The organism is Prochlorococcus sp. MIT 0801 (assembly GCF_000757865.1).
Classification (GTDB): Bacteria; Cyanobacteriota; Cyanobacteriia; order PCC-6307; family Cyanobiaceae; genus Prochlorococcus_B.
In genome coordinates this window covers 1871268-1928938 of the sequence record NZ_CP007754.1, presented here as the reverse complement: position 1 = coordinate 1928938, position 57671 = coordinate 1871268, and the positions used below count along the sequence as shown (strand labels likewise).

The following is a 57671-nucleotide window of genomic DNA, read 5'->3' as shown; positions in this document are numbered from 1 at the left end:
AATTTACCATTGCTTGATTCTCTTGCTAGAAGGGCTTTTTCTCTGTTAACAGGATTACCAATTCTTATTGCAGTAGCAATTGTCTCTGGATTAACGACACTTTTACCTTCTACTAAAGGTGCAGAACCACTTGCTTGAAAACCCATCATTCTTGGGAGATGCTTTGATTTTCCAGCGTAAAAAAATTCTTGAAAGCCCATCCAGTAAGCAGTTATATTTCCTGCATTTCCCATTGGGATGCATAACCAATCAGGAGCATTGCCAAGTTTTTCTATTATTTCAAATGCTGCCGTTTTTTGTCCTTGTAACCTATAGGGATTAACAGAGTTAACTAATTTTATTGGGTATTTATCAGATAGTTCTCTAACAATATCTAATGCTTTATCAAAATTCCCTTTAATAGCTAATATTTCAGCTCCGTAAACTAAAGCTTGAGCAAGTTTACCTTGAGCTACATATCCGTCTGGAATAATAACAAAAGATTTCATTCCTCCTTTGCTTGCATAAGCAGCAGCAGAAGCTGAAGTATTACCAGTGCTTGCGCAAATTACAGCTTCACAACCAGCTTCTTTAGCTTTACTGATTGCCATAGTCATTCCTCTATCTTTAAATGATCCTGTTGGATTTAAACCGTCATATTTGACATATACTTTTACCCCTTTTCCAATACGATTTGAAATGGATTTGACTTCTATAAGAGGAGTTGCACCTTCTTTCAAAGTTATGATGGGTGTCTTTTTAGTCACTGGTAACCAGGGTTTATATGCTTCTATAAGTCCATCCCAATTATTTTTTTTTGGGGTAGAAGTGAAAAGTTGCTTTAATTTCTTAGAAAATGACACTTCTTTACTAATCAATTTTAAACAATCTAAATGCTAGACCTTCCATCTTTCAGTTTTTTAAAGGGTGAATTTGAGTAGAATTCGATTAATTCTTTTAATGAGTCTACTTTTTTAAGGGTTTTACTTAATGCATTAAGATCAATAGCAATATTTTTATTTGGATACGCTTTAAAAAAATCTATTAGATTAATTTTTTGATTATTTTTAAAAGAACTTAGTAAAAGTCCAGATCTTATTGCTTTAGTACCTAATTCTATGTTTGATATCTTATTTGGATAAATTATTTTAGATAATCTGCCTAGAAAAACCTCTCCTATTTGGCTATTCATTAATTTGCTGCTTGTTTTCAACGGAATTTCTATTTTTGTAGATAATATCTTGTGTAAATTTTTTTCTTTTTGACCGGTTATTTTGATTAGATTTTTTAATTTATTACTGGAATTTTTAGTTAATTGAAATCTATATAGATCTTCTATTTTAATACTTCTGTTAAATGTTCCTTTATAAAGAAAAAGGTTCTCTGCTCCTTTGGCGCTTTGATTGAAAAATAATATTAATAGTATGATATATATATTTTTTATATTCATTTATTGTATTACGCCGGCCGCAACCTTAACTAGTCTAATTATTCCTTTTTCTGATGTTCTTTTCATTAAACCCAAACCCATATTATAGGTGTCTTTAGTAATCAGAATTTTTGGTAATTTCTTAAAAAATATTTTTCTTTTAAAACCAGATTTCATTTTCGATTTTCTAAATATTTTTTTTATCGATGATAAGTTTATAATTTGTTTATTATTAATTTTAGATGAATTTTGTATAGTTTTTGAGCGAATTTTTGACGGTAACTTTTCATTTAATTTAATTACAGTCTTCCATCCAATAGAGTCTATTTTTGAAGCTATGATATTTATTAATTCATTTCTAAGAATAAGACCTTTCTTCGAAAATAAAAAATCAATTGTTTGATCTAATATTTTTTCACTATCTAGTTGTTTTTCTTTTGTAGCACTTGTTAGAAGATCGTCTAATTTTTCTAATTTAAGGCTATTTTCATCAAAAAGCATTTCTTTTAAACTATCTCTTAATTCTGGGTTTTCATCTTCTATTAGCCTTCTTGCGAAATAAGGATACGCAGCTCCTAATATTTTAAAATTAGGATCAACACTAAGAGCTATTCCTTCAAGAGTAATTAGAGATCTAATTATTAGTGCATAATAGGGTGGTAATTTAAAAGGAAATTTATACATAATTCCCGACATATCATCTGTTACTGCCTTAAAGTCCATTTTGTTTACGCCTATCTCCAAAGCACTAGTAAAAACACTTTCAAATGCAGGAGCAATAGGTGTTAAATCAACTTCTTCAGAAAGAAATCCTAGTTGAACAAAATCATAAGAAAGTTTATCAAATCTTCTGTTTACTAGATGAACAACTGCTCTAATTAATCCAACCCTAGATTCTTGTGTTATATCACTCATCATTCCAAAGTCTAAATAACATAATCGACCATCTTCCATTGCTAAGATATTACCTGGATGTGGATCGGCGTGAAAAAAACCGTGTTCAATCAGTTGCTGAAGACTGCAACTTACTCCAATTTCCACCATCTCATTTGGATCAATTCCTAAATTTTTTACAGCTTCTATATTTGTTAATTTTATCCCATCGATCCATTCCATTGTAAGCACTCTTCTACTTGTTGCTTTTCTATAAATTTTGGGTACTGCAATTTTATGATTTTCGCTATGAAGATTCTTAAATTTTTCGGCATTATTTGCTTCATTAATGTAGTCCATTTCCTCAAATATTCTTTTACCTAGCTCGTCTATTAATGCAACTAGATCACTTCTAATAATCCCAATATTATTTTTAAACCATATCGCTATATTTCTTACTATGTATAAATCTAAAGTGATTTGTTCTCTTAATCCTGGTCTTTGAACTTTAACAGCAACTTTTTCTCCACTTTTGAGTATTGCTTTATGAACTTGCCCTAAAGATGCAGCTGAAATCGGTTCTTTATCTATCTCTTCAAATATGTTGTCTATTTTATCCTCTAAATCTTGTTCAATACAAGCCATTGCGAGCTTACTTTCAAAGCCAGGTAGTTGATCTTGAAGTTGTGCTAATTCTTCTAAAACAGTTGGAGGAACAATGTCTGGTCTGGTTGATAGCGCTTGTCCAGCTTTAATGAATGCTGGTCCTAACTCTACAAGTAGGTTTGTAAATTCTTTCGCTCTAAAAGTTTTTCTTTCATTTTTTTCTAGAGAACCAATTAACTTTTCCCATCCAACGCCAAGTAAAAATAATCCAATTGGTAAAAGTGTCTGCCAAAGTCTTCTAAGTAGACGAATTGGATTTTTTTTGTAGATTGAGTCAATAGCCGCTGGGTCATACAAAAGTAGACCTGAGGCTTCAATAAAATCGCTTAATTCTTCGGCCATTTTAGTATGGCAATGTTCTACGTCTCTTCTAATTCATTTTACGCTCAGTTTGTGTCTTTTTGGTTGCTTTGATTTATGTTAAACAGTCTTCGCTTTCAAAATATAGCTCTATTTGGCAATACCGAGATTGACTTTGCTAAGGGGTTTACTGCTTTTACAGGGCAAACTGGTTCAGGTAAATCAATATTTATTGATACTTTAAATGCTTTATTAGCTAATAAAAAAACTCCTCTAGATAATCGATTAGTTGCCGAAGGTTCTCTCTTTTCATCAATTGAGGGTGTTTTTTCCATACTCCAACAAACAAAAGAGTGGCTAATTGATCAAGAATTTGATATTGATGAAGAATTGATTGTGACAAGGGAATGGCGTTTAAAAGAAAATAAATATAAATCTAGATTTAGAATTAATGGTGTAATAGTTAATAGAGATCAAATATCAGAATTGAGATCACTTTTGCTAGATTTTACTCTACAAGGTGATACCTATATTTTAAATGATTCATTGCATCAATTAAGTTTATTAGATTCTTTAGGTCTAAATAAAATTAAGGAATCGATTACTGAAGTAAAGCAAAATTGGAATATATGGAATGACTCTAATCTTAGACTAGAGGATGCGAGAGTTAGAATTACAGATTCCAAAAAAGAGTTGGAGGAAATGCAATATATATATCAAGACCTAGATAAATTAGAATTAGAAGATCCTAACGAACACATCAAGTTAGAGACTGATCAGAATCGTTTATCCAACATTTTAAGATTAAAAGAAGGCGTTAAATCATTATTAACTCGTTTAAATGACACCTTAGAAGAGTATCCCTCTATTTTAGACCATGCTCATTTCTGTATTAATGAATTAAAGAGTCTGTCTCAAATTGATTCTTCTTTAAAACCTATTTATGATTATTTTTATACAATAACTAATAATCTGAACGAGTTAATTTATCAAATTAATGATTACGAAAAAACATTAGATGTTGACCCGTCTTTTTTAAATCATTTGCAAATTAGATTATCTACTCTCAAACTTTATCAAAAAAAATATCAAAGAGATATACCAGATCTCATTCGGTATAAAAATGAATTATTCAATTCTTTATCTCTGCAAGAAAGTTCTAATAACATTAACGATCTTTCTTCTGATGAAAATAAAAAACGAAACATAAGAGACAAATCTAATAAAGATTTGTCTCTTATAAGAAAAAATATTGCTTCACAACTTGAAGAAAAATTGATTATTAGCTTAAAAAAATTAGGTATTCCTAATGTTCGTTTTAAAGTCGTCTTTGAAAAATGTGAGCCAACAATCAATGGGATCGATAAAGTTAAGTTTATGTTTTCAGCAAATCCAGGTATACCTTTAGCATCTCTTTCAGAAACAGCTTCCGGGGGAGAGAAATCTAGGGTTCTTCTTGCAATCAAGGCAATATTTTCTACATTTGAAGACTCTAATTTATTGATTTTTGATGAAATTGATTCAGGCGTTAGTGGATCAATTAGTAGTTACGTGGCTAATTTGCTGCGTGAATTAGCAAATCATCGGCAAGTTTTTTGCGTGACTCATCAACCATTAATTGCAGCATTTGCTGATAATCATTTTGCTTTAAAAAAGAGTGTTATCTCTGGTCATACAAAGTCTGTTGTTATTAATTTAAAGGAAATCCCTGAGAGGCAAAGGGAATTGGCTTTATTGGCTGGTGGTGAAATTGTAGAAGCGAATGCTTATGCGGCGAGCTTGCTGGAACATAAGGCTGCATGATGAGCATATTTTTTTATACAATTAAATATTAAATTTTTTCCCTTATGGGAAGTCCAAATCCTAATTCAAAAAAAAAGACAACAAATATTGGTTTTTCTAGTGAAGAACTCATAACTATTCGTGGTGCAAGGCAACACAATTTAAAAAACGTTGATTTATCTATTCCAAGAAATCAATTGGTGGTTTTTACAGGTGTTAGTGGAAGCGGTAAAAGTTCATTAGCTTTTGATACTATTTTTGCTGAAGGACAAAGAAGATATGTCGAGAGTTTGTCTGCTTATGCAAGACAATTCTTAGGTCAGGTTGATAAACCAGATGTTGATTCAATTGAAGGTTTATCTCCAGCAATTTCCATTGATCAAAAATCAACAAGTCATAACCCTCGTTCAACAGTTGGAACGGTTACGGAGATACAAGATTATTTTCGTTTGCTTTTCGGACGAGCGGGGGAACCTCATTGCCCTGAGTGCTCTAGGCCAATTAAGCCACAAAGTATAGATGAGATGGTGGATCAAATTAAGACTCTTCCAGAAGGTACTAGATATCAATTACTTGCACCAGTCGTTAGAGGTAAAAAAGGAACACACTCAAAACTATTATCTGGACTTGCTGCAGAAGGTTTTGTTCGAGTAAGAATTAATAAAGAAGTTAGAGAATTGGCAGATAATATTGAATTAGATAAAAATCAAGTTCATTCTATTGAAGTAGTGGTCGATAGGTTGATTGCTAGAGAGGGTATTGAAGAAAGATTAACTGATTCATTAAGCACTACTTTAAAAAGGGGAGATGGTTTAGCAATTGTCGAAGCGGTTCCTAAAAAGAATGAAGAACTGCCTCAAGGTATTGAAAAAGAAAGACTATATTCTGAGAATTTCGCTTGTCCAGTCCATGGGGCGGTGATTGAGGAATTATCTCCAAGATTATTTTCATTTAATAGTCCATATGGAGCTTGTCCCGATTGTCATGGTTTAGGTCATTTGAAAAAATTTACATGTGAGAGGGTTATACCTGATCCATCATTACCGGTTTATGCCGCTGTCGCACCATGGAGTGACAAAGATAACTCATATTATTTTTCATTATTGTTTTCAGTTGGTGAGGCATTTGGTTTTGAAATAAAAACTCCTTGGAAAGATTTAAAAGCGGAGCAAAAAAATATTTTGTTAAATGGTAGTAAAGAACCTATTTTAATAAAAGTAGACAGTAGATATAAACAAGATACCGGATTTAAAAGACCTTTTGAAGGCATTTTACCTATTTTAGAAAGACAGTTACAGGATGCAAATGGAGAAGCTGTTCGCCAAAAGTTAGAAAAATATCTTGAATTAGTCCCTTGTGCAAGCTGTCTTGGGAAGAGGTTACGTCCGGAGGCGCTTGCGGTAAAACTTGGACCTTTTGCAATAACAGATCTCACTTCATCAAGTGTTTCTACCACACTTGAGAATGTTGAAGAATTAATGGGTCTTGAAAAAGCTAATAGTTCAAAGCAATTACTTTCTAATAAACAAAAAAAGATTGGGGAATTAGTTCTAAAAGAAATTCGATTACGGCTTCAATTTCTGTTGGATGTTGGACTTGATTATTTAACCTTAGATAGGCCAGCAATGACTTTATCTGGGGGGGAAGCTCAAAGAATACGACTTGCTACACAAATAGGTGCTGGTTTAACTGGGGTTCTTTATGTGTTAGATGAACCTAGTATTGGATTACATCAAAGAGATAATGATCGATTATTATCTACATTAAAAAAGCTACGTGATCTAGGTAATACTTTGGTGGTGGTTGAACATGATGAAGATACTATAAGAGCCGCTGATCATTTAGTAGATATAGGTCCTGGCGCAGGAGTGCATGGAGGTGAAATTATTGCTCAAGGATCTCTAGATAGTTTGTTGAAAGCAAAAAAATCATTGACTGGTGATTATCTTAGCGGGCGCTCATCTATTCCTACTCCTACTAGTAGGAGAGATTCAGTTCAAAGAAAATTACGTTTGATTGATTGTAATAAAAATAATTTAAAAAATGTTTCAGTTGATTTTCCATTAGGCAGATTAGTTGCTGTTACTGGAGTTAGTGGAAGTGGTAAAAGTACTTTGATAAATGAATTACTTCATCCTGCTCTAAATCACTCTCTAGGTTTGAAAGTTCCTTTTCCTAAAGGATTAAAAGAACTGAAAGGTATTAAATCAATTGATAAAGTTATAGTTATTGATCAGTCTCCAATTGGTAGAACTCCAAGATCTAATACAGCTACTTATACAGGTGCATTTGATCCAATACGTCAACTTTTTGCTACTTCTGTTGAAGCTAAAGCGAGAGGATATCAAGCAGGTCAATTCAGTTTTAACGTTAAAGGGGGAAGATGTGAGGCTTGTCGTGGTCAAGGTGTAAATGTAATTGAGATGAATTTTCTTCCTGATGTCTATGTTCAATGTGATGTTTGTAAAGGAGCTCGATTTAATCGAGAGACATTACAAGTCAAATATAAGAACTATTCTATTTCCGATGTATTAGAAATGACGGTTGAACAAGCTGTTGATGTTTTTTCTGCAATACCTCAAGCTGCAGATCGATTAAGGACGCTTTTAGATGTCGGGCTTGGATATATTAAACTTGGTCAACCTGCTCCAACATTATCTGGAGGAGAAGCTCAAAGAGTAAAACTTGCGACTGAGTTATCTAGAAGAGCCACTGGTAAAACTCTTTATTTGATTGATGAACCTACAACTGGCTTAAGTTTTTATGATGTTCATAAATTAATGGATGTTATACAGAGATTGGTAGACAAAGGGAATTCAATTATTGTTATTGAGCATAATTTAGATGTTATTAGGTGTTCAGATTGGATTATTGACATGGGACCTGAAGGAGGTAATCGTGGAGGAGAGATTATCGCCATGGGAACTCCTGAAGAAGTAGCAACAAATAAAAATAGTCATACAGGTGGTTATTTAAAAAAGGTTTTAGAAACTCACCCTCCTAGATAATTTTGAATTTTTCAGCTTTGTACATATTCCTTAACTTTTATGATTGACTTGGCTGCTATTAATTTATGTAAGTTTAAAAATCAAGTGATAGACAGAAAATTAAAAGAATTTTTTATCTCAAAAAAACTTTTATGTTTTCTTCAGATTTAATGAGCAGAAAATCAATTAGGAATTCACAATCTTTCTTAAGGATTTCTGCTTGGGATTAAGACTTTTACATTTAAATTTGCATGGTTTAATCCGTTCACATGATCTTGAGTTGGGTAGAGACTCAGACACTGGAGGGCAAACTTTATACGTTTTAGAATTAGTAAAAGGACTTGCAGCAAGACCAGAAGTTGAAAAAGTTGGACTAATTACCAGATTAATTAACGATAGAAGAGTATCTTCTGACTATTCAAATCCTCTTGAAAAAATATCCAATTGTGCGGAAATTATTCGAATTCCTTTTGGTCCTAAGCGTTATTTGAGGAAGGAATTGTTATGGCCTTATCTAGATGATTTAGCTGATCACATAGTTCAAAGATTGCAGAAAGAAAATAGATTTCCTGATTGGATTCATGCTCATTACGCTGATGCTGGTTACGTAGGAGCGTTGGTTAGTCGAAGATTGAGATTACCATTAGTTTTTACTGGTCATTCATTGGGACGAGAAAAACTTAGAAGATTATTGGCTGCTGGAATTGATCATGATCAGATAGAGCAAACTTACTCAATTAGCAAAAGAATTGATGCAGAGGAATTAGCTTTAGCACATTCAAACTTACTTATCACAAGTACTAAGCAGGAATCTGATGAACAGTATTCTCGTTATGGGCGATTTAGCTCGAAAAACGTAGAAGTAATTCCACCTGGTGTTGATTTAAATCGTTTTCACTCAGTAGATATTAATTTAAACGAAGAGGAAAAAGAATTAAACAAACTTTTTAAACCATTTCTCAGAGATTTAAATCTGCCACCGCTATTAGCAATATCAAGAGCAGTAAGGAGAAAAAATATTCCTGCGTTAATTGAGACTTATGGACGTTCTTCAATTTTGCAGCAAAGACATAATCTTATTTTAATTTTAGGTTGTCGCGAAGATTCTCGTCAGCTTGAAAAACAGCAAAGGGAAGTATTTCAGCAAGTTTTTGAATTGGTGGATAAATATAATCTATATGGAAAAGTTGCTTATCCAAAACAACATAAAAGAGAACAAATTCCATCAATTTATCGTTGGGTTGCAAATAGAAAAGGACTCTTTGTTAATCCTGCCTTAACTGAGCCATTTGGCTTGACACTGCTTGAAGCTGCTGCGTCTGGTTTACCTACGGTGACTACTGATGATGGCGGCCCAAGGGATATTCTTTCTCGTTGTGAAAATGGTCTACTTGTCGACGTAACTGATTTAGAAGCGTTTAGAGATGGTTTAGAGACAGCTGGTTCAAACTTTTCTTTATGGAAAACTTGGAGTAACAATGGAGTTGAGGGAGTAAGCAGGCATTTTAGTTGGGATGCTCATGTTTGTAATTACATTGCATTGATGCAGAAGCGTCTCAAATTTCTTGCACCTCGACACTGGACAGTTGGAAATATTAAAGAAACTACTCCTATTGGTCAAAAAATAATATTTCTTGATTTAGATAATTACCTTGAGCAATCAAAATGCTTATCAAAATTGAGAGACAATTTAAAAAATCATTCATTGAATTCGGATATTCAATTGGGAATTTTAACTGGAAGATCAATTAAAGCGGCTCGTTATAGATATGCAGAAACACAACTACCCAAGCCTGCAGTTTGGGTATGTCAAGCTGGGACTGAAATTTATTATTCTGATGAAAATCAATCAGATATCTTTTGGCAAGATTCAATAACTGTTGATTGGAATCGTAAAGGTGTAGAAAAGGTTTTGTTTGATTTAAAAGAATACTTGGAGTTTCAATCAGATGAACATCAAGCTCCCTATAAGATTAGTTATTTATTAAAAGAACCTAGTGATGCGACTTTACCTTTAGTACGAAAAAGACTTAGGCAGGCTGGACTTGCCGCTTCTCCTCACCTAAAATGTCATTGGTATTTAGATGTTGTTCCTTTGCGAGCATCACGATCAGAAGCTATTAGATACTTGGCTTTACGGTGGGGGTTATCTTTAGAAAAAGTTCTCATAGTAGCAAGTCAACAAGGTGATGCTGAGTTAATCAAGGGACTGACAACCAGTGTTATTCCTTTTGATCATGATGCGTCATTAGATGGATTGAGATCTCAGCAAAGAGTTTTCTTTTCTGATGCTAAAAATGGTATTTTAGATGGCTTAAAGCATTTTCGATTTTTTAAAAGTCATTAATTTTTATCATTGGCATGGTTTGTAAGTATTTACCTTTTGAAAATAAAAAAGTTAATTTTATTGAATTTTTTATTCAAATATCATTGTAAGTTGTTGATATGGCGGCTCTTCACTAATAAAACCCCAATCATTAAAAATTTTTGAATCGATATGGGTGATTATTAGCTGTTTATTTCTTTTTTCTACTTTAAAACCTTCTGCTGACATTTTTCTCATCAGTCTTGCAGATTCTTCAAATCGAGCGGCCATAGAATCTAAAGTTTCACAGTCTTTAGTTAACCCTTCTTCTTTCCAAGTAAAATAGGTCATCTTTTCAATTTAAAGAATTTGGATTTAATGAAAAAATTAGATTTATTATGACTAAGAATAATGTAATTAACCAAAAGCTACTTACAATTAAACTCTCATTGTTACCTTTAAGTTCAAAATGGTGATGTAACGGAGTCATTAAAAATAACTTATGACCTTTTCCTTTTATTCGCTTAGAAATTTTAAAAATACTTACTTGAATTATTACTGAGATAGATTCTGCCGCAAGTATTCCTCCCATAATTAAAACAGACCAAAGTTGATTTGATATCAAAGCTATACCACCAAGAGATGCTCCTATAGCTAAGGAACCTGCATCCCCCATAAATAATTTTGCTGGATATTTGTTTAGAAAAAGAAATCCCATACAAGCTCCAGACATTGCTATGCAGAGAGGAGCAAGTGTAAAATCATTACTTGGATTTTCAATTAAGATATTAATAGCTAGTCCTGTAAAAATTAATATGCTACAGCCACTCAATAAACCATCTAAACCATCTGTTAGATTGGTTGAATTACTTTCAGCTAATAATACAAATATTCCTAAAGGATAAATTAGATTACCTACATTCACAATTTTATTAGCTACTAGAATATTTTGAGGTATAAAATTATTTGATGCGCAAATAATAATAAAAATGAGGCTGATAAAAGCTTGTAAAATTATTTTTTGGCCAGAGCTCAAACCAGTATTAAATCTTTTTTTTAAACTAAGCAAATCATCTAGAAAACCAATAAACATAAAAAATATAATAACAAAGCTTAATGTCAAAATAATATCGTAATTGTCTTTATTAAAATATAAAATATTGCTTATTATTATTCCAATAGGGATAAAGAAAATACCACCCATTGTTGGCGTTCCTTGCTTAAGAAAATGATTTTTAGGTCCCTCTTCTCTAATAATTTGTTTAATATTAATCTTTTTTAATTTAGGTATACCTATCAAAGTAATAATGAATGATACAAGCGTTGTAATTATGAAGGTAATACTTAAATTACTCGTTTTAAAATAAAAATCAGAGACTAGACAAGTGATCGATATTAATCCAAATAAAATAAATATATTTTTACTAATACTATTAAAAAATGATACTTTTTTGTTATCTAAAAGCTTTTTATTTTTTTCCAAAATTTAAACTAGTAAATTAATCTTCCCATTCTTCATCGGTTGGTTCTTCTTCAGTCTTATAGTCTTCTTTTTCTCCCATTAAAGCTGAAAGCTCTTCTTCCTCAACTGTACTTATTTCTTGATCATTTGAATCTTGATCAGAGACTAATCTTCCACTTGTTTCTAGCCAAGATAATAAATCGGGTTCTTCTCTTAGTGGCAGAACAGGAGCAGGTTCTTCTCTCCCGTAACGAGTTAGCGCGGGGTTAATACCGTCTAAATCTGATAAATTGATTTTTTCTAGATCGCTCATATCAATATTATGGTCGATGAATTAACATAATGCATTATGGATTAATTTTCTAATCTTTATGCTGACTTCAAAGCTGATATTAATGTCTTTGACTTGGTTAATAGCTTTTTTAGTAAGTATTTCTCTTCGCGCAGCAGGCATTGCTCATCCTCATCCCTTTTACGTAAATCATCTCTTAGTTTGGTTTTTGGTTTTTGGTCCTTCTCTGTTGCTTTTAATTTATTTTTTGGTTAAGAGATCTTTTTCTTTAAACCCTTCAATTTAATTGTGATTTTCAAGTGACTTTTAAGTTTTTACAGTTTTATTTTATTTTCACTACTAATAATGATGTCCAAGATTTGTTGATTTTTGGTCATAATATTGATGCTTGGTTAATTTATGTACTTGTTTTTTTTGGGTTAACTTCTTTAGCTTTTGTTTCGGTGTGGTTCATAGGATTCTTAAATGAAAGCCGTCAATCAGGAAAATCTATTAAGCAGCCATGGGAATGATTTCAATCACTTCTCCAGTTTTAAACCTGTAAAATATTTGAATCAGCATTGATTCTCTAAATCATAAATATTGTCCAATAGTTCTCTATATTTACTAAATAGAATTGAATCACCTTAAAGGAGAGAACCATATGGGAAAGGCTAACAAAGTCGTTTTGGCTTATTCAGGAGGGGTAGATACTAGCGTTTGTATTCCTTATTTGAAGAAGGAGTACGGAGTTGAGCATGTAATTGCTTTTGCAGCAGATCTTGGACAAGGTGATGAGTTGGATGAAATTAAAAAAAAGGCTATTTCAGCAGGAGCCTCAAAATCATTAATTGGCGATTTAGTAAAGCCTTTTATTGAAGATTTTGCTTTTCCAGCAATTAGGACTAATGCTTTGTATCAGGGAAGATATCCTCTTTCAACGGCATTAGCTAGACCATTAATTGCAAAAAAACTTGTTGAAATTGCAAGGGAATTAAATGCTGATGGAGTTGCTCATGGGTGTACAGGCAAAGGCAATGATCAGGTTCGTTTTGATGTGACAATAGGAGCTTTAGCGCCTGATTTGCAATTGCTTACGCCAGCGAGGGAATGGGGAATGAGTCGTGAAGAAACGATTGCGTATGGGGAAAAATATGGAATAGTCCCTCCTGTAAGTAAAAAAAATCCATACTCTATTGATTTGAATCTTTTGGGAAGAAGTATTGAAGCCGGTCCGCTTGAAGATCCCTTTGAGATGCCATTAGAAGAAGTATTTGGTATCACTTCTTCTATTGCTGAATCACCTAACGAGCCTGAGATTGTGGACATTTTGTTTGAAAATGGTTATCCAGTTGCAATTGATGGTGAACTAATGGATCCAGTGCCATTGATTAAAAAGGCTAATAGCCTCGCAGGAAAGCATGGTTTTGGACGGTTGGATATTATTGAAGACAGAGTAGTGGGAATAAAAAGTCGAGAAATTTATGAAACACCAGGATTGCTTTTATTAATTAAAGCTCATCAAGAAATGGAGAGTTTAACTTTACCAGCTGACTTGTTAGATACTAAATCTAGACTGGAAAGACAGTGGGCTGACTTGGTTTATAAAGGTTTCTGGTTTAGTCCTTTAAAAGAATCTTTGGATGGCTTTATTAATTATTCTCAAAAGCAAGTAAATGGAACAGTCAGAGTTAGGCTTTTCAAGGGTAATGCTGATGTTATTGGTCGCAAGTCAAAAGAAAACAGTTTGTATATCTCAGATATGTCGACTTACGGAAGTGAGGATAAGTTTAATCACAAATCAGCTGAAGGATTTATTTATGTATGGGGATTGCCCAATCGAATTTGGTCTTGGATAAACAAGTAAATTAAATAATTTTTGGATTTTATTTAGCTTTTACTTTTATTCCTTAGAGTCTTCTTTCTTCTCGTCTGTGGTAGGGGCTTCAGTTTTGTTTTCAGTAGGTTTTACTTCTTCTTTTTCTGTTTCGTCTTCTTTAGCAGTGGATTTTGGAGTTGGCAAAGGACCATCTTGTTTAACTGTGAGGTAGCGAATAACGTCTTCACTTAACCTCATAGCTCTTTCTAATGTTGCAACTTGTTGTCCATTGCCTTTGTGACTCAATTGCACATATATTCCCTCTTTGTGTTTTGCAATGGGATAAGCAAGTCTTCTTTTGCCTCTCATTTGACTGTCTAATACTTCAGTTCCTGATTTCTCAAGAATCTCACTATATTTTTTTAAATGGCTATCAACTTCCTCTTCCGGTATGTCCGGACGAAGAATGTACATCGTTTCGTAATAGGGTTTTTCAGACATGAATGAGATTTCCGACTAGGACTGTATGGCTCTTTTAGAGCGACGGAATATTAATATTATACTGAAGTGGTAACTTTCACAATTGCATTTTTGCTGCTTGGCTTATTCCGGGCAGGTTGGGCTCATTTCCTTGTGTGCAAGACCAAACAGAGTAAACAATCATTGCAAAAATACTTATTAATAAAGAACTAGAGAAAGTTCTGATAATTAATGAGTTTGAGAAAGGACTAAAAATAATTTCGAAAATAAAACTAATTATGATTACCCCAAGATTCATTAATAATGATTGAAGTGCATTAAAACGTAAAAAGTAAGATAATTTACTATTTCTTACTAGTCCAAAAAAGATAGCTAAAAATAATAATAAACTTCCAAAAGGTATTGATCTTTCAATTAATATTATTGGAATTGCTGGTATTTGAATGATTTGAATAAAAGGATATTTTATATATAAATGATTGCCAAAGGTAAGAGAATCAGACCATGGAATCATGTACAAAAGAAATGCTAGTAATCTCGCTCCTGTTGAAGGCATAATTAATCATATTTATTTTAGATTAAACCATTAAATGTTTTTCCGCAGATGATTTCATTGTCTGAACCGGTACGTCATGAAAACCACTCCAAAGTCTTATTGAAAAAGCTCCTTGTTCAACAAGCATATCCAACCCATCAAGTGTAAAACAATTCTTTTGTTGTCCAATTTTTAACCAGGTTGTTGGTTTTGGAGTATAAATCAAATCGTATAAAATAGTTTTGTTAGAGAGACAGTCCCATATTTCATGACCAAGAGGAACATTGTCTTGTTTAGTTTGAGTGCTACTCATTCCTATTGGAGTTGTATTTATAATTAAATCGGCTTCTTGAATATATGGTGAAACATTGAATTCTTTATTATTAATACTTTCAATTGAAATACCTTTTTTTGATAATAAATTACTCGTGCTTTTTACAAAAATATTTAAAGTACTTTTGTTTCTACCAATTATTGTTATTTTTTTAACATTTAAACTGCTTAATCCCATTACTACTGCTCTAGCGCTGCCTCCGCAACCTATTACAACCACATTTTTATTCTTTAAATTGTGATCTTTTAATGGTGTCAAGAATCCCTGCACATCAGTATTAGCACCTATCCATTGATTATTTTTTTCAGGTATAAGTGTATTAACTGCTTGGATTTCATTTGCAATTTCAGTTAGTTTGTTGCAAGCCTTCAATACCTCTTGCTTATGGGGAATAGTTATATTTAAGCCTTTGAAGTTTAAAAACCTTAATGCTTTTGCGACTTTCTCTAAATCTTGACTGTCGCAAGGCATTGCAACATAACACCAGTCAAGTCCCATTTCTGCATATGCGGCATTGTGCATAATTGGGGACAGTGAATGATTTACTGGTTGTCCAAGAAGTCCTACCAGATTAGTTTTTCCAGTGATAGTACTCATTTTTGATGATGAAGATTTAAATTTGCTAAGAGACTGTTCGGGAACCACGCCTCGCCTCAAATAGGATTCACTGACGAGGATATGTCCTAAAGAAAGAAATTAGGAGCTACTCACCCATGGGGAAGGTTGTCGGAATCGATCTAGGAACTACAAATAGTTGTGTCGCCGTTATGGAGGGCGGTAAGCCTACAGTAATAGCTAATGCTGAAGGATTTAGAACAACTCCATCTGTCGTTGCTTATACAAAAAATCAAGATCAATTGGTTGGACAAATTGCTAAGCGCCAAGCGGTGATGAATCCTGAAAATACTTTTTATTCTTCAAAGAGATTTGTTGGTCGTAGAGTTGATGAAGTAAATGATGAATCAAAAGAAGTTAGTTATGGAGTTGAAAAAGCAGGTTCCAACGTCAAAATAAAATGCCCAATACTCGATAAGCAGTTTTCTCCTGAAGAAGTAAGTGCTCAAGTTTTAAGAAAACTTTCTGATGATGCAGGAAAATATTTAGGTGAAACGGTTACTCAAGCCGTCATTACAGTTCCTGCTTACTTCAATGATTCACAAAGACAAGCAACTAAAGATGCTGGAAAGATTGCAGGCTTAGAAGTTCTTAGAATAATAAATGAACCAACTGCTGCTGCTTTAGCGTACGGTTTAGATAAAAAGAGTAATGAAAGAATTTTAGTTTTCGATCTGGGTGGAGGGACCTTTGATGTATCTGTTTTAGAAGTGGGAGATGGAGTTTTCGAAGTTCTCTCTACTTCTGGAGATACTCATTTGGGTGGTGATGATTTCGATAGAGTAATTGTTGATCATTTGGCTTCTACTTTTAAAGGTAATGAAGGCATTGATTTACGCCAAGATAAGCAAGCACTTCAACGCCTAACTGAAGCAGCTGAAAAAGCTAAAATAGAATTATCAAACGCTACTCAAAGCGAAATAAATCTTCCATTTATAACTGCTACGCCTGAAGGGCCTAAGCATCTTGATTTGACTCTTACAAGAGGAAAGTTTGAAGAGTTGGCGTCAAACCTTATTGATCGCTGCAGGGTCCCTGTTGAGCAAGCTTTGAAAGATGCAAAATTATCTACTGGTGAAATAGATGAGATTGTTATGGTTGGAGGCTCTACACGAATGCCAGCTGTTAAAGAGTTAGTAAAAAGAGTAACTACTAAGGATCCAAATCAAACAGTTAATCCAGATGAAGTAGTAGCGGTTGGAGCAGCTATTCAAGGTGGAGTTCTTGCCGGAGAAGTTAAAGATATTTTGCTACTTGATGTAACTCCATTGTCACTTGGAGTTGAAACTTTGGGTGGGGTGATGACAAAAATGATTTCAAGAAATACTACTGTTCCCACTAAAAAAGCTGAAACTTATTCAACCGCAGTTGATGGTCAAACCAATGTGGAAATTCACGTCTTACAAGGAGAACGTGAGATGGCTTCTGATAATAAAAGTCTAGGAACATTTCGTTTAGATGGAATTCCTCCTGCTCCTAGGGGCGTGCCGCAAATTGAAGTAACTTTTGATATCGATGCTAATGGAATTCTTAGTGTTAATGCAAAAGATAAAGGAAGTGGTAAAGAGCAAAGCATCTCTATTACTGGAGCATCTACTTTGTCGGATAATGAAGTTGATAAAATGGTTAAAGACGCAGAAAAGAATGCTTCTGCTGATAAAGAAAAGCGTGAAAAAATTGATATTAAAAATCAAGCTGAAACACTTGTTTATCAGGCTGAAAAACAAATCGCTGAGCTTGGCGATAAAGTTGATGAAGCAGCAAAAGAAAAAGTTGAAGAGAAACGCGTCAAGTTAAAAGAAGCCACTGAAAAAGATGATCATGAAACCATGAAGACGCTAGTTGAAGAGCTACAACAAGAATTGTATTCGTTAGGAGCTTCTGTATATCAACAAGCAAATGATGCTTCTCAAGCTGCTGCAGATTCTAATACTGACGGTAAAGTTGATGGAGATGATGTTATTGATGCTGACTTTACAGAGACAAAATAAATAGATTAAATAATACTTATTGGCCCTCAATTTGAAGTCCAATCCATTCGGCACAAGCAGGAGCTAATAAAACACCATTTCTGTAGTGACCTGTATTAAGTAGTAGTCCAGGTTCTAATTGTTTTAATAAGGGAGCAGGTTCATTAATTGGTCTAGCTCTTATTCCGCTCCATTCATGGCTGATTTTTGCGTTGACCATCCATTTTGGAGGACCGTTTCTCAGGTTTAACATTTTTTGCTTATCTAATTGGCTTGGTTTAGTTCTTCTTTCGATAGTTGCTCCTATAAGAATGCGAGTGGGAGAATGGTGTATAAAGTTTATAGATTGATAATTTAATATTGCAGGCCATTTTTTCCAATTCGAAATTTCTTTTTTTAATTCTAATTCAACAACTTGTCCTAATATTGGTTCTAAAAGTATTTCATGACCTAATGGTTTTAATAAATTTTGAGTATTTAATGCAGAACAAATGACGATGTAATCTTGATTAATAGATTGATTATTGTCAAGATTTATAGTCCAGTTTTTTTCATTTAAATTTTTATTTCTACTGATTCTAATAACACTTTTGTCGATTTTATTTATCTTAATTTGATCAAGACTTTGTATCAATGACTTGATTAATTTTATCGGATTTAATCGACCATCTTCATAAGATATTAATCCCCCTATTAAGGTTGTATCAAATATCGAATTCCAGAAACCTAAAGAATTTTTATCTAAAAGCTCAATTCCATACTTTTTTTTATTATGACTTAATTCAATCATTAATTGATACTCTTTCTCTGAACTTGCTAATTTAATTAATGGTTTTTCAAGAATAAAATCTGTCTCAGAATGGTTTATTTCAGTAAGCCATTCTTTCCATAATTTCATACTTTTATTTCTTAGTAAAAAAGCTCTTCCTTTTGATCTTTTGTAGATATTTCCCATGAGAACACCTAAACTAGCTTGTGATCCATTTTTTGGATTTAAATTATTTATTTCTGAATTTAATGTTGGGTCTATTAAATTTACTTGATAACCTTTTTTCCCTAAGTGAAAGGCAGTTGTAATTCCTGCTATCCCACCACCAATAATTGAGATTTTGATGTGTTTTTTTTCTGTTTTTTGGCTATTCATTTGCAGAGATCCTATCAAATTTGCTTGTTAATTTTCAATCTGTGGTCTAAAAAAGAGAATAGTTTAAGGATATAGCTATAGTGAGCATCAAAACAGTTATTTTGCAGTTCATTTGTCCTGACAAGCCAGGACTTGTAAGTGATTTGGCAAGTTGGATAGCAAGTAAAAATGGCAATATTAGACATGCTGATCACCATACAGATGAAGATGCAAAACTGTTTCTCAGTCGCATTGAGTGGGATTTAGATGGATTTCTGCTTGATAAAAATGAAATTATCTCGGAGGTAAATTTACTTGAGCAAAGATTGAATGGAAAAGCGGTCTTGAGCTTCTCTGATGATTTTCCTAATGTTGCAATCTTTGTTAGTAAGCAGAGCCATTGTTTAGTTGATCTTTTATGGAGAGTTAAGGCAGGCGAATTATGTATGAATGTACCTTTAGTTATCTCAAATCATACAGATTTAGAGGAAATTTGCTCCAGTTTCTCTATTCCTTTTAAGCTTATAGAAGTAGATAAAAATAATAAAGCAGATTCCGAAAGTAAAATTTTAGATTTACTAAATGAGTACAACATTGATTTAGGTGTTTTGGCTAAATATATGCAAATTTTAAGTAGTTCATTTTTAGAGAAGTTTCCACATCTCATTAATATTCATCATTCTTTCCTTCCTGCTTTTAAAGGGGCTCAACCATATCATCAAGCTTGGGATAGAGGAGTAAAATTAATTGGTGCAACAGCGCATTATGTCACTAAGGATCTTGATGCTGGTCCGATAATTGAACAGACGATATCTAACGTGAGTCATCGTGATGAAGTATCAGATTTAATAAGAAAGGGTAGAGATTTGGAGCGAGTCGCTTTAGCAAGAGCTTTAAGATTACATTTAAAAAGACAAGTTATTGTTTATAGAGGTAGAACAGCTGTATTTACATGATTAATAATGCTTATTTCTTAAATTTAAAAAATAATTTTTCAGAGAATCTTGGCTGGACTTGTTTTCAGTTAGGTGTCTTTTGTTTGCCGTCCAGCGCATTAATTTCTTGTGTATTTTTGCTTGTAGCTCTTTTGGAGGGAGGTCTTAAAAGAAGAGATCTCTATTGGAGGGAATATTGGAATTATCCGCTAGTGCTTGTAACTTTTTTGATGATAATTGGTTCAATTCGCTCTCATACCGGCTGGCTAGCTTGGCTTGGTCTTTTTAATTGGTTCCCATTCTTCTTGTGTTTTTGGGGCTTGCAACCATATTTGCTTACTCCTGAAAGAAGAAAAAAATGTGCTTCTTGGCTTGTCTTCGGAAGTCTTCCTGTTTTAATAACAGGTTTTGGTCAACTATGGCTTGGATGGGAGGGGCCTTGGCAGATTTTTGATGGTTTAATAATTTGGTTTATTTCTCCAGGAGGAGAGCCGTTAGGCAGATTATCTGGGTTGTTTGATTACGCGAATATTGCTGCTGCATGGTTATCGGGCGTATGGCCATTTTGTTTAGCGTCCGTTTTGCATCCTTTTATTCTTGGAAGAAACCGTGCTATTCCATGTGCACTTTTAATTGCTTTTATTTCAGGAATGATTTTGACTGATTCTCGAAACGCCTGGGGTGCAATTTTTTTAGCTTTACCATTGGTTTTTGGTTCAGCATCATGGAGTTGGTTAATTCCTTTAATGCTTATTTGCTTTCTTCCGGTGATTATTGCGGTTGCACCATTTTTTGATTTTGGGATTCAACAATTTGCAAGAAGTATTGTTCCTGAATCTATTTGGATGAGACTAAATGATATGCAATTCGTTGATACTAGACCTTTTGAAGCAACGCGTATTGGTCAATGGAAAATAGCATTTAACTTAATTTTTGAAAAACCATGGTTGGGTTGGGGGGCAGCAGCTTTTTCAATTATTTATCCTTTAAGAACTGGTTTATCTCATGGTCACTCTCATAATTTGCCTTTAGAATTAGCAATTAGTCATGGTATAATAGTTTCTTTTTTAATTAATATATTTGTATTTAGCTTATTATTAATTTCTTCCTTCAAGAGAATATTTAACAATTTAAATCTTCAAAAAAATATAATAGTAGATCGAGCTTGGTGGACCTCGACATTAATTCTTATTTGTTTTCATGCGACAGACATTCCACTTTTTGATAGCAGAATAAATATCTTAGGTTGGATATTATTGATAGGTCTTAGATGTATGATTTATAATTCTACGAGCTTCAATAATTCATTAAAACAGTTTAATAAAGTATTAAATTAATTCTCCTTCTTCAATTGTAATTTGTCTTTCATAAATTGAGTGTTCATTAAATATTCTCGCAGTTAAAAAGCTAGCTATACATGTAATTAAGAGTGGCTTTAGTATTAAAAGATTTTTAGTTAATGCGAAGGCTAAAAACATTGCTGTTAAAGGGGTTCTTGAGCATCCAGCTACGAATCCCCCCATTCCTGCAAAAATATAGGTTGTTGGAACATGGCCAGTTATTGTTTCTACTCCAATACCACTTGCTAACCCTATCGCTCCGCCCAAGGTAAGCATTGGATAAAACAAACCACCTGGTGCGCCTGAAGCAGCAGCAAGGCCAGAGGCAAAGAATAAAACAAAAAATATACTTATTGCAAGTGTGAAACTGCTACTTTCATTAACAATAATTTTTTGTAATCCTTCGATATTGTGAAAATTTTCCGGAATAATTGAATACATAGTACCAAGCAAAAAACCCGATAAACTCATTCTTTCAATCGTTTTATTTTTAAACCATTTATTTCCCAGAACTTGCATTTTTAAAACATATCGGCAATACATTTCTGCTAAAAATCCTAATATAATTCCCAAAAATATTAGGTATAAAAAATCTATTGGAAAGAATTCGATTACTGGTGTGTATGCTCTCTCTAGTTGAAAACCTAAATTATTAATAAATCCACCAGCTTTTTGATCTAGTCCAATCGCTTGCAAGATATCAGCACAACTATCAGCCCAGAAAGTTGTTACTACTACTAGTAAGAGGACGACTGGTCTTGCTGAATTTAGAAGTTCTTCAATTGCATAGACAAAGCCTCCAATAGGTGCACTAAAAATTGCTGCAATTCCAGCTCCTCCGCCTGCTGCAACTATGACTCTGCGAAATGAAATAGGGGCTTTTAGCCATTTCGCCATTTTCCAGGCAACAGATCCTCCCATTTGTACTGCTGGGCCTTCTGGGCCTAGCGGAAATCCACTTCCAATAGCAATAATTCCAGCAAACAGTTTTACTATTCCAACTCTTAATCCCATGGGGACTGGCTTATGGCGAAGGAAAGCAATGATGTGACTTACGCCCGCTCCTTTTGCTGCAGGGGCAAAATTTTGAATGAGCGATCCAGAAACTAAGCCTCCTAATACTCCTAGTATTGGTAAAACTATCCATCTAGGCATAAATACAAGAAGATTTGATCGATAATCTTCTAATGCATGAATTCCAGTTTTAAATAATATTCCCGTTAATGCTGCTCCTAAACCTGTAAGTATGAGAGCAAGAATTACATTTAGCCATTTCCTTTGAAGAAGTTTTTTTATGCTTTGAGTTGATTTTTTTTGTATTGGAATTTGACTTTTACTTTTGATCATTTAACTCAATTTAGGTTTGTAAAATAGAGGCCTCTTCTTCTTTTGTTATTACACGACCATCTTCGATAAAGTTTGGTATTTCATTAAAGTTTAAGTATCTGTAAATTTCATCAGTTATTGGTGAAATTTTTTTGGAAGCTATTGCAAGATATTCATCAGGTGTAGGGATATGACCTAACAAAGCGCATACAGCAGCCAATTCTGCACTTCCTAAGAACACTTGAGCTCCTTTCCCTAATCTGTTGTTGAAATTTCTTGTACTTGTTGAGAAAACAGTTGAATTATCTTCTACACGAGCTTGATTGCCCATGCATAGAGAACAACCAGGCATTTCCATTCGGCTACCGGCTTTTGCAAAAATCTCGTAGTATCCTTCTTTTTTCAAAATTTCTTCGTCCATTCGTGTTGGCGGACACACCCATAATCGTGCTGATATCTTCCCCTCTCCTTCGAGAATTTTTGCAGCGGCTCGATAATGACCGATATTGGTCATACACGAACCAATGAAAACCTCTTGAATGGGAGTGCCTGCGACTTCACTTAAAAGTTTGACGTTATCAGGATCATTAGGACAAGCTAAAACAGGTTCTTTGAGTTCGTTCAAGTCTATTTCGATTGTTTCTGAGTATTGAGCATTTGAGTCGGCTGATAGTAAATTTGGTTTTTTTAACCAATCTTCCATTTCTATAATTCTTCTACTTATTGTTCGTGCGTCTTTATATCCCCTAGCAATCATATTTTTAAGTAAAACAATATTGCTTTTTAAATATTCACTGATTGTTGATTCAGACAGTTGAATAGTACATCCGGCGCAAGATCTTTCTGCACTTGCATCAGTCAATTCAAAGGCTTGCTCTAATTTTAGGTTTGGTAGACCTTCAATTTCTAGTATCTTTCCATTGAACACATTAACTTTGTTTGCTTTTGCGACGGTCAGAAGACCTTGTTGTATGGCCATCCAGGGAATGGCATTAACTACATCTCTTAAGGTGACGCCAGTTTGTAAAGACCCTTTAAAACGAACAAGAACTGACTCCGGCATATCTAAAGGCATGGAACCAATGGCTGCCGCAAATGCCACCACTCCCGAACCTCCTGGAAATGAGATGCCTAACGGGAATCGTGTATGACTATCGCCACCTGTCCCGACTGTGTCCGGCAAAAGCATCCTGTTTAGCCAACTGTGAATAATTCCATCACCGGGTTTTAATGCTATCCCTCCTCTTTCAGCAAAAAAATCAGGGAGTTCTTTTTGAGTTTTAATATCAACAGGCTTGGGATATGCTGCCGTATGACAGAAACTCTGCATAACTAAATCAGCAGAAAATCCTAAACACGCTAATTCTTTCATTTCATCTCTGGTCATCGGACCAGTAGTGTCTTGACTACCGACTGTTGTCATTATTGGCTCACAACTTGCACCAGGGAGCACGCCTTCTAAACCGCAAGCTTTTCCAACCATTTTTTGAGCTTGTGTAAACCCATACTTTGATGCAGGTGGCTGACCAGGACGAATAAACAGAGTAGAGGGAGGAAGTTTTAATTTTGTTCTAACTTTGTCTGTCAAAGCTCTTCCAATCATTAAAGGAATTCGCCCACCTGCTCTTACTTCATCAGTAATAGTTTGTGGTTTTAAGACAAATTTTGATAAAAGTTCTCCACTATTTGCCTCATTTTTACTTCTTCTCACTTCTCCTTTGTAAGGAAAAATAGTAATTACATCACCTGTTTTGAGATTGCTTACATCGCATTCAATTGGAAGTGCACCTGAATCTTCAGCAGTATTAAAGAAAATAGGAGCAATTTTCCCTCCTATTACAACCCCACTCCCTCTTTTATTAGGCACGTACGGTATGTCTTGTCCTGTATGCCAAAGGACTGAGTTAATTGCTGACTTTCTAGAGCTTCCTGTTCCAACGACATCGCCAACATATGCGATTGGATATCCTTTCTTTTTTAATTCTTCAATAGTGCTTAAACCATTTGGATCTCGAGTCTCTAGCATCGCTAGAGCATGTAAAGGAATATCTGGTCTTGTTGTGGCATGAGTTGCTGGAGAGAGGTCGTCTGTATTTGTTTCTCCTTCAACTTTAAATACTGTTACTGTTATTTCTTGAGCTAAGGGTTGTTTATTAGTGAACCATTCTCCATTGGACCAGCTATTAATAACTTTTTTTGCATAAATATTAGTGTTAGCTAATTCTAAAATGTCGTTTAAAGCGTCATAAACTAAAAGGGTATTACTCAATGCTTGACAGGCTGAGGTTGCTAATTCTTTATTATCAGATTTTAGTATTTCAATTAACGCTGCTACATTATATCCGCCAATCATTGTACCTAAAAGCTCAGTTGCTCTTAGAGGATTTACTAACGGACTTTTTGACTCTTCTTGAGCAATTGAGCTAAGCCAAGTCGCTTTGACATAAGAGGCTTGATCAACTCCGGGAGGAATTCGATTAACAAGAAGATCAAGTAAGAAGTTTTGATCGATTTCTTGATCTGGTTTTTCTAATAACTCTGTTAAAATTTGAGTCTGTTTTGCATCTAAAGGAAGTGGAGGGATCCCCAACGCTTCTCTTGCTGCAACATGTGATAAGTAATCTTTTAGCATTTTTAAATCTCAACAGAGAATGTATTTGAGTGAGAGCCTTTTGTTTTCATTGTTTACAACCTCATGTTTCTTGAACAAACATTCAGATAATGCAACTTATTACCCCCCTATGACTGATACTTCTCTAATCTTATATCTATGATCACGCTTTAAATGTCCACCTCATCATATTTTTCAATGGTGGATAGCACCTCTGACCTTAATGTGGTCGAGACTCGTCCATTAATGTCACCAGCATTACTTCATAGAGATTTGCCTCTAGATAAGGCAGCCTCTGGAGTTGTCTCTTCTACTCGAAACAAGATTCAATCAATTCTTCATGGTAATGATCCAAGAATTTTGGTTATTGTTGGACCGTGTTCGGTTCATGATGTTGATGCTGCTATTGAATATGCAAAGCGTTTAGCTCCATTGAGGGAGAGATATAGGCAAAAGCTTGAAATTGTTATGCGTGTTTATTTTGAGAAACCACGCACAACAGTTGGTTGGAAAGGACTTATTAATGACCCTCATCTTGATGATTCTTACGATATTAATACTGGTTTAAGAAAGGCAAGAGGTCTATTGCTTGATTTAGCGAAAGCAGGAATGCCGGCTGCAACTGAATTACTTGATCCAGTTGTTCCTCAATATATTGCTGATTTAATTAGTTGGACTGCTATTGGAGCAAGAACGACAGAGAGTCAGACTCATCGTGAAATGGCGTCTGGATTATCAATGCCTGTTGGTTATAAGAATGGTACTGACGGGACAGCAACGATAGCGATTAATGCAATGCAAGCGGCTTCAAAGCCTCATCATTTTTTAGGAATTAATAATGATGGTCACGCTTCAATAGTGAGTACTACAGGTAATCCAAATGGACATCTTGTTTTAAGAGGTGGTAAAAATGGAACTAATTACCATCTCGATGCAATTAGTTTAATTGTGGATGAGTTAGAACAATTTAAGATGCTTGGAAAAGTTATGGTTGATTGTAGTCATGGTAATTCCAATAAAGATTTTCGTAGACAATCAGAAGTTTTAAGAGATGTAGCATCACAGATTAAAGGTGGATCAAAGAATGTAATGGGTGTAATGATAGAAAGTCATCTTGTGGAGGGTAATCAGAAATTAAATTCAGATTTGTCAAAACTTACCTATGGGCAAAGTGTTACGGATGCATGCATAAACTTTTCTACAACTGAAATTTTATTAGAGGAACTAGCTGCATCGGTTAAATAAATGTAGTTAGTTGTTTATATTCCTACTAACCATATTCCAATACAAGTTACTCCAATAGGAACAGTTAGATTGTCAATTCCCCAAGGACTTATTTGTTCTAAAAAAGTTGCTAGAAGTGATATGACTAAAACTTCTAGGGGTTGTATGCCTAAATTATTAGTTGAAGAGATAATTGAAGTAGTTATGGCTACTACTGACGCCATTGTCAATGTTCCAACAATCGATTTTGTTTGACCCAGTACTGACCATTTTGGAGATTTAATAGATCTTCCGATTAAACCTGCTAATCCATCACCAAAAGCCATTGATAGGACTCCTATGGAAATAGATGATGCGTAGCGAGGCCAGAATAGTAGAAGTAAAAGTGTGATACTGATGCCATATGCAATTGTTCCAAAACTTTTTCTCTCGATATCTTCAATGGCAGGTAATAAACGATATTGATAATTAATTCCTAAGGCTATGGTGATAAATAATGCAGATAAGAAAGCTATGTTTTGTGGGATATCAAATAACCAAGCTAAAAGAATTACGGGCCCTGTTCCGATATGAATAATTTTTCTTCTTAACTCCTCTTTTTTAGGAAAATATCTCTTACATAAAAATGCAATCAATAAAATTATAATTATCCATAAAGCAATAACAAAAACAGCTATTTGAATGGGCAATGTTTAGGCAGCGTTTTGATGAGTAGTCATTACTCTCAATTTTAAAATTGCTTTGGCCTCAAGTTGTCTTACGCGCTCTCTAGAAACATTTATTTGTCTTCCAATTTCAGCAAGAGTAAGTGGTTCTTCTCCATCAAGGCCAAAGCGAAGTCTCATGATTTTTTGCTCTCTTTCATTTAATTGAGATAACCAGCCTCCGAGGTGTTCTTTTTGAATACTTCTATCCATCCCTTCCATGGGCTCATCAGAATTTGGGTCTGGGATGAGTTCTCCAAGAGTACTACGATCTTCTTCTCCTCTTGCATGAGCATCAAGAGATGCACATGGCGCGCTTTGAGACACTAGATCTTCTAAATCCTGAGGTTCAATTCCCATCGCGTTTGCCAACTCGAGTCGATTTGGTTGTCTACCAAATCGATGAGATAATTCACGCGATATACGGCGCATTTTTGAAAGTTTTTCGCTGATATGTATTGGCAGTCGAATAGTTCTAGCACTGTTATCTATGGCACGAGTCATCCCTTGTCTTATCCACCAGTAAGCATAGGTTGAGAATTTATAACCCATTGCAGGATCAAATTTATCAACAGCTCTTTCTAATCCAATGGCACCTTCTTGAACTAAATCGAGTAATTCGAGACCTTGGTTTTGATACTTTTTTGCAACACTTACAACAAGTCTAAGATTTGCAGCCATCATGCGATCTCTTGCCCGTTTACCCATTTTTATTTTGTGTTTCTGACGGGTAGAGCGTTGTTCAAGAGGAAGGTTCAACAAATCTTTCATTTGTTGAACATGATGAGCAAGCTCAATTTCTTCTGCAGGAGTGAGAAGTGGGACTCTACCGATACTTGTTAGATAGAAACCTATTGCATCAGTAGCTAAACGATTACTTTGTCTTCTAGAACTTCGAGATTTTTGACTACTTACATTTGATGTAGATAGTTTTTGACTTGTTCTTGCCGAATTAGATTTTCCTGATGAAACATCAGAAATTTCCTTGGCAGATTCCAGCGGGATCCCCATCACCCTGGCCTCTTGAAATTAGATTTATTAAGAAGTTAGCACTTATAAGGAGAAGTTGACTAATTGAAACGAAAAATTTATGATTTTTTGCCTAATTAGGTATAAAGCGCATCAAAAAAATAGATGCAATGTTTAAAAAAGCTATGAAAATTTTTTAATGTTCTTCTTTTTTGTATAGCTTAATAATTTTTTCTTGAATATATTTTTTCTTATCATTCAAAATTTGATTCTTGGTATAGCTTCCATCACTTTGCATGTTCCAAGAGTCTTTATTTGGTTCTAAATAAGAATCTAATAAATGTTTAATTTCTTTTTTAATCTTATTGTCCTCAATAGGTGTAACTGCTTCAACTCTTCTATCCAAATTACGCCTCATCCAATCAGCACTACCAATAAATACTTCTGCATCTCCATCGTTATTAAACCAAAAGATTCTTGAATGCTCTAAAAATCTACCAATAATGCTTGTTACTTTTATATTTTCGCTTAAGCCTTTTTTCTGAGGATATAGGCAGCACATTCCTCTAATTATAAGTTCAATTTTTACTCCTTCCTGTGATGCTAGATAAAGTAATTTTATGATTTCTGGATCAACTAGGGAGTTCATCTTGGCTATTATCTTTGCTGGTAAGCCATTTTTTGCATAATTGATTTCTCTTTTTATTAGTTTTTCTATTCCACTTCTAAGAGTTACCGGTGCAACTAATAATTTTCTGTAGGATTGTTGTTTAGCAAATCCAGTCAGATAATTAAATAGTTCAATAAGATCTTGACCAAGTTCAGGTTGACAAGACAGTAAGCCAAAATCTGTATATGTTTTAGACGTTTTCGAATTATAATTACCAGTCCCAATATGAAAGTATGTTCTTAATCTGTTTTTTTCTTTTCTTATAATCAAAGCGATTTTTGTATGAGTTTTTAGTCCAATGACTCCATAGACAACATGCACTCCAGCTTGCTCTAATTGTTTTGCCCATTGGATATTATTATCTTCATCAAATCTTGCTTTTAGTTCAACTAGAGCCATGACTTGCTTTCCTTTCTCAGCAGCTCTTATTAGGGCATCAATAATTAAAGAGTCTTTGGAAATTCTATACAAGGTCATTTTGATTCCCATGACTTGCTTATCTTCCGCGGCTTGATTAATAAACTCTTCGACTGATGTTGAGAATAGATTGTATGGGTGATGAACTAGTAAATCACTACGGCGAATAATGGAGAATATACTTTTAAAATTGCTGTTATTTCTTGTATCTAATTCTTCTTGTTCTCGTAATTGACTATTTTTGAGTGAATTATGAGTAACGCCTTGATGCTCCCTAAATTTTAATTTAGGAAGATTGAAATTAGTTAATTCTATTAATTCATCTAATGCTAGTAACCCCTCAATTTGATATAAGTTTTCTTTGTCAATATTCATCCCTTCTTGCAAAAGATCAAGAATCACTTTTGGCGTATTTGTAGAGACTTCTAGCCTGACTACTTCACCTCCTTTGCGACGCTTGCGTAAACCTTCTTCTAGAGCACTCATTAAATCATCAGCTTCAAGGTCTCGAAGCTCTAGATCAGCATCTCTTGTAACGCGAAAGAATGAATATTCTTTAACACTCATTCCAGGGAAAAGCATGGACAGATTATTTGCAATGATTTGTTCAATCGCTATTCCTGTGTATTTTGTTGATTCATTATTATGTAGTTCAATTGGAATACTTATAAATCTGGAAATACTCTCTCCAGGAATTTTTATGCGGGTAAATTGCTCTTTATCTGATTCACTATCGACGATAATTGCAGCTAAATTTAAACTAAGATTACTTATAAATGGGAATGGATGAGAAGGGTCAACGGCTAAGGGAGTTAGTATCGGAAAAATTGCAGTTGTAAAATAATTATTTATCCAAACTTTTTGTCTTTCATTTAATTCTTTATATTCAAGAATAAATATATTCTCTTTTTTAAAGTCATCTTCAATATATTGTTTTGTTTTATATTGCTGCGTCTTTAAAATAGGGTCTAAATAATTTCGAATTCCGATAAGTTGTTCTTCAGGTGATTTTCCATCTTGGCTTCTTTTTGAGATTCCACCTTCTACTTGTGATTTTAATGAAGCAACTCTAACCATAAAAAATTCGTCTAAATTATTGCTAAAAATTGAACTGAATTTAATTTTTTCTAGTAATGGCGTTTCCTCTTCTGTAGCAAGTTCTAAAACACGTTTGTTAAAATCTATCCAACTGAGTTCACGATTAATATAAGTTTCATTATTGATTTTTGGACTAGTCATATCTATAACCAATTTATTCAATTTCTAATTATTACTTTAATATCTTGATCATCTATTAGTCTAGGAGATTACTTTTTTCTTGGTAAGACTTTTCCCTGAAATTAAAAACATAACAAATAGTAGAAGCAATATTGTGCCAAAGAATGGACTTCTTGGACCCAAAAGATCATATGACCGTCCTGCTGCTATTGCTCCAAGAAAAGTTCCCAGACTTTGTAAACCCTGCAGATTTCCCAATACTGCTCCTTGACCAATAGAACTTAGTCTTCTTGAAATTAGTGCTCTTAAACTAGGAGTTACTAGTCCAGTTCCCATTGCAAGTATTGCGACGCCAGAAAATACAAGAGGAATTGACGTGTCTATATTGGCGAGCGTTAAAAGAATGCATCCTGTCATTACAAAGCCAATACCAGCAAAAGTTAATCTCGACTCCCCAAATCTTTTTACAAGAGGACCAATTAGGCCTCCTTGAACAATCATCGCAATAACTCCAACGACAATAAAAGCAGCACTACATAATTCAGGACTCCATCCAAATTTTTCTTTTAAATAAAGGACTAAAACAGCTGTAAAGCCATTAAATGCCATAAAGAAAACAAAGAACGATAAGCAAAGTCTTCTAGCTAAGGGGTTTTTAAATACAACTAGTAGCTGACTAATTGGATTCAAATCTCTTTTTCTTGGTAGTAAATTTCTTTTGTTTTTGGGCAGTGTTTCCGGTAGAAACCAAATTACAAAAATAAGATTAAATATTGCAAATCCGCTGGCCACCCATACCGGTAAAGTAACACTAAATTTAGCAAGAGCTGTTCCTAAGCCTGGCCCAAGAATAAAACCTAAACCAAACGCTACTCCAATTAATCCAAAGGTTTTTGCGCGATTTTCGGGAGTTGATATATCTGCAAGTATTGTAGTAGCAGTAGCTGCGGTACCACCACTTATACCATCAATTATTCTTGCTAAAAATAGTAAAGATAAAGGTAAAGTTGAGGCCCATAAAGGTAAATAATTATCCCAATTTAGGCTTACAGTTAATGCAAATAGACATATTCCTATTACTGAACCAGATACACATGTGATCATGATTGGCTTACGACCGAAACGATCACTCATAGCTCCAATTAGTGGGGCTGCAGCAAACTGAGATATCGCATAAGTTCCAGTTAAAAAACCAAGAGTCGTCGCGCTTGTCGTGAATTGTTCTAATAAAAAAGGTAATAAAGGTAAAACAATGGTTTCGCCTAATCGATCATCTAGAAGTGTGATGAAAGCTCCTAAAAGGGTGGGAATTTTTAGCCTTCTCAATGCAAATAGCTCATAATTTATTCACCTTCTCATACTGTCAGAGAACTTGGCTTCATTTAGCAGTCTAAATCGATATTTGCGACCTTGTGAGAGTTTTGATGAAATGGCTCTTAGAGAAGTTTATGAAGATGCTATTCGAACTTGCGATAAATCCTTGTACAGCCAAGAACAGATTGAAGCGTGGTCGGCTTTGGCATATCTTCCTGGGATTTTAGATAAACCTTTGAAGCAAGGGGTGGGCTGGGTGAGTTGTGTTGATAAAACGATTGAAGCATTTGCTTTAAAATATCCCCATAATCGCTTGGCATTGCTTTATTGCCGAGGGCGTTCGTCCCGGCAGGGGCATGCTACGGCTCTATTACATCAAATTGAGGCAGATACTCTTACAGATAAGCCAATAACTTTAAAAACTGAGGCAAGTTTATGTAGTTATCAACTGCTTTTACGTCATGGATGGACAATTATTGCTCCTGAGGAAATCCAAATAGGTGGTGTGCATTTTTCTCGTTATTTGATGGAAAAAACTTTGTATTAAATTTATTTTTTTAAAACTTTAGGAATCAATATTTTCGTCACTCCAATGAATTAATTTTTCTAATTGCTTGAGAGCAAATCCTGAATTGATTACTTCTTTTGCTTTATTTATTCCTTCTTTAATATCAGAGCTTATACCTGCATAAAAAAAGTAAATACCAGTATTCCATTCAAGTGCTTTACTTAAAGGACCCTCGCCATGAAGAGCTTGTAAAGCAAATTTCTTCCATTCTGTGATGTCGCTCCATTCAACATCTTTTCCAGAACATTCGTAGTCTTTTGGATGAAAAACAGTTCTAGTTCCATGTTGATTTTTGTACTGTCCAATTGTTGATGAACGACTTATTGAAAGATCTATTCCACCTTCCAGTCCTTTGATAGTAATCACATTTTGTTCTCCCATAAGTTCTAAGGTCTTCCAATGTCTTTCTTCAGTAGGAGAATGAACATAGCCACTTATATGTAGATGACTTCCTTGATGACATGTCCAGATTAATTCCATACTTGCTAGAGGTGGGCGCTTACCTATTTGATCTCTATAAGGAATTAAATTTTCAGCTAGCGGAAAATGATCTGGCTGATGTATTAAAGCTAGGTCGTTATGGTTGAAAAAACTTTGCAATTGTTCTATGGATAGACCGGTTAAATTTATTCCTAAGGCTTGAAAGAGTTCGTTATGGGTAACGCCGTATTTTACTGGCATACGAGAACCACCATGCAAAATAACAGGCTGTTTTTGAGTTAGTAATAGTAAAGTTGTCAGAGGATAAATAGGTGCAGTTTTTTTCCTACCATCAAAAGGCATCCCAAAAAATATAGGTTGACGTTGATTACTGGGCGATTGAATTTTGGGTCCTAGTTCGATATAGGCATCAATCATCCCGGCTAGTTCTTCAGGGATAGGACGTCTAATTCTATGTGCAATCATGAAGCCACCAATTTGGGCTGCACTTGCTTCTTCTTTTAGCATCAGCATGAGAGCTGATTTAGTTTCTTCGCGAGTAAGACTTTTTCCTGTAAACTCACCACTACCTATTTTTTTTAAATAGGTTTTAAATTCTTCATATTTATTTGTCATTGGAGTTTATATTTCAAAGTTAAGTTGTTTTTTTGCAAGTTCTTTGCGCTCAGTATTCTTTAAATTTTTAACTAAATCTAATAGGATTTTTTTACTAATTTCAGTACCGATTGAACCAAGAGCCATTAGTCCATAGTATGCAGATTTATCCGAGCCTTTTTGTATTACATCGCTGATTGCTTCACAGATATTTAAGCTTTCACGTCTTTGAATTATTGTCAGTGTTTTGATCACTATCTCTTCTCTGAAATCATTTAAAGGAGATTTTGCTATCTCAAGTAAATCAAAATCAGAAAGTAAATGAGCTTTGAATTTTAATAATTCTAAACCAGCTATTTTCATTTCTGCACTTTTTTCTTCTAATGTTTTTTTAATAAGCTCAATCGGTAAGGTTCCTCCCCAGCAAGCCAAAGCTTCTACGACTTTGATGTTCATTGTGTCATCACTATAAAGATGGTTTAAGAGCCATTCTTTGGCATCATCTTGATAAGTAAGTCCTGCAGCAAGGATTAGTTCATCTTTATTTCCATACGTCTTAAGTAGATCTTTTATTTTTATCCATCCTACTTTTGATAATTGTCCCAAGCGAATAGCGATTTCTTGTCTAAGTTCAAAGTTAATATTTGGATTGTATGCAGTCTTAAGCCACTCAGCACTTGGCTTGGTTTTTTTCGCGTTATTAATGGTATCCCATATATTGCTTTCTTCAATAATCATAGAATTTAAATTTAGTGGATTAGAAAATAATTAATCAGAGTAATTTTTTAATTTACTATTTGTTTATTGATCAAGTCAAGTATCTGATTTGTTTAGAGATTAATGGAAAATTTTTTAAAACCCTATTAATAACTATTAAATAGTAGACATATTAAGAAAGCCTAGAATACAACTTTCTAGGCTTTCTTAATTTAGTTTAAAATTTAATTTTTTTAATTTTATCTTGCACCAAGTTGTGCTTCGAGCTCTCGTTCTAATTTTTCATCTTTTACGTCTGGTAAAACATTAGAGATAGGAGTTTTGTGGGTGCTATAGAAAAGCATTCCAATAAATACCATTCCTCCAACAATATTTCCAATCGTCACTGGTAAGAAATTCCAAAAAATTACTTTTGTAAAAGGAATACCCGAACCAAGTAGAGGGCCAGTTGTATGCAAAAACATATTAACTACTATGTGCTCCATTCCCATTGTTTGGAATGCAGTTATAGGTAGCCAGCAAGCAAGTATCTTTCCTGGAACACTTTTACTTACAAGTGCCATTGTTACACCTAAACAAACTAGCCAGTTTGCAATTACTCCACGTAAAAATGCAAGGAAAAAACCAGTACTTCCAAGTGCTTCATATTTAACAACTGTGTTTGCTTTATGTATAGCTATTATTTTTGCTGCTACAACTGCCCATCCTTTTCCACCTTCAGCAGCAGTTAATGGATCTACATTTCCAGCACTTGATAAACTAATTGAAAGTAGTACGGCAACAAATGCTGTACCTAGAAAATTACCGATCCAAACCCATAGCCAATTCCTTACAGTTGCAGACCAAGAACTCTTTCCAGCCCATACAGCCATTGGTAGTAACGCAAAATTACCAGTAACAAGCTCCATACCGAAAAGAACGATACTTGCAAAACCAAAAGGAAATATAAAAGAACCTAACCAAGGCATCCCTGATTGAATACCAATAGTAATTGCAAGACATGTCGCTAAACCTAAAATTGCTCCTGAATAGAAGCCTCTTATTAGCAAGTTTTTTACGCTTACAGATGATTTCTTGCCACCTGCAGCAATCATTCCATCTACCAATTCATTTGGTAGGACATAGTCCATTTGAGAGGCACTTGAAGTCATAAATTTAAAAAGTTAGAAAAATAATTTTTTATAAAATCGAATTAATTGCTAATTCGATTCATAAATTTGGAAAAGATGTCGTGGCTGCCATTAGCTCGATTAATCAGCGGTTTATCTTTACCAAGGTTGTTAAACCAATTCATGAAACGAGAAATAGAATCTTTAGGTAAGACGTAGCTCATTTGAGAAGTACTTTGAGTCATAAATTTAAAAAGTTAGAAAAATAATTTTTTATAAAATCGAATTAATTGCTAATTCGATTCATAAATTTGGAAAAGATGTCGTGGCTGCCATTAGCTCGATTAATCAGCGGTTTATCTTTGCCAAGAGGACTAAACCAATTCATAAATCGAGATAATGAACCAGATTTTTTACTTAAAAATATTTTTTCTTTTGCATCAAAATCTGAAATAAGTAAATCTTTTAGTACATCTTTTAATTCATCTTGAGGGACAGATTTTTTTATTAATTCTCCTAATTTATAATTAGGCCCTTGTGATCCACCAATGCTTATATCATAAGCTTCAACGGTTTTTCCTTCTTTGTCTTTAGCTTTTTTGCCCGTTAAACCAATTCCTCCCATATAGGCTTGACCACAACTATTAGGACACCCAGTCCAATGAATCTTTAATTCGTCTTTCAAATCTAATTCTTTGTCTAATTCATGCGAGATTTTTAAAGCTTGATCCTTTGTATTTGTTAGAGCGAAACCACAATAGGTATTTCCAGTACAAGAAACAGTACCTGCTGCAATAGTTTCTGGTTCTAATGGAAACTTTTGTAAGATAGATTGCTCCTTAAATTCTTCAATTAGATTTGTATCTATACCAGTAATAATAATATTTTGATCTTCGGTAAGTCTTATTTCTTTATCACCAAAATTCTCACATATATTTGCTAGATCTTGTAAATCTTCAGCCAAAAGACGGCCTACTGGCACATGAATTCCTGCAAAATATTTACCTTCTTGTTTTTGAGAATGAATTCCAAAAAATGACCTTGGTTTATCTGAAAATATTGAGCCTGGATCTTCTTTTAATGTTCCATATTGTTTTTCGATAAGATCTCTAAATGTTTCAATGCCAATTTTATCTAAATAAAATCTAAACCTACCTTTAGGTCTTATATTACGTTCCCCATTATCTCTCCATAGGGATAAAATAATTGATGTTAATTCATAAATTTTTTCTTCTTCAACCCAGGCATTCAACGGAACTGCATATTCATTCATTACTGATGAAAGTACGCCTCCAATCCAAACACTAAAACCTAAAACCCCATTAATTTTAACTGGATGAAAAATTAAATCATTATGTAAAAGAAAATTATCCTTAGAGCCTGCTATAGCTGTGTTCCATTTCCTTGGAAGATTTGAAAATTCTGAGTTTCCCTTACCATCATTAGTTAAATGGTCTTGCATTTTTGATGTATATATTCTTGTGTCTATAATCTCTTCTGGATCAACTCCAGCGATGGGATTTCCAGTAACATTTCTTGGATTATCAAATCCAGATTGAGTTGTTGATATGTTTACTTTTTTTAACCTATTTAATATCTCAGGCAAATCACTAATCAAAACACCTCTAAGTTGTATATTTTGCCTAGTTGTTATATCACAACTTCCATTCTCTCCATATCTCGCAACAATTGATGCAATTACCTTTAATTGTTCTGCATTGATTATTCCATTAGGTATTCTTAACCTTAACATAAACTTTCCAGGGGTTTTGGGTCTCCAAAACATCCCATACCATTTCAATCTTAATTCTAAATCAGTTTTATCCATTTGCTCCCATCCCATTTCAGCAAATTTGTCTATATCCTTTCCGATTTCGAGTCCATCCTTAGCAGCTTTATTTTTTTCAACTTGATTTAGTTTTTTGCCTTCGAGATAGTATTGAACCATTGGTATTGAGACTTGACATTTATAATTAACCTTTAAAATCTAAACTTTAGATGTATCAGTTTTTACCAAATTTTTTATTTATTTTGGTATCATTCAATACATCCTGTTTATCCATTTAATTGATTAATTGGTTTCATAATTTCTCATTTAGTATTGGCGTCCAATTTCTCCGAGGCTTCTAATCGCTCCACTTTTGAGCATTTCCCAAACCTCTTTCATAGCAAAGAGGTCTCTATGAAAAGTACTTTTGAATCTTTTTCTTCCTCTGTATTGAGTGTTTCTTCGATCAACCCCCTCTCCTCGCCTGAAATTATTTGTTCTCGAGTATCTAGAATTTCTCATCATCTCAATTTTAATAAATTAGCTGAAAGTACTAATACATCTTCAGATGTCCATCAAAAGTTGTCTTTGTTACCAAATAGAATTAATTGTGAGCCTCCTCACCATTTACATTTACTAGTGCATGGTTCTAGAGGTGGTGAGATACATCCATCTCTTCTTTCTTTGGTTGACCAATTAAAAAGGCATAAAAATCGCTCTGTTTCAATAGAGGCTTTAACTGATGACAATCCAGAGCAAATTGACATCGGTAATAGATCAGTGTTTTTAGTTCCTCTTTTTTTGTTACCTGGAAGTCATGTTTGTATTGATGTACCAAAAATATTTAAACGTTTGCAAGAAGAGGGACAAAATATAAAATTGTTTCCTTTCCTAGGTTCTTTTATACCATGGCTATCATTAATAGATGATCTGATAACTAGTCAGAGTCCTTTTCTTAAACCTGCGTTGATTCATCACCCTGTCTCTTCAGATACTTCAGATGTTTTTCTTAAGTCCTTAGAAAAATTCCTAAATATTCCTCTTTATTCATGGTCTAGATGGAATCAAGATACTGTTAAAAAGGAGAAGAATTATCTTCCTATTCCCTATCTTTTGACTCCAAACAAAAATGTAGAAATTGATAGTAAAGGAGAGCAGCTTAAATCTTTGCTTGAGATTGATATTATTCATCGTGGTCTTGTTAATATTTTGGGTAACTTGCCATGAATACAAATCAGTTTGGCACTGTGCATCTTGTCGGAGCAGGTCCTGGTGATCCCGATTTATTAACAGTTAAAGCGCAAAAACTAATTAGTAAATGTGATGCGCTTGTATACGACTCTTTAGTTCCTATAGAGCTACTTGAATTAGTTTCTTCAAATTGTCAACTTCATTCAGTGGGTAAGAGGCGTGGTCATCATTCGGTTCCTCAGAGGACAACGAATGATATTTTATTTGATTTAGCAAAGAGTTATTCTTGTATTGTTAGATTAAAAGGTGGTGATCCATTTTTGTTTGGTAGAGGTGCGGAAGAAGCTTCTTATCTTCATAAAAAAGGGGTTCCAGTACAAGTAGTACCTGGGGTTACATCAGGTATAGCTGCTCCTGCCTATGTTGGGATACCTATTACTCATAGACGTGCTGGATCTTCAGTCACTTTTGTGACTGGACATGAGGGGATTGATAAAAAACGCCCAGCTGTAAATTGGCGGTCTTTAGCGAAATCCAGTGATGGAATCGTTATATATATGGGTGTTCATAATTTAAAATTTATCTCAGCAGAGTTGATTGCTGGTGGTATGAATCCTGAGACGTCTGCGGCAGTAATTGAGCAGGGTACTGTTATTGGTCAACGTTATATTAAGAGCCCTTTGGTAAAGCTTTTTGACCGAGTTCAAGAAGAAAATATAAGGTCTCCTGCGATTGTTGTAATAGGTTCAGTTGTGGATTTTCAAGTAGAAGCTTGCTCTCCAAAGCCAGCTGAAGTGACATTTCCAATTCCTATATAGATAGTATGTCCGATATTATTTTTTAGATTTTTAACAAACTCAGCCAAAATTCTTTGGGGTTAGTTGATATTTTTAATTCTTTTTTGTTTATTTTTTGAATTGGACGACAACTTAAACTATTGATTAAAAACCATTCATCATTATCTTGTGGTGTCGCTTCAATGAGAGCTTCTTTTATTATGTTCAACTCAATTCCTCGTTGACGCATTATGCCAGGTAGACAACCACTATTAGATGGTGGAGTTAACCAATTATTTTCTCTTTTTACTAATATATTTGCTGTCGTGGCACAACATATTTCACCTTGACTATTTAATAATAGTGCATCATTAAAGCCTAGATTTTTTGCTTCAATACGTGCTTGAATCCCTTGGTTATAGGAAAATGTTTTACAAGAACTCAATCGGCTAAAAGAATTTCTTCTTTCGGTTTGACTGATTATTGTAGATATAGGTTCAAAATTTGGTTGAAAAGAATCTATCTCCAACCAAAAACTATGAAGGCTTGTCTTGTTGATATCAATTCCACGTTGTTCGGACTCTCCTCTGGTCCAATTAATACGAATGACTCCATTGATGTTCTTTAATTCTGCTCTATTAATGCCATCTTCAACGAGCGAAATCAACCATTCTTTTGATGGTGGAGGATTCATTTCTAAAATACTTGCACTTTTTTCCCATCTATTTAAATGCTCATTAAGAAGCTGCGGAACTCCATTCAAAATGAAAATCGTTTCAAAGATTCCATCTGCAAAGTTGAGACCTCGATCATTAATAGGTACTTTTAAATCTTTGAAGATTCCCCAGTGACCATTAATCCAGCCTAATTTTTCTTTCTTATTTTCAGTCATGTTAATGCTTTTAAAAGTGGCATTAATTTCCAATTCATTTCCTCAGCTTCCTTTTGACTATCTGAATCTGCAACAATTCCACATCCAGCATTAGCAGTAATAGTGGATTCTTTAATCATTAAAGATCGAATGAGAATATTGCTATCAAGGACCCCATCCCAATTTATATTTAATATTGATCCACAATATGGACCTCTCGCTGTTGGTTCAAGCTCATACAATCTTTTACATGCCCTAAGCTTGGGTGCTCCTGTTACGGAACCACCTGGCCAGCAGGCTTCAAGCAAGTCAACCCAAGTTTTATTTGTATTGAGTCTACCTTTAACTACTGAAGTGAGATGATGAACTTGTGAATAGCTTTCTAAAACTAGTAGATGAGGTACTTTGATTGAACCAGGTTGGCATACTCTTCCAAGATCATTTCTTAGTAGATCTACAATCATTACATTCTCAGCATGATCTTTTGGACTACAAATAAGCTCTGCTGCCCAATCAGCATCTTTTTCTGGATCTCTATCTCTGGGTCTAGTTCCCTTGATTGGTCTTGTTTCGACCTCTCCAGTGGGTAACGCTTTTAAAAATCTTTCTGGTGAAGTTGATATAATAGCTTCTCCTTTTGCCATCTGATCGCCGATAATTACTCCAGCAAATGGAGCAGAGGAGCATTTTTTAAGTTTTGAATATACGTCTATTGGACGCATGGATTCTGGCAATGGGGCATGGCATGAGGTGGTTAGATTAGCCTGAAAGATATCACCGTTCGCAATCCATGCTTTGATCTCATCAACTCTTTCAGAATACTCTTGACTTGTTAACCTCCAGTCCCAAGATTCTAGGGGAATACTGTGTTTGCGTTCTGCTTGTTTTGCTGCTTCACTGTCTGGTTTGGAAAGCTTTTGATGAAAAGTACTTTTTAGAAAATTTTCCATAATTGAGATGCGCGTTTCATCTTTGCCTTCTAGCCATAGCTCTTTATTTTGAAGATCAAATTTTAATATAGGGTCATGAGAGGCTATCCATAAAGTTGCCATAGAACTTTGTTGCCATGGGTTTTGTGGTTCTGTCCAAGATGCAGCTTCATAACTCAACCAACCAGTCCAATGCCCTTGGGGTAATTCGCGTAAAATTTTAAAAGGATTAGAGTACTTTTTTGAATTTTCTAATTCTCTAGAGCAAAACTGTTCTAAAGGATTAATTCCTAAGGTGACCCATCGACCTAAATCACTCCCATCGCCATCAAGCCATATAAATCCTGCCTCTCCCCATTCTTGAATCAATTTATAGGCTACTTGCTCAGGTGATTCCCACTGACATAGTAGTCGTTTAATATTATTCACTAGATATTTTGACTACATAGATCTTCGCGACCTATTTCTTTTAATGCTTTATCTCTAATACGACAACTATCACATCTCCCACACGGTTTACTTTCACCTTGATAGCAGCTCCATGTTTTTTCTATAGGAATTTTTAAGCGTAATGCCTCTTCAAAGATTTTTGTTTTTTCCCAATCTAGTAGTGGAGCCCATAGTTTTATCCCTTTTCCCTCGCGTCCTACTCTGCTCGATAGGTTAGCTAATTCTTGATATGCTTTTAAATAATCCGGTCTACAGTCTGGATATCCAGAATAGTCCATTGCATTTATTCCTAATGCGATTCGATTGGCTCCACGTGCTTCTGCAAGACTCAAACCAATAGCAACAAAGATCGTGTTTCTACCAGGAACGTAAGTGTTAGGAATAGTATTTTTTTGTATGCCTTTAGTTGGTATTGCTTGTGACGTGTCGGTCAAGGAGGAACCACCCCAAGAAGATAAATCAATCTTTATTGTTATATGATCCTCAAGATTTAAATTTTTTGCTAAATCTGCTGCTGCTTGTAACTCCTTAAGATGTCGCTGGCCATAATCAAATGATAATCCAATTACTTTTTGCCCAGCTTCCATAGCGATACATGCAGCTGTAGCTGAATCAATTCCTCCAGAAAGTAATGCAATTGTTGTCTGTTCAATCATTATTTTTATTTTTAAATCTAATGAAGCAAAATCTCATTTATATAGATGGTTAGAGTACACCTAGCCATTTGTGAGTTTGCATACTTAATCTCCAATTTGGATTATTTTTGACAAACTTGATTGCAAGTGTTTGTCCCTCTTCATTTTCCCATCCTGCTTGCAAAAATAATTGAGGTTTAATTTTTCCATTATTTTTTATTGAATCAGCCATTGTTTTAGCAAAAACTAAATCTTCAGCATTTTGGATAACAACTTTTAATTCTTGGCAAGATAAGAGATTATCAAGGCGTGGAGGAGAATGCCGTTTAGGAGATAATGTTATCCAATCTGGCTTGCCACTTAGCATATCTACGCCACTAGTTTCGAGATGAATTGGAATAGATTTTTTCTCTGGGTTGAGTGTAGATTTTCTAATTTCTTTACAGAGATCATCTAAATTATGATGTAATGGCTCGCCTCCCGTGATTACAACAAAGGCTGCACCTTCTTCTTGAGCTTTGGCTGTTTGAGTTGATAAATCTATCAAGCTTTGTTGTGGATGAAGTTCTGAATTCCACGAATCTTTTGTATCACACCAGGGACATCCAACTTTACAACTAGCCAATCTGATGAAGTAAGCGCTTCTACCTGCATGTTCTCCTTCTCCTTGTAGAGAATGAAAACATTCCACTACTGGTAGAGAAGATCCCATTTATTGCTGTTCTAGTGATTTTTTTTCAATAATTTTAGATTGAGGATTAAATGCCTCACTCGGCGAGGATGGTACACGCATTTGTGCGGCTTGAATCAAACCACCAAATAAAGGGTGCGGTTTTCCTGGTCTAGAGAGGAATTCTGGATGATATTGACATGCAATAAAAAATGGGTGATTTTTTAATTCTATTAACTCTACTAATCGACCATCAGGTGAAGTACCACTAATTACATACCCAGATTCCATTAGTAGAGTTCTGTATGAATTATTGAATTCATAACGATGTCTATGCCTTTCGTAAACAACTTCTTCGTTGTATAAACTTTGTCCGGTTGTGTTTGCTTGAAGTCTACAAGGATATACTCCTAATCTCATTGTTCCTCCTAGATCAACGACGTCTTGTTGTTCTGGAAGTAAGTGAATTACTGGGTGTTTTGAATTTGGATTTAGTTCGGCACTAGATGCATCTTCTAAACCAGCGATATTGCGAGCCCATTCAATGACAGCACATTGCATACCTAAGCAAAGCCCTAGAAAAGGTACCCTTTGCTCCCTTGCCCATCTAATAGCAGCTATTTTCCCATTCACGCCACGGTTACCAAAACCTCCTGGAACGACAATTGCGTCCATTCCCTGAAGTAGTTTTTCAGCTCCCTCGGATTCTATGTTTTCCGCATTGATCCAGTGAAGATCTAAAGATGCATCATGCGAGATACATGCGTGACGTAATGCTTCGACTACGGATAAGTAGGCATCATTTAGTTGTACATATTTGCCAACTAATGCAACTTTGACAGAAGGGCCTGGATTGCGCAATTTATGGACTAATCGTTCCCAGTCCTTTAAATCACTTTCATGATCATTCAGATCCAAGCAATCTAATACTTCCTTGCAAAGTCCTTCATCTTTGAGCGCTAATGGCACTGAGTAAATACTGTCAGCATCTAAGGATGCTATTACCGCATCAGAGTTAACTCCACAGAAACCCCCTATTTTATTTTTTAATTCATCATTAATCGGCCTATCACTGCGGCAAACTAAAATATCTGGCTGAATACCTATAGAACGTAATTCTTTTACTGAGTGCTGTGTTGGCTTGGTTTTAATTTCTCCAGATGTACCTATGTAAGGCAATAACGTGACGTGAACATAAACAACATCGTTTCTTTTTACATCTCCTTTAAATTCTCTTATTGCTTCAAGAAAAGGTAGAGATTCAATATCTCCAACTGTTCCTCCAATTTCTGATATCACTACATCTGCACCACTATTGTTTGCTACACGTTTAATTCTTTCGCGAATTTCACGAGTAATGTGGGGGATGACTTGAACTGTCCTTCCGTCATAGTCACCTCTTCTTTCTTTATTAATAACAGCTTGATAAATAGAACCTGTCGTGACACTGTTTAGTCTTGACATTGCAGTATCTGTAAAGCGCTCATAATGCCCAAGGTCTAAATCAGTTTCAGCCCCGTCTTCAGTTACAAAAACTTCTCCATGCTGAAATGGGCTCATCGTCCCAGGATCAACATTTAAATATGGGTCAAGCTTCAAAATCGAAACACTGTACCCTTTTGATTTAAGTAGTCTGCCAAGACTTGCGGCAACAATTCCTTTGCCAATGCTTGAAACTACACCACCAGTGACGAAAACAAATTTTGCCATTTACTTTTCAATCATTCTTTAAGCTACCTTGATCTAGGTAAACGCCAAGAAATTTACATATTTTCTCTTTAGGATAATGTTTTTACCGCTAATTTCTATCAATTCAATCAGGATCTATCCAAGTAGAAGCTATGTGGAGGTCTTCTAATTGTTTGTTTTCCACGTTTGCAGGCGCTTTAGCCATAGAACAACGAGCTTGTTGTGTTTTTGGAAAAGCAATAGTATCTCTAATTGAATCTTCATTGGCTAAGAGCATAACTATTCTGTCCAGTCCAAATGCAATCCCACCATGCGGTGGAGCACCCATGGAAAGGGCATCAATTAAAAAACCAAATTGCTCTTCTGCTTCATTTTTTGATAGACCAATTACTTCTAGTACGATTTTTTGAAGTTCTGCGTTGTGAATTCTTAAAGATCCCCCACCAATTTCTAATCCATTAAGAACTAGATCATACGCTTGAGCATTTGAATTGGGTAATTTGTCTTTCCATACGCTTTCTGATTCACCAATATCTTCAGGCTTAGGAGCACAGAAAGGATGATGAATTGCTTCAAGACGATTTTCATCAGAATTGAATTCAAACATAGGAAAATCAGTGACCCAAAGAAAATTCCACTGAGTTTTTAAATCTTTGTCTGTGATTATCTTTAGATCTTTCGCAATAAATTGGCGAACTCTATCTAAGGTTCTATTAACAATGTTTGTGGGTCCTGCACCAAAAAGTATTAGATCACCAGGTTTAGCTTGGGTTTTTAATAGGAGTTCTTTTATTTGCGAGGTAGTTAAATTATCTTTTATGGCTCCAATTGTATCGACTTCTTGATCATCTCGAACCCTGATAAATGCTAGTCCACCAGCACCAGCCTTTTGGGCTTCGCTAAAAATATCTCCACCCGGTTTTATTCTTACATTACTAATCAAATTATTTCCATCCTCAATGGTGATGCACTTAACGCATCCACCAGAAGAAATAGCATTTGAAAAAACTTTAAATCCACTTTTGGAAAATAAATCACTTGTGTTGACAAGTTCCATTCCATATCGAGTATCAGGTCTGTCAGTTCCAAAACGATCCATAGATTCTTGCCAAGTCATTCTCGGAAATGGAGTTTGGAGATCAATCCCTTTAATTTTTTTCCATATACTTACAATTAATTTTTCATTTAATTCGATGATCTCTTTTTCCTCCATAAAACTCATTTCAATATCTAATTGAGTAAATTCTGGCTGCCTGTCTGCGCGTAAATCTTCATCACGAAAACAACGAGCGACTTGGTAATAACGTTCAACTCCACCAACCATTAACAATTGTTTGAATAATTGTGGGGATTGCGGTAAAGCAAAAAACTCGCCACCACATACACGTGAGGGGACTAAGTAATCTCTGGCTCCTTCCGGAGTTGAGCGAGTCAAAATTGGTGTTTCAACTTCTATAAATCCTTCGTTTTCTAGAAAACTTCTAGCTGCTTTGACAGTGTTATGTCTCAATCGAAGATTATTATTCATTCTCTCTCTTCTGAGATCTAAATATCTATGCCTTAGCCTGATTTCTTCTTTAACACTCTCCTCATCATGAATTGATACTGAGAAAGGAAGTGTACCAGTCACAGCATTGAGAATTTTTATATTTTTAGCTAAGACTTCTACTTCACCGGTTGGGATTTTTGTATTAATAGCTTCGTCAGGTCTTGCTCTTACTAATCCATTGATCTGAAGAACAGTCTCATTTCTAAGACTTTCAGCGATGTTAAAAAGATCCTGACCTTGATCTGGATCAACTGTGATTTGAATTGTTCCAGAACGGTCTCTTAGATCAATAAAAATTACTCCGCCATGATCCCTTCTGCGATCAACCCAACCACATAGTTGAACATTTGCGCTAATTGCGGAAGCTCGTAGTTCTCCACAAGTCTTATTGCGCATGAAATTCTCAATCATCATGAATAATGAGTTTCCCACAAAGACCGGCTTTTATGCACAACACAGTTTCTACTTGCTCAAAAACCTTTTCGATAGAAAGGTCTTTTTACGATTATTGCAGGATGTTTTGTTCCTCTAATTTCTACTTCTATTTGAGTATGGACTTTTGCAATTTCGCTTGGCACATAAGCAAGAGCTATGGGTTTTTTCAATGTTGGTGACCAAGTTCCGCTAGTGACTATTCCAACAGTTTCGCTGTTGTATAGAACTGGATATCCTTTTCTTGCAATTCCTTTATCAAGGACTTGAATACCAACAAGTTTTTTTTGCGTTCCAACTTCGGCTTGTTTTTCTAAAGCTTTCCTACCTATGAAATCATTAGGCATTTCTAAATGAACTAACCAACCCAAGCCAGCTTCAAAGGGAGTTGTATCTAGGTTGATATCGTTGCCATATAAATGCATAGAAGCCTCTAAACGCAGTGTATCTCTTGCTCCTAGCCCGCATGGAGTAACTCCTGACGCAATTAGACGTTTCCAGATAGACCTTGCTGTTTCAGGAGATGACAAGAATTCGAAACCTTCCTCTCCTGTATAACCAGTTCGTGCAACAAAAATTGATTCTTGTGAGTTTATTAGATTGGGATTTGAAGTAATAGTTCTGTGACCAAAACGTGGCAAATTATATAAAGGCTCTTCGAGAATTTTCTCAAGTGTACTTATGGATTCTGGACCTTGGATCGCAATTAATGCACCCTCTGGCATGAATTCGGATATTGTGATTTCTTTTTTAGCAAGATTTGAACTTAACCATTCCATGTCAGATTCTTTTCTTGCCGCATTAATAACTAGAGCTATACTTTCTTCTTTTGTTTCTAAAATTCCTTGATCATAAATGATTAGATCGTCTTGAATTCCTCCATTTTCTTTTAAAAAAACTGTATAACACGCTTCACCAGGTCCTATTCGAAACACGTCTGAGGGAACTAAATTTTGTAATGCGCTTTTGATATTTTTACCTTTTAACTGCACAACACCCATGTGAGATATGTCGAACATCCCAACATTTTTTCTTACTGCATTGTGTTCTTCTATTAACCCAGAAAAACTAACAGGCATTTCCCAATTTGCAAAAGGGACCATTTTACCGCCTAATTCTTTGCATTCTTGATAAAGAGGAGTTTGCAGTAATTTCATTTTTTGTTGAACGGTAAAAGAAATTCACAATTAATAACGTGAACTTGTAAGAATTTCTAAAACTAAATTTAATGCTTTGTGGCTCGATCCGGAAAGTTTTACTACTCTATGAGTCTTGGGTTAAGACTTAATGACTGCAAAAAGATCTTGTAGGAGCTGCAATCAATGTGTTTCAAGTCATTTTGATTCATTCTCATGGTGCAAACTTAGAAAAATAAAAATACATTCTGAGATATCTTCATTTGTTTCTTGTGGTCATTGGATAAAAAAAGAACCTGATTTCCCACAGATTTCTGAAAAATTTGTTCATCAACAACTCGATTTTGGAAAGGTATTAGTTGATTGAAAATTTAAATGCAAATTTTTAGGATGATTTAACCAATAACATAATTAATGAACGTATAACTTTTGCAGCAAGGATGCTACTAATACCAGTGTGATCTAATTTGGGAGATAATTCGACTACATCTGCACCAATTAAATTATGAGACTTAATCACATCTATTATTGCTGCAAAATCTCCCCAAAAATAGCCTCCGGGCTCTGGAGTGCCTGTTCCTGGCATTATAGAGGGATCAAACCAATCTAAATCAAAAGTTAAATAGATTGGTCTCCCTTTAAAACTGTTTAGAGCTTTTTCTAAAGATTTTGCATTCTCTCCCAAATTGTGTTGAATTAAACTTTTACTATTATTCATTTCAAGAAATTCTGATTTTGTTCCACTTCTTATTCCTATTTGAAAGATCTTTTTGCTAGGTAGTATTTCTAAACATCTTTTCATAGTACATGCATGACTATATTTACTACCTAACCATTTATCTCTTAGGTCTGCATGAGCATCTAATTGAAGCATAATTAAGTCAGGATAATTAGTAATTATTGATTTAATAATCCCAATTGTTATTGAATGTTCTCCACCAATAATAAGAGGCTTTAAATTATTTTTAAGTAAAATATTTGTAGCATCGCTTATATAATCAAGTGTTAATTCTGCATCTCCAAGGGGAACATCTAATGAACCTATATCAGTAAAGTTAATATCTTCTAAATCTAAATCTAATTGCGGACAATATGTTTCAATTCCATAACTATCTTCCCTAATAGCAGAAGGACCAAATCTTGCACCAGGTCTAAAGCAACAAGTTCCATCATAAGGAACTCCTAAAAGTGACACTCTGCATTGATCGATGCCTCTTTGGGCGCCCATAAATATTGCACCGTCGTTATTAAACAGTGATAGATCTTTGAGGTTGGATTGGGTCATGTTTTTGCTAGCTCCCTTTCTATGAATGCAGGAATAGAGTTAAATGCACCTTGCTGCCATCGCGCACTCCAAATCTGACAATTTTCGGAGATCTCTTTTACTCGACTTTTTTTTGGATGCATATATTTTTGCTGCTCCATAGATGCAAATGTCCAGCTCCATAAACCGCTTGGGTATATAGATACAGAACCGTACATTGGATCTGCGTAGTCAAAAATTTCACGAAGAACTTTGACAATATTTATATGAATCTTTTGAAAAGACTCTGGAGATTCACTTTGTGTTGCCAAAACCCCTCCTTGTTTAAGTATTCGTTTGCAATCTTTGAGAAAAGAATTGCTGAATAATTCTTTGGACGGTCCAATAGGATCTGCGCCATCAATAATAATCACATCATATGAATTCTCTGGTGTATGTTTTACCCAATCAATTCCATTTTTTATTTGTAAATTCAATCTTGAATCAGACCATGCATCTCCTCCAATAGTAGGCAAATACTTTTGACTTAATTCAATAACTCTTAGATCAATTTCAACTAAATCGATAGACTGAACCTCTTTATATTTTAAACATTCTCTTGCACTACCACCATCACCTCCTCCAATGATTAAAATATTTTCTATTTGTGTAGAACAACATAAGGCAGGATGAATAAGAGATTCGTGATAACACTTTTCAGACTTCTCTGCAGTCATCCAACAATCATCAAGTAATAGTGCTTTTCCATATCTTTTGCTTTCATATATGGCAATCTTTTGAAAAGGACTAGACTCTTCTAATATTAATTTTCCCTGTAGTCCATATCTAACGCCTTGATGATACTCGTCAAGCCACTCTGCTTTTGTTTTTAGTTTGTAATTCATAATTATGATATTAATGCTTGAGATTGATCTTCGCTAATTTCCAGTATTTTTCTAATTTCTTTTTTGATTGGGAATGTAATTCGCCATCTATATTTTCTTCTATGTATGTTAATCGTTCTAGGAATCTTTTATTAGTTTTTGCTAATCCATCTTCTATTGAAATTTTATTCCATCTTGCAATATTTATCAATGTAAATAATACGTCTCCTATTTCAGCTTCAGCTTCGGAAGTATTTTCTTTTTTTAATGCATCTTTTAATTCTTCTAATTCTTCATATAATTTATCCCAGATTTGATCAATTTTTTCCCATTCGAATCCGTTTTTTGAAGCTTTTTTGGAGATAATCAGTGCTGCTTTCGTAGAAGGTTGTGGTCTTATCTTTAATTTCAATCGGTCACTAATTGGGGTGTTTGAATTATTTAATGGTTTTTCATTATTCTTGATTGTTTCCCAAGAGTCTTCCACTTCTTTGATACTAACTTTTGCTTTATTTTGAAATACATGTGGATGCCTTCGAATTAGTTTTTCAGTGATCATGTCAATGATGTCAGTTATGTCAAATAAGTTTTTTTCTTTTGCTATTTGAGCATGCAAAATTACTTGTAGTAAGAGATCTCCAAGCTCTTCTTTTAATTCACTAGGATTTTCTTCTCTTATTGCGTGAGCAACTTCATAGGCTTCTTCTAGAACATATGGGACCAAAGAAAGATGCGTTTGCTTTAGGTCCCAAGGACAGCCATTGATTGGATCTCTAAGGTCTGAAACTACTTCAAGGAGTTTATTCATTTTATTTTTTGTATTTATTTGGTTTGTGTTTGTCATTTCTAGTTGTCTTGATAGAACTGTTACTAAGCTCAGAAACGATTTTTTTTGAATCGTTGATCTAATTATGATTAATTCTCAACAACAGAGCAGCTTGAGGTATAAAGTAAATGAATTAGTCAAAGGACTAAAAATTGTATGGGCGATTAGCTCAGCGGTAGAGCGCCTGCCTTACAAGCAGGATGTCCCTGGTTCGAACCCTGGATCGCCCATCTAAATTTCTTTATTTATGCAAAATGGTCCTGGATTAAAAATTTCAGCAACGGCAGTCGCAGAGTTAAACAGGCAAGCTGCTTTTACTGGATCTCCTGGAGTTATGCATATTGATTTATTGGATGATAAGTCTGGGGAGGGTTGGCAATTTATCAGAATTAGGCCGGGAAAAAACGAAGGTGTTCCACTCGCTAGAGCTGACGGGATTACTTTGTATGCTCGTCAAGATCAAATTCTGTTGTTTCAAGGTCTGAAGCTGAATTATTTCGGTGATCTAAGTGGAGGTGGATTTCTGATTAGCACACCAAAAGGGGCTGAACCTTCTCCATGTGGATCAGGCTTTAGAAAACTAAAACTGTGAAAAGTTCAATAAGTTTTTAAAACAATTAGCGAATTGAATTTATTCTTCTGGAAACAAGATCGCAGAGAGCTCATCGGAATCAACTTCATAGACGCGAGCTAAACTTGTTTCAATTGCGCTAGTTACTTCACCTGGTAAGAATCTCATAGCATTTAAAGCATCATCTGATATTTCCTCAGTAAGCAACTTTTCTTTACTATTTAATTTTTCATCGTTGATTACAGCGATGACCCAGCTTTGATATGCGTAAACAAGATCGGAGAACTCAAGTTCAGGGTCGTTCAGATCCATGACAAATAATTAGATAACGAACAATAAACACTAGTTTGGCTGTAGTTGTAGAAAATGTCTTCTATGGAACAAATATCTCGCACGTCTATTCAAGCAAAAGCTTTTGAGTTCGCATTGCTGGAATTAATTTATAGTAAGCGAGATAGCTTTCAGCCATTATGGAGCGTAGATAGTTGGGCTAAATTTTTAATTTGGTTAAGTTTAAATTGTGGGCTTTCTGGAGAAAAAGAAAGCCTAGAAATGTTTGCGAAAGCGATGGGTTCTCCTTTAACAAGTCGAATGAGAAAAATATTTTTTGAAAGAGCTTTAGAGGATTTGTCATTACATGTGATGGCTGATCCTGCAGAAGCGCAAGTTTTGATTATGCCCATAGCTTTAGATAAGAGGATTAATAATAATGACGTAGTTCAAGCCTTAGAAATGGTCGGTTTAAGTGACAAGGTTTCTTTATCTTCGGCTGCATGGGAAAGGCATGACTCAATAGTTTCGATTCCTTGGAACGTGAAAAGTGACATTTGAATTTAGGAAAAGCAAGAATGATGTAAAACTTTTGTCGGGAATGAGTAAATTAAATTAAACACATTTTTTTTCTGTGATAGAGCGGGCAAAAACTACAAAATTATCTGAAGCCTCAGGGCTTCCTAAAACATATGATCCAGTAGGTACTGAAAATCGGTGGCAGAAAGCTTGGGAAGAAAAAGGAGCTTTTCAACCTGATCCATCAGCGCCTGGAGACCCATTCTCCGTAGTTATTCCTCCTCCAAATGTCACAGGTAGTTTGCATATGGGGCATGCTTTTAATACTGCTTTAATCGATACAGTTGTCAGGTATAAGAGATTAAAAGGCAATAATGTTCTTTGTCTTCCAGGAACAGACCATGCTTCAATTGCGGTTCAAACTATTCTCGAGCGACAACTTAAGGAAGAGGGCAAAAATCGTCGTGATCTTGGTAGAGCTTCTTTTTTGGAAAAAGCTTGGGAGTGGAAAGAAAAAAGTGGTGGAAGAATTGTTGATCAATTAAAGCGTTTGGGATATTCCGTAGACTGGAGTAGAGAGAGATTTACATTGGATGAAGGACTGAGTAAAGCTGTTTCTGAGGCATTTGTTCGTTTACATGAGAAGGGATTGATATATCGAGGAGAATATTTAGTGAATTGGTGTCCTGCCTCTGGTTCGGCTGTGAGTGATTTAGAAGTTGAAATGAAAGAAGTAGATGGACATCTATGGCATTTTCGATATCCCCTAGTCACATCATCTGTATCAAGTGCGAAACAAATTAGTTACTTAGAAGTAGCGACTACACGTCCTGAGACGATGCTTGGGGATGTCGCAGTTGCTGTGAACCCATCAGATGAAAGGTATAAAGATCTCATAGGGGAGAAACTTACTTTGCCTTTAGTTGGCAGAACCATTCCAATTATTGGAGATCCTCATGTAGATAAAGATTTTGGAACTGGATGTGTCAAAGTCACTCCAGCTCATGATCCTAATGATTTTGAGATAGGTCAGAGACATGACTTACCTCAAATAACAGTCATGACCAAAAAAGGAACGATGAATCACAATGCAGGTCAATTTGAAGGCTTGGATCGTTTTGAAGCTCGTGAAGCTGTTATTGATTCTTTAAAGGCGATTGGTCTTTTAACCAAAATAGAAGCTTATAAACATAGTGTTCCTTTCTCTGACAGAGGGAAAGTACCAGTAGAGCCATTGTTGTCAACTCAGTGGTTTGTGAAAATGGATCCTCTCTCTAGTAGTTGTTCTGAATTTTTTGAGAAAGGACAACCTAAATTTATTCCTAATAGATGGTCTAAAGTTTATCGTGATTGGTTAACTGATATAAGAGATTGGTGTATTAGTAGACAACTTTGGTGGGGACATCGCATTCCGGCTTGGTTTGTAATTAGTCAAACAGATAATAAAGTTGTTAATGAAACCCCGTACATTGTTGCTCGAACAGAAGATGAAGCGAAGAAATTAGCACGAGAAAAATATGGAGATTCAGTTAAAATTGAGCAAGATGAAGATGTGCTAGATACATGGTTTTCCAGCGGATTATGGCCTTTTTCTACATTAGGCTGGCCTGATGAAACCCATCCTGATTTTCAACGTTGGTATCCCACGAACACTTTGGTTACTGGCTTTGACATTATTTTCTTTTGGGTTGCAAGGATGACAATGATGGCTGGTGTCTTTACGGAGCGGATGCCATTTGCTGACGTCTATATTCACGGACTTGTTAGAGATGAACAGAACAGAAAAATGAGTAAAAGTGCTGGAAATGGCATTGATCCTTTATTACTAATAGAAAGATATGGAACAGATGCTTTAAGGTTTGCTCTTGTTCGTGAAGTTGCAGGTGCGGGCCAAGATATACGTCTTGACTTTGATCGTAAAAATCAAACATCAGCAACGGTTGAGGCATCTAGAAATTTTGCTAATAAGCTTTGGAATGCAACTAGGTTTGCTCTTATTAATCTTGAAGATCAAGATTATGAAAACTTGGAGAAATACGATTCTTCTAAGTTGCAATTATCGGACAGGTGGATTTTATCAAGACTTGCACGAGTCAATCATGAGACTGCTAATCGATATGAAAATTATGCTCTAGGAGAGGCCGCTAAGGGATTATATGAATTTGCTTGGAATGATTTTTGTGATTGGTATTTAGAATTAATTAAACGGCGATTGAATAATTCAGAAAATCTTTCTTCCGATGAATTATTAGATCGAAAAATAGCGAAAAGTGTTTTATACAAAGTTCTAAGTGATCTTTTGATTATGCTTCACCCTCTAATGCCTCATTTGACAGAGGAGCTTTGGCATGGATTAACAGGTTTAGATGAGAATCAATTTTTAGCTTTGCAGCCTTGGCCCAAATCAAATGAACAAGACTTGAATCTCGATTTAGAGAGTTCTTTCTCTGATTTATTTGCATCTATCAGATTGATTCGCAATCTAAGAGCAGTTGCTGGGTTGAAACCCTCTCAAAAAGTTCCTGTCATGTTGGTTTCTGGTAAGGAGGTCTTACAAAAAACACTAACAACATCAATCAATGATATTGCTGTTTTGACCAAGGCTAAGGAAGTACAGATATTATCTCCTGAGCAAGCAAAGTCATTGCCTTCAATGAAAGCTCTAGCAGGAGTAAGTGGAGAGCTTGAGGTAGTGCTGCCTATTGAAGGATTGATAGATATAGCTTCATTACGATCTAGGCTAGAAAAAGATTTAAATAAAGCACAAAAAGAAATTGAAAGTCTTTCTAGACGTTTAGCGAATAAGAATTTTGTTGATAAAGCTCCCAAAGAGGTTGTTGAAGAATGCAGAGCAAACTTAACTGAGTCAGAAGCTCAAGTCCGTCTAGTCAAAGAGCGTCTAATGGGATTGGATTGATCTATCTACAACTTATGACTCATAACATAGAAACTCTAGTCAATTCTTTTATTCCTTTTTTAAGCAGTCCTTTAGGAATTTTGGGTTTTGCTTTGGTTTATGTTTTTTGGGTGTCTTGCTTGCTGCCAGGCTCCTGGCTTTCCATGTTGTCTGGCTTTCTTTATGGAACTTGGCTTGGAAGTTCGGTTGTTTTTGTAGGTGCTTTTGTTGGAGCTCACCTAACTTTTTATTTAGGGAGAACTTTTTTAAAAGAATGGGCTCAAAACAAGGTCTCGAATTTTCCAAAAGTTCAAATTATGGAGAAGGCTGTTAAACGCGAGGGTCTAAAAGTCATTCTTTTAACTAGACTTTCTCCTCTTTTTCCATTTGGTTTACTTAATTTTACTTATGGCTTGAGCGATGTAAAAGTTCGTGATTTTACTATTGGAATGATTGGTATATTACCTGGAACAATTTTATATTGCAGCTTGGGTTCCTTAGCACTTAAAGTTTCAAATTTTGGCGAGGTGCTTTCCGGAAGATCTGATACAAGTTCATTTGTTTGGAGCTTAATTAGTATCTTTTCAACAATTTTAATTGTTATTTTGGTTTTACGTTCAGCAAGAAAAATAAATCAGGATTCTTAATCGTTAGATTAATCCTCAGCTGTTATATTCCAATCTTCAATCGCTGCAAATAGGATAAACCAATAAAGTCTTATTCGATTTAATATACCTTTTTTGGAAGCTAGCATTTCGTATTTAGCTCGTCCACATTCTGTTTTGATGAGAGAAAAGATTCTATTCTTATTCATTTTTAAACTTTGTTTTTTCTGATAATAATAGCTTCAATTCATTTTCGTTAATTATCTTCACTCCAAGCTCTTGTGCTTTTTTTAATTTACTCCCAGCTTTTTCTCCTGATACTAAGAAATCAGTTTTTTTACTAATTGAAGAGCTGACTTTCCCTCCAGCAATTTCTATAAATTCCTTTGCTTTATCTCTTGTAAGCGAATCCAAAGTTCCTGTTAAGACAAAAATCTTACCATCAAAAATATTTGATTGATTTAAATTGTCGTTTAAATCTAAACTCTCTTTTAGGGAGAATCCGACTTCTTTTAATTCTCTAATTAAGGTTTGATTTTTAGAATCATCGAACCACTTAATTATTGCATCTTTCATCTCGTTTCCAAATCCATAAATATTCGATATATTTTCAGGTGCATCCTTCGCAATAGCATTAAGTTCTTCGATACTATGAAAGTTTTTTGAAAGAGATTTAGCATTAGCTTCTCCTATGTGAGGTATCCCTAAACCGTAGAGCTGTTTGTGCCAATTTTTATTTTTAGACTCGTTAATTTCTATTAGTAAATTATTTGCAGATTTTTCACCAAATCTTTCAAGTTCTAAAAGGGAATCAATTTCAAGTTTGTACAAATCTGCGATTGATTTTACATATCCTTCATTTACTAATTGATTTATAATTTTTTCACCTAATCCATCTATGTTCATTGACCCTTTACTGACCCAATGACGTAAACGACCTTTTAATTTTGCTGGGCATTCAAAATTAATACATTTCGTTATTGCTTCATTTTCTTCTTGAATTAATTTGGAATCACATGAGGGGCAGTTTTGAGGAAATTCTACTAATTGTGAATCAACTGTTCTAAATTCTTTTATAACTCTGATCACTTCGGGAATAATTTCTCCAGCTTTTCGAACAATTATGGTGTCTTCATAATGAAGATCTAAAGAGGCAAGTCTTTTTGCATTATGAAGAGTTGCACGATTAACAGATGTTCCTGCAAGTTCTATCGAATCAAACTCTGCTACAGGTGTTACAGCGCCAGAGCGACCTACTTGGAAAATGAGTTTTTTTAATTTAGTCGGTTTCTCTTCTGCTGGATATTTGACAGCGATGGCCCATCTTGGAGCTTTATTTGTTGCTCCTAAGAGATTTTGTATTTCAAAGTTATCTATTTTTACTACTATCCCATCAGTTGCATAAGCTAAAGAATCTTTTTCAATTCCCCAATATTTGTAATAGCTATTTGCTTCATTTAAGTTTTTCTTTGTTTCATATGTAATATTAACTTTAAAACCAATATTTTTTAAAAACTCAAGTGATTTAGATTGAGAATTTGGTTTTTTAAAATTGCTATCAGTTGGCTCCCAATCTTCTGGTAAATAAAGACTATATGCGAAGAAGTCAAGTTTTCTAGATGCAACTATTTTAGGATCTAATTGTCTTAATGTTCCTGCACAAGAGTTTCTAGGATTGGCAAAAAGTGGTTGATCAGTATTTTTTCTCTCAAGATTGAGTTTTTTAAATATATTATTGGGCATGAAAGCTTCGCCTCTGATTTCCATCCAAGTGGGTGGATTCTTTAATAATAAACGTAAAGGAATTGTAGAAATTGTCCTGATGTTATTAGTGATATCTTCTCCAGTTTTTCCATCTCCACGAGTTGCTGCTTTAGTTAAAATTCCATTTTCATACCTTATTGCAACAGCATTTCCATCAATTTTTAATTCACATATTAGTTCTGGATTATTAACTTCCTTGATACTTTTATTTTCTGAATTTATTAATTTTCTGACCCTTGCATACCATGCTTCCAATTCATTTAAATTAAAAGCATTATCTAGACTTAAAAGAGGAATATTGTGCGTAACATTTTTGAATCCTTTAGAAGGAATACCTCCCAATCTTTGGGAAGGGCTATCATCAGTAATTAGAGATGGGTGGATATTTTCAATTTCAATTAATTCTCGATATAGTTGATCATAAATAGCATCGTCAATCTCCGGTGCATCTAATACATAGTAAGAGTAATTTGCTTTATTAAGCAAAGCTCTAAGCTCTTTTACACGTTCATAATATTGATCCAAGTTTGAATTCACTTATCACGTTTGGCTTAGTTACGTATTGGCTTTTGCAATACGATCTATTTGCCAATTTTCGTTGATCTTAATAAAAGTAAAGTCAAGCGGCATTTCATTTTTCTTATCTTCTGATTTCAAGCTTAGTGTGAGCATTATTTGATTGTCTTCTATTCTTGGACGCCCTGACTTCAAGTTTCTATATCGATTTAATTGCAAGCTACCTAAAAATTTGATGAAGTCTTGTCTAGTGACATGTGTTTTATACTCTTTTGTTGTAAGTCTATAAGCTCCATCAATTCGTCCGGCAGCAATTTGATCAAAAAACTTTTTGACAAGTGGATTAATACCTCTAGCACTTATGACGAGTTTAATTGCGTTAAAAATCCAAAAA

At 34.7% G+C, this 57671-nt stretch carries 51 protein-coding genes and 1 tRNA gene (2 of these 52 cut by a window edge); 18 read left to right on the top strand and 34 right to left on the bottom strand.

Annotated elements, in window-relative coordinates; all coding sequences use genetic code 11:
• The 3 genes in view from thrC to EW15_RS10255 are tightly spaced (at most 26 nt apart) and all read right to left on the bottom strand, a layout consistent with a single transcriptional unit that may run on beyond the window.
• Positions 1-842 carry the 5' portion of a threonine synthase gene (gene thrC, locus EW15_RS10265; RefSeq protein WP_038655559.1) on the bottom strand. 265 nt of this gene lie to the left of the window's left edge, so the window shows 842 of its 1107 coding nt (coding positions 1-842); it begins with the start codon at positions 840-842; the stop codon falls past the left edge of the window.
• A 26-nt stretch (positions 843-868) separates the two neighbouring features.
• Complete coding sequence (locus EW15_RS10260) at positions 869-1429, bottom strand: alpha/beta hydrolase (RefSeq protein WP_225866570.1); 561 nt, start codon at positions 1427-1429, stop codon at positions 869-871.
• The gene (locus EW15_RS10255; RefSeq protein WP_038654892.1) at positions 1430-3289 is read right to left on the bottom strand and encodes an AarF/ABC1/UbiB kinase family protein; all 1860 of its coding nucleotides are present in this window, start codon (positions 3287-3289) and stop codon (positions 1430-1432) included.
• Between the two features lie 75 nt (positions 3290-3364).
• On the opposite strand from EW15_RS10255, the gene EW15_RS10250 reads away from it, so the two are divergent.
• The 3 genes from EW15_RS10250 (at position 3365) to EW15_RS10240 (ending at position 10363) form a co-directional block, all read left to right on the top strand.
• Complete coding sequence (locus EW15_RS10250) at positions 3365-5050, top strand: DNA repair protein RecN (RefSeq protein WP_038654889.1); 1686 nt, start codon at positions 3365-3367, stop codon at positions 5048-5050.
• Positions 5051-5094: 44 nt separating this feature from the next.
• Complete coding sequence (gene uvrA, locus EW15_RS10245) at positions 5095-8037, top strand: excinuclease ABC subunit UvrA (RefSeq protein ID WP_038654886.1); 2943 nt, start codon at positions 5095-5097, stop codon at positions 8035-8037.
• A 199-nt stretch (positions 8038-8236) separates the two neighbouring features.
• Positions 8237-10363: an HAD family hydrolase gene (locus tag EW15_RS10240; RefSeq protein WP_038654883.1), complete on the top strand. Its 2127-nt coding sequence runs from the start codon at positions 8237-8239 to the stop codon at positions 10361-10363.
• 69 nt (positions 10364-10432) lie between these two features.
• Here EW15_RS10240 and EW15_RS10235 read toward each other — a convergent pair whose 3' ends face one another.
• From EW15_RS10235 to EW15_RS10225, 3 genes are read right to left on the bottom strand one after another with little or no spacing between them, the layout of a single operon-like run.
• Positions 10433-10672 carry a hypothetical protein gene (locus tag EW15_RS10235; protein ID WP_038654880.1) on the bottom strand — a complete coding sequence of 80 codons (240 nt, stop codon included), beginning with the start codon at positions 10670-10672 and terminating at the stop codon, positions 10433-10435.
• A gap of 4 nt (positions 10673-10676) precedes the next feature.
• A complete protein-coding gene (mraY, locus tag EW15_RS10230) occupies positions 10677-11804 on the bottom strand; it encodes a phospho-N-acetylmuramoyl-pentapeptide-transferase (protein WP_038654877.1) in 1128 nt (375 codons plus the stop codon).
• 16 nt (positions 11805-11820) lie between these two features.
• Entirely contained in the window at positions 11821-12096 is a 276-nt protein-coding gene (locus tag EW15_RS10225; protein WP_038654874.1) for a DUF3134 domain-containing protein, read from the bottom strand.
• Positions 12097-12178: 82 nt separating this feature from the next.
• Here EW15_RS10225 and EW15_RS10220 point away from each other — a divergent pair, with 82 nt between their 5' ends.
• Positions 12179-12361: a hypothetical protein gene (locus tag EW15_RS10220; RefSeq protein ID WP_225866569.1), complete on the top strand. Its 183-nt coding sequence runs from the start codon at positions 12179-12181 to the stop codon at positions 12359-12361.
• Positions 12362-12718: 357 nt separating this feature from the next.
• Positions 12719-13921, top strand: a complete 1203-nt coding sequence (locus EW15_RS10210; protein WP_038654865.1) for an argininosuccinate synthase — start codon at positions 12719-12721, stop codon at positions 13919-13921.
• Positions 13922-13957: 36 nt separating this feature from the next.
• Here the strand turns inward: EW15_RS10210 and rpsF are convergent, their stop codons facing one another.
• From rpsF to EW15_RS10195, 3 genes are all read right to left on the bottom strand, one after another.
• The gene (gene rpsF / locus EW15_RS10205) at positions 13958-14374 is read right to left on the bottom strand and encodes a 30S ribosomal protein S6 (protein WP_038654863.1); all 417 of its coding nucleotides are present in this window, start codon (positions 14372-14374) and stop codon (positions 13958-13960) included.
• 76 nt (positions 14375-14450) lie between these two features.
• Complete coding sequence (locus EW15_RS10200) at positions 14451-14909, bottom strand: Tic20 family protein (protein ID WP_038654860.1); 459 nt, start codon at positions 14907-14909, stop codon at positions 14451-14453.
• Between the two features lie 22 nt (positions 14910-14931).
• The gene (locus EW15_RS10195; RefSeq protein ID WP_038654856.1) at positions 14932-15867 is read right to left on the bottom strand and encodes a shikimate dehydrogenase; all 936 of its coding nucleotides are present in this window, start codon (positions 15865-15867) and stop codon (positions 14932-14934) included.
• 68 nt (positions 15868-15935) lie between these two features.
• Here EW15_RS10195 and dnaK point away from each other — a divergent pair, with 68 nt between their 5' ends.
• Positions 15936-17828: a molecular chaperone DnaK gene (dnaK, locus tag EW15_RS10190; RefSeq protein WP_038654853.1), complete on the top strand. Its 1893-nt coding sequence runs from the start codon at positions 15936-15938 to the stop codon at positions 17826-17828.
• 16 nt (positions 17829-17844) lie between these two features.
• Here dnaK and EW15_RS10185 read toward each other — a convergent pair whose 3' ends face one another.
• Positions 17845-18951, bottom strand: a complete 1107-nt coding sequence (locus tag EW15_RS10185) for an FAD-binding oxidoreductase (RefSeq protein ID WP_052041251.1) — start codon at positions 18949-18951, stop codon at positions 17845-17847.
• Between the two features lie 80 nt (positions 18952-19031).
• Here EW15_RS10185 and purU point away from each other — a divergent pair, with 80 nt between their 5' ends.
• Positions 19032-19886: a formyltetrahydrofolate deformylase gene (purU, locus tag EW15_RS10180; RefSeq protein WP_038654852.1), complete on the top strand. Its 855-nt coding sequence runs from the start codon at positions 19032-19034 to the stop codon at positions 19884-19886.
• Positions 19883-21202, top strand: coding sequence for an O-antigen ligase (locus EW15_RS10175; RefSeq protein ID WP_038654849.1), 1320 nt, complete (start codon positions 19883-19885; stop codon positions 21200-21202). The genes purU and EW15_RS10175 overlap by 4 nt, the downstream gene beginning before the upstream one ends.
• On the opposite strand, the gene EW15_RS10170 is transcribed toward EW15_RS10175, so the two are convergent.
• Both EW15_RS10170 and acnB read right to left on the bottom strand, forming a co-directional pair.
• Entirely contained in the window at positions 21194-22552 is a 1359-nt protein-coding gene (locus tag EW15_RS10170) for a ClC family H(+)/Cl(-) exchange transporter (protein ID WP_038654846.1), read from the bottom strand. The two genes, EW15_RS10175 and EW15_RS10170, sit on opposite strands and share 9 nt — an antisense overlap.
• Before the next feature lie 10 nt (positions 22553-22562).
• On the bottom strand, positions 22563-25163 hold the full coding sequence (gene acnB, locus EW15_RS10165; RefSeq protein WP_038654843.1) for a bifunctional aconitate hydratase 2/2-methylisocitrate dehydratase: 2601 nt from the start codon (positions 25161-25163) through the stop codon (positions 22563-22565).
• Positions 25164-25316: 153 nt separating this feature from the next.
• Here acnB and EW15_RS10160 point away from each other — a divergent pair, with 153 nt between their 5' ends.
• Positions 25317-26387 carry a 3-deoxy-7-phosphoheptulonate synthase gene (locus EW15_RS10160; protein WP_038654840.1) on the top strand — a complete coding sequence of 357 codons (1071 nt, stop codon included), beginning with the start codon at positions 25317-25319 and terminating at the stop codon, positions 26385-26387.
• Positions 26388-26401: 14 nt separating this feature from the next.
• Here the strand turns inward: EW15_RS10160 and EW15_RS10155 are convergent, their stop codons facing one another.
• The 4 genes from EW15_RS10155 to EW15_RS10140 form a co-directional block, all read right to left on the bottom strand.
• Positions 26402-27055 (bottom strand): diacylglycerol/polyprenol kinase family protein, encoded by a 654-nt coding sequence (locus EW15_RS10155; protein ID WP_038654837.1) that lies wholly within the window; start codon positions 27053-27055, stop codon positions 26402-26404.
• Positions 27056-27058: 3 nt separating this feature from the next.
• Positions 27059-28081: an RpoD/SigA family RNA polymerase sigma factor gene (locus EW15_RS10150; RefSeq protein ID WP_038654834.1), complete on the bottom strand. Its 1023-nt coding sequence runs from the start codon at positions 28079-28081 to the stop codon at positions 27059-27061.
• 154 nt (positions 28082-28235) lie between these two features.
• Positions 28236-30365 (bottom strand): polyphosphate kinase 1, encoded by a 2130-nt coding sequence (gene ppk1 / locus EW15_RS10145; protein WP_038655550.1) that lies wholly within the window; start codon positions 30363-30365, stop codon positions 28236-28238.
• A 60-nt stretch (positions 30366-30425) separates the two neighbouring features.
• Positions 30426-31670 (bottom strand): tetracycline resistance MFS efflux pump, encoded by a 1245-nt coding sequence (locus tag EW15_RS10140; RefSeq protein WP_011824666.1) that lies wholly within the window; start codon positions 31668-31670, stop codon positions 30426-30428.
• A gap of 103 nt (positions 31671-31773) precedes the next feature.
• Between EW15_RS10140 and EW15_RS10135 the strand changes: the two genes are divergently transcribed.
• The gene (locus EW15_RS10135) at positions 31774-32205 is read left to right on the top strand and encodes an acetyltransferase (protein ID WP_049752699.1); all 432 of its coding nucleotides are present in this window, start codon (positions 31774-31776) and stop codon (positions 32203-32205) included.
• Positions 32206-32223: 18 nt separating this feature from the next.
• Here the strand turns inward: EW15_RS10135 and EW15_RS10130 are convergent, their stop codons facing one another.
• The 4 genes from EW15_RS10130 to EW15_RS10115 all read right to left on the bottom strand — a co-directional run bounded on the left by EW15_RS10130 (position 32224) and on the right by EW15_RS10115 (position 37035).
• Positions 32224-33282 (bottom strand): anthranilate phosphoribosyltransferase family protein, encoded by a 1059-nt coding sequence (locus tag EW15_RS10130; protein WP_038654829.1) that lies wholly within the window; start codon positions 33280-33282, stop codon positions 32224-32226.
• A gap of 6 nt (positions 33283-33288) precedes the next feature.
• Positions 33289-33999: a hypothetical protein gene (locus EW15_RS10125; RefSeq protein WP_038654828.1), complete on the bottom strand. Its 711-nt coding sequence runs from the start codon at positions 33997-33999 to the stop codon at positions 33289-33291.
• 218 nt (positions 34000-34217) lie between these two features.
• On the bottom strand, positions 34218-35108 hold the full coding sequence (locus EW15_RS10120) for a formate/nitrite transporter family protein (RefSeq protein ID WP_038655547.1): 891 nt from the start codon (positions 35106-35108) through the stop codon (positions 34218-34220).
• A 265-nt stretch (positions 35109-35373) separates the two neighbouring features.
• Positions 35374-37035 carry a ferredoxin--nitrite reductase gene (locus EW15_RS10115; RefSeq protein WP_011824662.1) on the bottom strand — a complete coding sequence of 554 codons (1662 nt, stop codon included), beginning with the start codon at positions 37033-37035 and terminating at the stop codon, positions 35374-35376.
• 234 nt (positions 37036-37269) lie between these two features.
• Here EW15_RS10115 and EW15_RS10110 point away from each other — a divergent pair, with 234 nt between their 5' ends.
• On the top strand, positions 37270-38082 hold the full coding sequence (locus EW15_RS10110) for a CbiX/SirB N-terminal domain-containing protein (protein WP_038654825.1): 813 nt from the start codon (positions 37270-37272) through the stop codon (positions 38080-38082).
• Entirely contained in the window at positions 38079-38864 is a 786-nt protein-coding gene (gene cobA / locus EW15_RS10105) for a uroporphyrinogen-III C-methyltransferase (RefSeq protein WP_038654823.1), read from the top strand. Before EW15_RS10110 ends, cobA begins: the two co-directional genes overlap by 4 nt.
• 22 nt (positions 38865-38886) lie before the next feature.
• On the opposite strand, the gene EW15_RS10100 is transcribed toward cobA, so the two are convergent.
• The 7 genes from EW15_RS10100 to gcvT form a co-directional block, all read right to left on the bottom strand.
• A complete protein-coding gene (locus tag EW15_RS10100) occupies positions 38887-39714 on the bottom strand; it encodes an aminotransferase class IV (protein ID WP_038655544.1) in 828 nt (275 codons plus the stop codon).
• On the bottom strand, positions 39711-41051 hold the full coding sequence (locus EW15_RS10095; protein ID WP_038654821.1) for an anthranilate synthase component I family protein: 1341 nt from the start codon (positions 41049-41051) through the stop codon (positions 39711-39713). Before EW15_RS10095 ends, EW15_RS10100 begins: the two co-directional genes overlap by 4 nt.
• Positions 41051-41728: a 7-cyano-7-deazaguanine synthase QueC gene (gene queC, locus EW15_RS10090; RefSeq protein ID WP_011824657.1), complete on the bottom strand. Its 678-nt coding sequence runs from the start codon at positions 41726-41728 to the stop codon at positions 41051-41053. Before queC ends, EW15_RS10095 begins: the two co-directional genes overlap by 1 nt.
• A gap of 49 nt (positions 41729-41777) precedes the next feature.
• A complete protein-coding gene (locus EW15_RS10085; protein WP_038654820.1) occupies positions 41778-42419 on the bottom strand; it encodes a 7-carboxy-7-deazaguanine synthase QueE in 642 nt (213 codons plus the stop codon).
• Complete coding sequence (locus EW15_RS10080; protein WP_038654818.1) at positions 42420-44087, bottom strand: CTP synthase; 1668 nt, start codon at positions 44085-44087, stop codon at positions 42420-42422.
• Positions 44088-44190: 103 nt separating this feature from the next.
• Entirely contained in the window at positions 44191-46011 is a 1821-nt protein-coding gene (gene aspS / locus EW15_RS10075; RefSeq protein WP_038655541.1) for an aspartate--tRNA ligase, read from the bottom strand.
• A 74-nt stretch (positions 46012-46085) separates the two neighbouring features.
• Entirely contained in the window at positions 46086-47204 is a 1119-nt protein-coding gene (gene gcvT / locus EW15_RS10070) for a glycine cleavage system aminomethyltransferase GcvT (protein ID WP_038654814.1), read from the bottom strand.
• 130 nt (positions 47205-47334) lie between these two features.
• On the opposite strand from gcvT, the gene EW15_RS10065 reads away from it, so the two are divergent.
• On the top strand, positions 47335-47550 hold the full coding sequence (locus EW15_RS10065) for a hypothetical protein (protein WP_038654812.1): 216 nt from the start codon (positions 47335-47337) through the stop codon (positions 47548-47550).
• 18 nt (positions 47551-47568) lie between these two features.
• Here EW15_RS10065 and speB read toward each other — a convergent pair whose 3' ends face one another.
• Genes speB through mazG form a run of 3 tightly spaced genes read right to left on the bottom strand, consistent with a single transcriptional unit; the run spans position 47569 to position 50154 of the window.
• On the bottom strand, positions 47569-48468 hold the full coding sequence (speB, locus tag EW15_RS10060) for an agmatinase (protein WP_038654810.1): 900 nt from the start codon (positions 48466-48468) through the stop codon (positions 47569-47571).
• Complete coding sequence (speE, locus tag EW15_RS10055; RefSeq protein WP_038654806.1) at positions 48465-49331, bottom strand: polyamine aminopropyltransferase; 867 nt, start codon at positions 49329-49331, stop codon at positions 48465-48467. The genes speB and speE overlap by 4 nt, the downstream gene beginning before the upstream one ends.
• Before the next feature lie 10 nt (positions 49332-49341).
• A complete protein-coding gene (gene mazG / locus EW15_RS10050; protein WP_038654803.1) occupies positions 49342-50154 on the bottom strand; it encodes a nucleoside triphosphate pyrophosphohydrolase in 813 nt (270 codons plus the stop codon).
• Between the two features lie 140 nt (positions 50155-50294).
• Here mazG and EW15_RS10045 point away from each other — a divergent pair.
• Positions 50295-50366 (top strand) — tRNA-Val (locus EW15_RS10045).
• Between the two features lie 17 nt (positions 50367-50383).
• On the top strand, positions 50384-50728 hold the full coding sequence (locus tag EW15_RS10040; RefSeq protein ID WP_038654800.1) for a hypothetical protein: 345 nt from the start codon (positions 50384-50386) through the stop codon (positions 50726-50728).
• A gap of 39 nt (positions 50729-50767) precedes the next feature.
• On the opposite strand, the gene EW15_RS10035 is transcribed toward EW15_RS10040, so the two are convergent.
• Positions 50768-51019, bottom strand: a complete 252-nt coding sequence (locus tag EW15_RS10035) for a hypothetical protein (protein ID WP_011824648.1) — start codon at positions 51017-51019, stop codon at positions 50768-50770.
• 63 nt (positions 51020-51082) lie between these two features.
• On the opposite strand from EW15_RS10035, the gene EW15_RS10030 reads away from it, so the two are divergent.
• The 3 genes from EW15_RS10030 to EW15_RS10020 all read left to right on the top strand — a co-directional run bounded on the left by EW15_RS10030 (position 51083) and on the right by EW15_RS10020 (position 55039).
• On the top strand, positions 51083-51538 hold the full coding sequence (locus tag EW15_RS10030) for a hypothetical protein (protein ID WP_038654797.1): 456 nt from the start codon (positions 51083-51085) through the stop codon (positions 51536-51538).
• A gap of 73 nt (positions 51539-51611) precedes the next feature.
• A complete protein-coding gene (locus tag EW15_RS10025; RefSeq protein ID WP_038654794.1) occupies positions 51612-54413 on the top strand; it encodes a valine--tRNA ligase in 2802 nt (933 codons plus the stop codon).
• Positions 54414-54427: 14 nt separating this feature from the next.
• Positions 54428-55039, top strand: coding sequence for a TVP38/TMEM64 family protein (locus EW15_RS10020; RefSeq protein ID WP_081930474.1), 612 nt, complete (start codon positions 54428-54430; stop codon positions 55037-55039).
• An 8-nt stretch (positions 55040-55047) separates the two neighbouring features.
• On the opposite strand, the gene EW15_RS11405 is transcribed toward EW15_RS10020, so the two are convergent.
• The 3 genes in view from EW15_RS11405 to EW15_RS10010 are tightly spaced (at most 18 nt apart) and all read right to left on the bottom strand, a layout consistent with a single transcriptional unit that may run on beyond the window.
• Positions 55048-55206: a hypothetical protein gene (locus EW15_RS11405; RefSeq protein ID WP_197049682.1), complete on the bottom strand. Its 159-nt coding sequence runs from the start codon at positions 55204-55206 to the stop codon at positions 55048-55050.
• Positions 55199-57298 (bottom strand): NAD-dependent DNA ligase LigA, encoded by a 2100-nt coding sequence (gene ligA / locus EW15_RS10015; protein ID WP_038654791.1) that lies wholly within the window; start codon positions 57296-57298, stop codon positions 55199-55201. The genes EW15_RS11405 and ligA overlap by 8 nt, the downstream gene beginning before the upstream one ends.
• An 18-nt stretch (positions 57299-57316) precedes the next feature.
• Positions 57317-57671 carry the 3' portion of a hypothetical protein gene (locus EW15_RS10010; RefSeq protein WP_038654787.1) on the bottom strand. Its footprint extends 68 nt past the window's final position, so only the last 355 of its 423 coding nucleotides appear in the window; its start codon lies off the right edge, out of view; it ends in the stop codon at positions 57317-57319.

What these genes read in the sequence shown, in the direction of transcription:
- EW15_RS10255 (WP_038654892.1), bottom strand. Translation starts at nt 3,289, where the DNA reads ATGGCCGAAGAATTAAGCGATTTTATTGAAGCCTCAGGTCTACTTTTG.
- EW15_RS10150 (WP_038654834.1), bottom strand. Translation starts at nt 28,081, where the DNA reads ATGGGGATCCCGCTGGAATCTGCCAAGGAAATTTCTGATGTTTCATCA.
- EW15_RS10035 (WP_011824648.1), bottom strand. Translation starts at nt 51,019, where the DNA reads ATGGATCTGAACGACCCTGAACTTGAGTTCTCCGATCTTGTTTACGCA.
- EW15_RS10100 (WP_038655544.1), bottom strand. Translation starts at nt 39,714, where the DNA reads ATGACTGAAAATAAGAAAGAAAAATTAGGCTGGATTAATGGTCACTGG.
- queC (WP_011824657.1), bottom strand. Translation starts at nt 41,728, where the DNA reads ATGATTGAACAGACAACAATTGCATTACTTTCTGGAGGAATTGATTCA.
- EW15_RS10260 (WP_225866570.1), bottom strand. Translation starts at nt 1,429, where the DNA reads ATGAATATAAAAAATATATATATCATACTATTAATATTATTTTTCAAT.
- EW15_RS11405 (WP_197049682.1), bottom strand. Translation starts at nt 55,206, where the DNA reads ATGAATAAGAATAGAATCTTTTCTCTCATCAAAACAGAATGTGGACGA.
- gcvT (WP_038654814.1), bottom strand. Translation starts at nt 47,204, where the DNA reads ATGAAATTACTGCAAACTCCTCTTTATCAAGAATGCAAAGAATTAGGC.
- speE (WP_038654806.1), bottom strand. Translation starts at nt 49,331, where the DNA reads ATGAATTACAAACTAAAAACAAAAGCAGAGTGGCTTGACGAGTATCAT.
- ppk1 (WP_038655550.1), bottom strand. Translation starts at nt 30,365, where the DNA reads ATGACTAGTCCAAAAATCAATAATGAAACTTATATTAATCGTGAACTC.
- EW15_RS10225 (WP_038654874.1), bottom strand. Translation starts at nt 12,096, where the DNA reads ATGAGCGATCTAGAAAAAATCAATTTATCAGATTTAGACGGTATTAAC.
- EW15_RS10120 (WP_038655547.1), bottom strand. Translation starts at nt 35,108, where the DNA reads ATGGACTATGTCCTACCAAATGAATTGGTAGATGGAATGATTGCTGCA.
- EW15_RS10040 (WP_038654800.1), top strand. Translation starts at nt 50,384, where the DNA reads ATGCAAAATGGTCCTGGATTAAAAATTTCAGCAACGGCAGTCGCAGAG.
- EW15_RS10175 (WP_038654849.1), top strand. Translation starts at nt 19,883, where the DNA reads ATGATTAATAATGCTTATTTCTTAAATTTAAAAAATAATTTTTCAGAG.
- acnB (WP_038654843.1), bottom strand. Translation starts at nt 25,163, where the DNA reads ATGCTAAAAGATTACTTATCACATGTTGCAGCAAGAGAAGCGTTGGGG.
- EW15_RS10220 (WP_225866569.1), top strand. Translation starts at nt 12,179, where the DNA reads ATGTCTTTGACTTGGTTAATAGCTTTTTTAGTAAGTATTTCTCTTCGC.
- EW15_RS10185 (WP_052041251.1), bottom strand. Translation starts at nt 18,951, where the DNA reads ATGAATAGCCAAAAAACAGAAAAAAAACACATCAAAATCTCAATTATT.
- EW15_RS10170 (WP_038654846.1), bottom strand. Translation starts at nt 22,552, where the DNA reads ATGATCAAAAGTAAAAGTCAAATTCCAATACAAAAAAAATCAACTCAA.
- EW15_RS10065 (WP_038654812.1), top strand. Translation starts at nt 47,335, where the DNA reads ATGACTGCAAAAAGATCTTGTAGGAGCTGCAATCAATGTGTTTCAAGT.
- mazG (WP_038654803.1), bottom strand. Translation starts at nt 50,154, where the DNA reads ATGACAAACACAAACCAAATAAATACAAAAAATAAAATGAATAAACTC.
- EW15_RS10080 (WP_038654818.1), bottom strand. Translation starts at nt 44,087, where the DNA reads ATGGCAAAATTTGTTTTCGTCACTGGTGGTGTAGTTTCAAGCATTGGC.
- aspS (WP_038655541.1), bottom strand. Translation starts at nt 46,011, where the DNA reads ATGCGCAATAAGACTTGTGGAGAACTACGAGCTTCCGCAATTAGCGCA.
- EW15_RS10160 (WP_038654840.1), top strand. Translation starts at nt 25,317, where the DNA reads ATGTCCACCTCATCATATTTTTCAATGGTGGATAGCACCTCTGACCTT.
- EW15_RS10135 (WP_049752699.1), top strand. Translation starts at nt 31,774, where the DNA reads ATGGCTCTTAGAGAAGTTTATGAAGATGCTATTCGAACTTGCGATAAA.
- EW15_RS10125 (WP_038654828.1), bottom strand. Translation starts at nt 33,999, where the DNA reads ATGATTATTGAAGAAAGCAATATATGGGATACCATTAATAACGCGAAA.
- EW15_RS10130 (WP_038654829.1), bottom strand. Translation starts at nt 33,282, where the DNA reads ATGACAAATAAATATGAAGAATTTAAAACCTATTTAAAAAAAATAGGT.
- uvrA (WP_038654886.1), top strand. Translation starts at nt 5,095, where the DNA reads ATGGGAAGTCCAAATCCTAATTCAAAAAAAAAGACAACAAATATTGGT.
- cobA (WP_038654823.1), top strand. Translation starts at nt 38,079, where the DNA reads ATGAATACAAATCAGTTTGGCACTGTGCATCTTGTCGGAGCAGGTCCT.
- EW15_RS10030 (WP_038654797.1), top strand. Translation starts at nt 51,083, where the DNA reads ATGGAACAAATATCTCGCACGTCTATTCAAGCAAAAGCTTTTGAGTTC.
- EW15_RS10250 (WP_038654889.1), top strand. Translation starts at nt 3,365, where the DNA reads ATGTTAAACAGTCTTCGCTTTCAAAATATAGCTCTATTTGGCAATACC.
- EW15_RS10210 (WP_038654865.1), top strand. Translation starts at nt 12,719, where the DNA reads ATGGGAAAGGCTAACAAAGTCGTTTTGGCTTATTCAGGAGGGGTAGAT.
- EW15_RS10085 (WP_038654820.1), bottom strand. Translation starts at nt 42,419, where the DNA reads ATGGGATCTTCTCTACCAGTAGTGGAATGTTTTCATTCTCTACAAGGA.
- rpsF (WP_038654863.1), bottom strand. Translation starts at nt 14,374, where the DNA reads ATGTCTGAAAAACCCTATTACGAAACGATGTACATTCTTCGTCCGGAC.
- EW15_RS10110 (WP_038654825.1), top strand. Translation starts at nt 37,270, where the DNA reads ATGAAAAGTACTTTTGAATCTTTTTCTTCCTCTGTATTGAGTGTTTCT.
- EW15_RS10200 (WP_038654860.1), bottom strand. Translation starts at nt 14,909, where the DNA reads ATGCCTTCAACAGGAGCGAGATTACTAGCATTTCTTTTGTACATGATT.
- dnaK (WP_038654853.1), top strand. Translation starts at nt 15,936, where the DNA reads ATGGGGAAGGTTGTCGGAATCGATCTAGGAACTACAAATAGTTGTGTC.
- EW15_RS10115 (WP_011824662.1), bottom strand. Translation starts at nt 37,035, where the DNA reads ATGGTTCAATACTATCTCGAAGGCAAAAAACTAAATCAAGTTGAAAAA.
- EW15_RS10020 (WP_081930474.1), top strand. Translation starts at nt 54,428, where the DNA reads ATGACTCATAACATAGAAACTCTAGTCAATTCTTTTATTCCTTTTTTA.
- speB (WP_038654810.1), bottom strand. Translation starts at nt 48,468, where the DNA reads ATGACCCAATCCAACCTCAAAGATCTATCACTGTTTAATAACGACGGT.
- EW15_RS10235 (WP_038654880.1), bottom strand. Translation starts at nt 10,672, where the DNA reads ATGACCTATTTTACTTGGAAAGAAGAAGGGTTAACTAAAGACTGTGAA.